Origin of the sequence: Mesopusillimonas faecipullorum (assembly GCF_020539505.1) — a bacterium.
Lineage (GTDB): Bacteria > Pseudomonadota > Gammaproteobacteria > Burkholderiales > Burkholderiaceae_B > Mesopusillimonas > Mesopusillimonas faecipullorum.
Window position 1 is genome coordinate 1 of record NZ_JACDXW010000007.1, and the last position, 54834, is coordinate 54834.

A 54834-nucleotide genomic window follows, 5' to 3' on the forward strand; every position below is an offset into this window, starting at 1 on the left:
TGCGGCGGCATCAGCTTCCTGACAACCTGTTCTTTGAACTCTGCGCTGTAACTAGGCACTGCTTCACTCCGTCCGCCCCCTCAAATATTCAAATCAACTGAGCGGACATCTATTGTGACTGAGGGGGACCTCAAGGGGAATAGCGCCTGGAATACGGCCTTGTGATTGCATCAAAGGGCTGCGGACATCCACCACGACCGGGCGGATGTCTGAGGCCAGCATGTCATGCAGTTCCTCTACGCTGACCTTATCCATGCGCAGCGCTTTTACGAAGCGATAGCGTTGCCACCACTTCTTGGCAATGAAGAGTGCAAGCACAATGGCCAGCAACAAAGCACCCACCATTCCCAGGCTGACCAATACCGCCAAGAGTTCGTCTACCGCCGTGCTAAAGAGTGACCCCAAGTAAACGGCAGAGCCTGCCCAGATGGCGGCGCCGATGCTGTCGAAAAGCAAGAAGCTGCGTCGCCGCGTACCTACGGCGCCGGCCAATACACTTGCGATGGAAGCAAAGCCAGGGATGAACTTGGCTACCATCAGGGATGGCGAGCCCCAGCGCAAGTAAAGAGACTCGGTCTGGCGTATGCAGGAATCGGGCGAGAGCGATATGCGGCAAAGCAGCGAAAGCAGCTTGGCGCCGTACCGCCTGCCGGCCAAATACCATAAGTAATCCGCAATCATGGCACCCAGCACGGCCACGCCTATCAAAGCAAGCGGGCCATAGCCGGCGGCCTCATGCAGCGCACCGGTTATTACCAGAATCGGGTAAGCCGGTATGGGGGCGCCTGCCTGTTCAATCAGCACGTTGAAGAACACGACCAGCAGGCCGTGCTCTTCGATAAGTTGAAGGATGGATTCCATCATGGCCGCAGCTCCTGCGCCCTCCCGGCAAACGGCAGCATGCGGGTCAAGATCGTGTCCTGCTTGATGAAGTGATGGTGCAGCGCGGCGCCTATATGGCCGACCAAGGCTACCACCAGCGTGTAGTTCAAGGTGACATGAACCTGTTTAAGAATGGCACCTAGTTCGGCGTTCTTGGCGACCAGATCGGGCAATGGCACGACGCCAAACCACACCACCGAAAAGCCCTGAGCAGAGCTCATCAGCCAACCGCTTACGGGAATGGCCAGCATCAGGAGGTAAAGCACCCAGTGCCCGGCGTGCGCAGCCAATCTGGCCATTGCCCCCATATGGGAGGGCAGTTGCGGTGCGGGGTGGCTCATACGCCAGGCCAAGCGTACGACAGCCAGCACCAGCAGGCTTATGCCTGCCCATTTATGCCAGGAAAATAGCTTCAGCTTATTCGGCGACAAGGGTAAATCCACCATGTAGAACCCCAGGGCGAAAGTACCGATCATGCCCAGCCCGACCAGCCAATGCAGAAAAATGGCGGTGGAGGTATAACGGGGGGCGGTGTTCATGTTCTCTCTCCGGAAGGCTGTGGGGCAGATGCGCTTCCAAGGGCGCTTGGTTATTCCATATAAGTCATTTTATTAAAAACAAAAATGAAGAAAAAGGTGTTTGTGATGCATAGTTTGTCCTATAAATAGGACAATGATTGCGGTTCTTGGCATAGGCCTAACAAAGGCAGCCGGCTAATTCGACACCAAAGGTTGATGCGGCATGGTGATGTGCTCGTACAGCGCTTCCAGATTGTCCGGCATGGCGTGAATAATGCCTTCGCCGGGTACGTCGACCTCGGCAATCATGAACAGCGACAGGGCAATCAGAATAGGGAAGGTGACAATCAAGAGATTGTTTCCCTTAACGTGCCGGGCGTTATAACCGATAAGGAAGTTGGTACACAGCGCAAACACGATCAGCATGATCCATGCCGGTAGTGGAATTTGCCGGCGCCAGCTAGACAGCGTTTTTTGCTGGGAGGCGTAAAGCTCGTCGCTGGCGTCAAGTAGGGAATCCAGCGCCATGCTGGGAGCACGTTTGGCCATATTGGTAAGCAGCATCCACATATGTGTTTGCAACTGAATAGACTGCATACGCAGCGGCAGGCGATCTTCGGGGCTGGTCGTATTGTAGAAACTGATGCGTATTTCTAAATACCTTTTAAGCAGGCTTTGGGCTTGGGCTTGTTGTGCCGGTTCAAGCAAGGCTGTGCGCTGGTAGACGTGACCGATGGCAAAGGCTTCATTCTCTTCTGCGTGCACGCGCTCGTTATAGCCCGAAATTGCAAAAGACAGCATGAAGCCTATCAGCAGCCCAAACAAAGACAAGGTGGCGCCCAGCACAATTTTAAGTTCGTCGTCGGCGACTTTGCCCTGCTTGTCGTGTCGACGGCGCATAAATTTGCCGAATAGCGCGATAGCGGCAAATGCTGCAGCGGCAACAGGTAAAAAAACCAGCGAATAAAAATTGATCTGGGCAGGCATACTAACTTTACGCTTCTTGAAACGGATTTTGATAGCTGCTTGCGGCGGATTGCTTGCTGCTATTCAAGCCTTGCCAAATAGCAGCAAGCGGTTGGCGGATAGTCTATCCGCCAACCGCTTGGATCACAATGGTGCGAGGTGCTTACTTGGGTGTTTTCAGCAAACGGCTGACTTCATCCAGAGCACTTTGATAGTCGCCCGTCATGGAAGGCGAAACGACATACTTGCCGTTAACGCCGAAGGTGGGCGTGCCGTCTATTTTGTACGCCTTAGTTAGCTCATTGGCGCGGTTGACCTTGGCCTGCACACCAAAAGAGTTGAAGGTAGATTCAAACTGAGCACGGTCTATACCTTGGTCGGCAGCCCAAGCAATGATGGACTTGGCGTCAAAGATGCGCTTGCGCTCGTCGTGTATGGTTTTGAAGACCTTGGGGTGTAGGTCGAGCCGATTCAGGCTTTCCAACGAGTAATACAGCTTTTGCAGATCGACCATGGAAGCGTTGAAGGCCACGGGGACAGCGCGAAAGACCACATTGTCAGGCAGGCTGGGACGCCATTTTTCGATAAGGGGCTCGATGGCAGCGCAGTGATTGCAGCTGTAGGCGAAGAATTCCAAGACTTCGGATTTTCCCGGGGTGTCGGAGGGCTGGGCGGGTTCAAGCACCAAATAACGAGGCTTGGCGGTTTGTGCCTGAGCAGGCATCAAAAACAGCAAGGACATGCAGCCCAGAACCAGGCTGGCAAACGTGCGGGAAAGCAAAGAGGCGTACGACATATGGCAATTCCTGTAGGCTAAGGCTTGGGTTCAGACCATTGATCGACCGGCAAGTTCAATACCGACCCCGAAAGATCAAGGGCGCACCACGGTGGATTCTATCTTGGCTTCGCTAAGTTGCACACGAGAGCGGTTCATTTCGTCTATGCCCTTAAACGGGCCGACGCGCACGCGGTACAACTGAGCGCCGCTGACTTGGGCGGTTTGCACCTGTACGGGCAGGCCCATCATCAGGATACGCCCGCGCATAGACTGCGCATCGGTTTCCGAGCGAAACGCACCTGCTTGCAAAAAATAGGTGGTGTTGGTTTGCGCGGAGGCCACCGTCTTGGGTTCAGCCGCAGGCTTTTGCGTTTGGGCTGCAGCCGGGGCTTGCGGCTGGGCTGGTGCTTGAGTAGAGGGCGACGCAGGCTTGGCGGGCGGGGGTGGGTCAGTCGATTGTGCGGCAGCCCCCAGCGTCGCCAGCAGTGCGCCGATGTCGTCCTGAGCCGGTGGGCTGGAGGGCGATGGCGTGGGAATGCCGGAGGGCAAGGGCGTGGGGGCGGTGGCCGTACCCTGGCTGGCTTGGCCGGCGGGGCCGGTCATGCCATACAAGCCCAGATTGGGATCCGGCGCTTCACGCACGTCGGGCAATAAGGTCTGCGCAGGCGCGCGACTGAACTTGTCCTTGAAAGGCATGGGCACTTGCGTGACAAAGTAGGCCACGGCAGCGGCGGCAGCCAGCCCAATGAGAAGGCCGGCCAGCACGCCAAACAGGGTGCTACCGCCTTTCGTTTTTGAGGAAGCCGGCTTACGCCGTTGCCTGCTAGTGGCCATGAGCTTTACATCCTTTCGGGCGCGGAAACGCCTAACTGTGCCAAACCGTTGGCCAGCACTTGTCGAGTGCCGTGAGCCAGACGCAAGCGAGCTTGCTTGAGGGCCTCGTCATCGACGCGTACCCGCTCTGCGTTATACCAAGCGTGGAAGTCAGCTGCGCATTCACGCAGCCAGAACGCTACTTGGTGGGGTGCCAGGTCGTTGGCGGCTTGCGTGAGCATAGCGGGATATTCGGCCAGTCGCTGTAAAAGCGCGATTTCGGTGGGCGCCTGCAATAGGGAAATATCGGCGGATTCCAGTGCTTGCTCGGGTACGCCGGCTTGGTTCAGCATAGAGCAGATGCGCGCATGTGCGTACTGAATGTAGTACACGGGGTTCTCGTCGCTTTTTGAAAGCGCGAGATCGACATCGAACACGAACTCGGAGTCGGCGCGGCGTTGGGCCAAAAAGAAGCGAACCGCGTCTTGCCCTACCCAATCGATGAGGTCGCGCATGGTGACATAGCTGCCAGCGCGTTTGGAGATCTTGACCTCGGCCCCGTCCCGCATCACCTTGACCATCTTGTGCAAGATGTACGAAGGGAATTCTTTGGGGATGCCCAGATTCAGTGCTTGCAAGCCTGCGCGCACCCGTGCGATGGTGCCGTGATGGTCGCTACCTTGGATATTAATGGCGTGATGGTAGCCGCGCTCCCATTTGGCCACGTGGTAGGCCACATCGGGCACGAAATAGGTATAGCCGCCTTCGCTCTTGCGCATGACGCGATCTTTGTCGTCGCCGGTGCCCAGTTCGGTGGTGCGCAGCCACAGCGCACCGCCGTCTTCGTAGGTGTGGCCGGAATCGACCAGCGCCTGAACCGTGCGTTCGACGCGACCGTCGGTGTATAGAGAGCTTTCGAGGTAGAAGTTGTCGAACTTCAGGCCGAAGGCCTGTAAGTCCAGATCTTGCTCACGGCGCAGATAGGCAACGGCAAAGCGGCGGATGTCGCTCAAGCTGTCTACATCGCCGGTAGCCGTGACGGACTCGCCATCGGCGGCCTGTACAGTGGCTTGCGCCTGGAAGTCGCGGGCGATATCCAGAATGTAGTCGCCCTTGTAGCCGTCTGCGGGAAACTCGGCGGCTTCGGGAGCAATACCGCGGGCACGCGCCTGTACGCTGATAGCCAGGTTGTCGATTTGGTTGCCGGCGTCGTTGTAATAGAACTCGCGCGTAACCTGCTTGCCTTGGCTGGCCAGCAACCGGCACAGAGAGTCGCCCAGCGCAGCCTGGCGCGCATGGCCCACGTGCAAAGGGCCGGTAGGGTTGGCCGATACGAATTCGACCAGTACTTTATCTGGCGAGGCCGGGCGGTGGCCAAAGTAGGCGCCTTCTTGCCAGATATGCGCCAATACGGCTTGGTGCACGGCAGCAGTAAGACGGATATTGATAAAGCCCGGCCCTGCGATTTCCGCGGAGGCGATCAGATCGGCGGCTTGAGGCTGAGCCAGCAGCGCTTGCACGATTTGTTCGGCCAACTCACGCGGGTTGCGTTTGGCGGCGCGAGCCAATTGCATGGCCACGTTGCAGGCGACATCGCCATGGCTGGCAACTTTGGGCCGTTCTAGTTGAATGTCGGGCGTGGCGCCTGGCACGACGGTTTCGACCGCGGCGGCCAGCAATTCGATGAGTGTTTTTTGTTGCCCAGGAAGCATAGGTAAGAGTCAGTATGCCTGGCGCGGGTTCCGGTTTCGAGCCGGATGCGGCACAGGCCGGCGAAAAGCCCGATTATCGCATGTCCCGCGCCCAGAGGGCAGGTAGTAAAAAGGATGCCATCGGCGTCCCTTAGGCCATTCATGGCATCGTCCATCCCAGCGTCTCTTGCAACCATTGCGTATAGCCTGCCATATCCACCTCACCAACAGCGCTTCCGTCCTTAGCACGCCAGTCTTCGAAACGTTGAATGAAGGCCTCGGTGCTTTGCCTATGCGGTGCCCCCAGGGCGTCCAAGGAGCCTTGCCGCCAAACCAACATGTCATGAAAGGCGTCGTCTACGCGCCGGTCGCCGTCGTATAGCCAACGCAGGCTACTGGGCCGGTCATCGTGCAAAATGGGGTCCGTGACTTGTTGGTCTGCCAAGGGCCCGGCCAGCCAATTTACGCCGGCCAAGCCGCCTTGCGCCAGCATCCAGTTCAGCGCCACATCTGATAAATCGCCTGAAGAAGCGGGGATATAAAGCCCGGTATAGGGGCCTTGACCGCCGCCCACATTGGCATGCCCGCCAACAAAAGGGACTTCGATAATATTGTTGTTGCTTGAGCCGGATGTAGACGTCAAAGGAAACCAGCTGCGGTATTCATGCAAGGCGACGGCATGCGCCACGCGTGTCCAGGCAGGGTTGATGGAAAAATCAAACGCCCGATTCAGCGAACCGTGCAATCCCAGTTGGGCAACGGTATCGAACAAGCCCATAAAACGCAGGTCTACGCATGCCTGCAACAAACCCTGACCTGGGATGGCATAGCTGAACCAGCCATTTTGGGTATGTTGGGCCACCATATTGCCAAAGTGGCGTGCCAGCGCGGCCCCGCGTGAATAGCCGATGACGTCGATAGGAAGCGTCACCCCGGCAGGCGCAAGACGCAGTGCGTCAAGAAACTGTTGCCACTGAGTCGTGACGATGCCGAATGCGGAATAAGCACCGATGGCGTCCAAGTCTACATAATAGGGATTGCTGGGGCCCGCGTGATAGTGCACCAAGCCATCGGCATAGCGCTGGCTCATTTTCCAGACATTCGCGCGATTCAAAGCGTCTTGCCGAGTGCCGTCAAAGGCAAACAGCAGCAGGCCTGTCGGGTCGATATGGCGTTGAGGTTGCTGGTGGGCATAGCCCAGGGCTTGCTGGCCCGGAACGGGGCCCATGGGGTCGGGTTCCAGATAGGCGCCCATGGCAGGCGAATAGGTGCGCAGAAGGTTGTCGTGCCATCCGGTAAAGGGGTCGGCAATCTGGCCCGGTAAACGCAGGGCCAGATCCAAGTCTCCCCATTTGTGGGTTAGCTCTCCGGTGGGCGAATAGTGGGCCAGCCAGCGCACCCGCCGCTGTGGGTCAGTGACCATGCGGGGGGTTCCCAAAGGGTCTACGTGTACCGCGTAAAGCCGTCCTTCGGGTGACTGTGCGTCATAGTCAATCAGGCCAATCAAGGCTTGCCCTGCGTACAGATAGCGTCGGCTAATGTGCCGAGCGGTCAAAGAAGGGCCGCCTGGTTCAGCGCCAGGTGTTTGCGTGCGAATCTCGGCGGCTAGACGCTGCCCAACGTACAGGTATTGCGTAGCCTGTGAGCCCTGCTGTGCACTGATTCGGTAACCGTGAGCATTGTGGCTGTACTGGGCAACACGGCCTTCGTTGTCGACCAACTGTACTAATCTACCCGACGGCCCGTAGCGTAAATGATGTTTGCCTACATGTAGTGGCAGGCCGGCGGCGTTGCGCCTGATTCGGGGTATGAAGCTGACGCCGCTCGAGGGTCTGGCAGCAGCCAAGCCACCGTCGGCGTGCCAGGCATACCATGCCTCCTGGTTTGTAGCGGCGGGCGTATGCGTCGTGCTTGTCAGCGTGGGCAGGGAAAGATCAGCGGGCACGGGTGGCAGAATCACGGGTGCTGCGCGTACCAATCTGGAGGCCTGGTCATGATGAAAGCGCCACCCTTGGCCGACGGTATTTTGCCCATGCCAATCGGCCATGTGCGTGATGTGTCCGTGCGCATCGTGGCTGCGCAAGTGCACCCACAGGGGTTCACTGCCGTTTCTTACACTTAATGTCAGAACGCCGTCATGCCTGTTGGTCTGCGTGTAAAGGCCATTCCCGTGCCAGTACGCTGTCGATGCTTGCGCGCTGCTCACGACACGATGTCGTTGCCCCTGCTTGTCTTCCCATTCCAAGCTGGCAAGGCGTCTATCGGAAAGCCAGCGGTAATGAAGCGAACCGCCTTCCGGCAGATGATGCACAGCTAAGCGACCGTTAGCGTCGTACTCAAATCGTTCTTCATAATGCAGGGTCAGTTGGCCAGACTCGGGCAATGAGGGACGAGCAATTTGCCTGGTGGCAAGTCGACCTTGTTCGTCATGGGTAAGGGTTTCGCTTTCTGCGGGATGTTCCACCCTGACGATCTGATCGTTATGCCAGTGCAAACGCGTGCGCTCACGCTGTGCTTTTTGAGCGACCTCTATGCCTATCAATCTGTGCAGAGCGTCGTAATCGTATCGCCAGCGCCGGCCATCGGCAGCTTCGGCGCTGGCAAGCCCTCCTTGAGGGGTATAACGCAGTGATACTCTGCTAGTCAGCGGACTGTGCCAATGCGAGCGTCTGCCGGCGGCATCGTAATGAATGACAAGCCCTGGCCATCCTTCCGGCGCACTCGGGTTTCCTTCTCCTAGTGTCAGAATGGCGCCGGACAAAGCATGGCGATCGGGGGTGTTGGACGCAAGCAAACTTAAACGTCGTCCTCCTGCCGAGAGTATCTGCGTTTGCCTGTCATTTTTGGAATGCAAAGAGCCCGAATAACTGATCGATAGGCCGCCCATACCTGGGTCGGCTGGCGCTTGCCAGACCTTGACGACGCGGCCCAAGGCATCGTAGTGCCAGGTGCGTAGACGGATTGCATCACGGCTAGGTGGATGGGTTTCAGAGATGCCGGTCGGCAGCCAATGATTTCCACTTTGCCGTTCAGGCTCATACAGATAGCGGCGTTCTCTGCCTTCTGGACCGCTTGCTGAAATCAGGCGTAAGCCGTGTCCCGCCCCCGCCGCTTCGTATTCGTAGCGCCACACGCCCAGAGGCGTGTCCATCCGGGTCAAATAGGCCTGCCCTTCTTCCACCCTATAGTGCATGCGGATTTCCTGGCCGGTGTCATCACGCAGCTGAGTGATCAGGCCGTGCAACAAGCCCGCCTCGTGACGCTTGATGTGCAGCTTGCCGGGGCGGGGAATGGGGGATTGCAAGGCGATCAGGCGGCCTTGTGCATCGAAATCCAGGCGTTGCCCATTGGGCCAGTGCCAAGTCCACCCTTGTTCATGCCGCCTAAGACTACCCCTGGCGTTGGTCGTTTCGATGCCCGCTTTAGGAAACGGAAAACTCACGCGGCTCCCGTCGGCCTGCACGATCTGTACTTGCTTGCCGACACTGTGCAGGCGGGAATCAAAGCTCAGCGTCCATCCGCGGCCCAAGACCCCGTGTCTGGGGTCCAGGCTGTTGTAGTGGCGTGCCACCGTCAGTAAAGGGTTTGATGGCAGCGGCGGGACATCTTGCTCAAAAAGATACTTATTGCCAGTCAGTAAATGGATAGGGTTGCCCAGCCCCAGATTCATTTCGGGGACGAGCGCGCCTTGGCTGGCCACATCGCCCTGGGCACAGGGGTTACCCATCAGGCTGGGGCCGCAGGTTTGTGCTGCGGCATGGTGGCCGCTTGCCCATAGCAGGTAAACCATGATGACGACAGCCCAAATCGATGCCGGCGAGCAGGCCAGCTTCCTGGGTGGCCACGAGCTAATCGTTGGGAGCAAGCAAGGGGAGCGAGGCGATGGCGGAATCGGCATGGGAGCGCAGGAAAGCCGGTGAAACTTAAGGTCTTTTATCTTGCTCCGTACCCACCGGGCTGGGTTAAGCTAGTGAATGTAAATATCCATGGGGACATACCGCAGCTGGCCCCGTGGTTTTCATTTAAGGAGTCACGCCATGCTGATAGTTTTTCGATCCAAGGCCGCCGGCGACATCTTGATGCTTTCGCAGCACGCATTGCCGGTATTGCAAGCGGTGGGCAAGGTATCAGGCGATCAAGTGCCCGAGCGCGGCATCTTCACGCATGCACAGCTTCAAAAAGCCATCGACGACCTAGAGCACGCCATTGGCTTAAGCGAAGACCCCGCTGAACCTACCGAGAAAGAGCTCGAGCGCCAACCCGATTTGGCCCACCCCATGCGCAAACCCGTGGGCTTCCGCCAACGCGCTTTTCCTTTGCTTGAAATGCTGCGTGCAGCGCTTAAGCAAGGGCACGATGTGATGTGGGAACCCGCCCCTGCCTGGTAGATGCGACTGAATCGGCCGTAGTAAAAAGCAGAAAGGGGAGCCAAAGAAATTTGGCCCCCCTTTCTGCTTTGTATGCCGGCTTATGGCCGGCATTCAACAAACATCACACAAATATCAAACCGCGACGGCAGTGGTGTTTTGGCTACCTGCGCCATGATGCATGGCGTGACGATTCAAGGCGCCCAGAATGGCCTGGAACGAAGCGGTAACGATGTCGGCGTTGATGCCCACGCCAAAACCAGTGGGGGCGTCGCCAACGCGGATTTCCACATAGCTGGCGGCGCGGGTGTCGGTGCCCGTACCGATGGCATGCTCGTGGTAATCCATGATGCGCACCTCTTGGTTCAAGGCATTGACGAAGGCAGAGATCGCCCCGTCGCCTTGGCCGGTCAAGTGCACATCTTTACCGTTGTGGCGTACGTCTACTTCGATGACGAACTGCTCACCGCTCTTGGCATTAGGCTGCCCCGTGATGCGGTGGCGCACCAACTGCCACGGGCCGTCCAACTGCAGGTACTCCTGATTGAAAAGGTCGTAGACATCTTCGGCGGTGACTTCTTTGCCTGTTTCGTCGGTAACGCGCTGAATGGCGCGGCTGAACTCGATCTGCAGACGGCGGGGCAATACCAAGCCGTGCTCTTGTTCGAGCAGATACGACACGCCACCCTTGCCTGATTGGCTGTTGACGCGAATTACGGCGTCATAGCTGCGGCCAAGATCGGCGGGATCGATAGGCAAGTAAGGCACTTCCCAGATCGCGTCCGCTTGTTGAACGGCAAAACCCTTCTTGATCGCGTCTTGGTGCGAGCCCGAGAATGCGGTAAAGACGAGGTCGCCCGCATAGGGGTGACGCGGATGTACCGGCAACTGGTTGCAGTACTCGGCACAGCGGCGTACTTCGTCGATGTCGGAGAAGTCGAGGCCGGGATGTATACCCTGGGTATAAAGATTGAGCGCCAAGGTGACCAAGTCTACGTTACCGGTACGCTCGCCGCTGCCGAACAGACAGCCTTCGATACGATCGGCGCCTGCCATCACGGCGAACTCGGCAGCTGCAACCGCCGTGCCGCGATCGTTATGTGGGTGCACACTAAGCACGATACGATCGCGATGCTTAAGGTTCTTGTGCATCCATTCGATCTGATCCGCATACAGATTGGGGGTTGTGGCTTCGATGGTGGCGGGGAGGTTCAAGATAATCTTGGCCTCGGGCGTAGGCTGCCAAGCTTCGACCACCGCATTGCACACGTCCAGGGCCACCTCGGGCTCGGTGGTGCTGAACACTTCGGGCGAGTACTCATAACGCCAGAAGGTTTCGGGATGCTGGGAGGTGTAGTGCTTGACGAACTTGGTGCCGCTGACGGCCAGGTCGCGCACGCCGTCAGGGTCCATATTGAAAACAATTTTGCGGAAGGCGGGGGCGCAAGCGTTGTACAAGTGCACGATGGCGTTTTTGGCGCCGGCTGCGGCTTCGACGGTGCGAGCAATGAGATCTTCGCGCGATTGAGTCAATACGATGATGGTCACGTCATCGGGAATGCGTTTTTCGTCGACCAATTTGCGAACGAAGTCGAAATCGGTCTGTGAAGCCGATGGAAAACCCACTTCGATTTCTTTGAAGCCGATTTTGATGAGTTGCTGGAAAAAGCGCAGCTTGCGTTCGACGCTCATGGGTTCGATCAGCGCTTGGTTACCATCGCGCAGGTCGGTGCTCATCCAAATGGGGGGATGAGTGATACGTTTGCTGGGCCATGTGCGTTCGGAAAAATCACGCTCGAAAGCGACGAACGGACGATATTTCTTGGAGGGATCGGAAATCATGATGCACCTGTACGGGGATAGACGGAATGTTCCTTTTGGGAGCCATCGCTAACCACACCCTGGGGCGGTGGATAGTGCAAAACTGCAACGGGGATGACTACAAGACTGGCGTGGCGGACACAGGTTGCCGAACTGCCACAGGGCACTAGGCTCGGCAACCGAGCGATAGCAGCAGGGATAGTGCCAGGGCGGCACGCGAGCGGGAAGTAGAGGTGACGGCCGCATGCATACCGGCAGGGCTGCCAGCGTATGTATCGCGAAAAGAGGTGATAAAGGCCGTGTTCATACCCTACAGTCGAACACATTTTTTGTTGCAATGCAAGTAACTAGGCGCAGAATGTGTGGCGCGAGCAACAGCCTAGGGGCGAACAATATGAGGGGCGGGAGCTGCGATATCGATGGGGGCGGCCAGCGCTTGGGCATGGGTGTTGGCCAAATGAATCTTGCCCGAACGGCCCGACCGCAATTCTTGAATGGTGCGCTGCAAAATGCCCACGGTAACGGGGTGGCGGCGATCTTCCCAGGCCCAAGCAAGCACTTCGCGGGCTTCCGGAGACAACTGACGGGTCAGTTGGGTGAAGTCATCGGCATTGACGATGCGGTGTTTGGCGCTTTGATGACTAGCGCAGGCATATCGGTAAAGTATGCTGAGCACGGCCAGCGCGATAACAATGGCCAAGCCCCACCAAAATAAAGGCATGTATTGTTTTGCCAATTCGGTGGCTTGAGCGCTGAAGCCCCCCAAGGCTGCGTAATCCAAACCTTTGCCGAAAGATAATAAGCTGCCAAGCAGGTGGTAGGCAACCATGGCCACCACAATAATCACCACCGCGCAGATAATTTTAGAGGTGGCGGTCAGGCGCAACACAAGCCCGCGTAAGGCGGAGAGGCTGCTTGCGGACGTGGCATCTTTAGGGGTGGGGCGCATGGTGAAATAAATGAGTGCGTGAGGTGGCCCGATTTTACCCGAAGCGTGTGACGTGAAGGCTTAAGCTATCAGAGCACCCCTAGACAGGGGAGAGGCAGGATAAGCCTATGAATCGTAAGAATTAGGGGTAAACCCTTAGCGTAAATTTGCCATAAATGCGTAGAAAAGGCTTGCGCTCACTTCGGGAATGGATGATAATTGTTCTCATGTTTATTTGTGTATGTAATGCCATCACCGAGCGCCAGGTACAAGCCGCTGTAGCGGCAGGGGCGTCGACCATGGCCGATTTGCAAGGCGAATTGGGTGTGGCGACCAACTGCGGCTGCTGCATGGATACCGCACTCGAATACTTGCCAGGCGGTCGCTATGCCACCGCATCGCTTAGTGTCGTGTCGATTTCCGCTTTGTCTACCGAGGTAAACGAAATCACCGAGATCGAGATCGCCGAGGCTGCTGCCAACGACGAATCCGTTCAGGTGGGTGTCATGCGGGTACGCTCAGTGGCACGGCGCGCTTAAGGCAGTCATACCGGGTAGTGCTGTGCACGCAACAAAGAAACAATTTGTTTCAAAAAGAATTCGGCCCGCAAAGGGCCGTTTTGCTGTCTGCTTTTTCCAATAAAACTTTTAAAAACACGCTTTTGACTGGGGCACAGAGGCGGCCAAGCTGCGCCGCAAGTGCCATTCGGCCACTTCACAGTTGAAGCGGATGCGACAAGCAGACTCATTCTTATTTAGCTAAATCATTGTATTTATTGGGTTTTGTTCTCCCTTGGCGGGTGCCAAAGATATCGCCACATGGTAGTCTATCCATGTTTCGCGGTTGGGGGCGCTTGGCTCCGTAGCCGCTGTGGTTATTTGTACAGGAGAGCAATCATGAAGGGCGACCCTACCGTCATTCGTCATCTGAACGCGCAGCTTAAAAACGAACTCACGGCCATCAACCAATATTTTCTTCATGCTCGCATGCTGAACCACTGGGGCCTGAATAAGCTCGGCAAAAAAGAATATGAAGAGTCCATCGGCGAGATGAAGCATGCTGACCGCCTGATAGAGCGTATTTTCATGCTGGACGGCTTGCCCAATCTGCAAGACCTGCACAAGCTGATGATAGGCGAGGACGTGCCTGAACTGCTCTCCTGTGACCTCAAGCTCGAGCAAGTTGCGCAAGAAACCGTCAAGGAAGGCATTGCCTATTGCGAGTCGGTGCGCGATTACGTGTCTCGTGATTTGCTCCAAGACATTCTGGACGATACCGAAGAGCACATCGATTATCTGGAAACCCAATTGGGCTTGGTCGATCAGGTGGGTCTGCAAAACTACCTGCAATCGCAGATGGCGGTCGAAGACTAAATTTCTTGCTGTGGGCGCTTAAGGTGCCCGGTATACAACAAGGGCCGGCCCGTTTATCGGGTGCCGGCCCTTGTTGTATGAAGTCGCCCGTTTTGAGTGCCGCTAACGGATGCGCAACTTTAGAAATTGCGGGCGGGGCAGTCTTCTATCAGACCCCAGGCGTTGTTGGCGCCACAATATTGATTACGCGCCGCCCAGAGGCAACTGGGACGGTCGAAGAAGCTGGAAGCCTGGCAGGCGTTGAGTGCCCGTTGCAGGTCGGCTTGCCAGGCCTGCGAAGTGGAGCCTGTGGAGGGCGCTTGCTGTTGAATAGACGTTACGCCAGGTACCTCGATGGGCTGCAAGGGCACGTTGCCGCCTCTGAGCGCACCGAGCAAGTCGCCGACGTCGGCAATACCCGCCAAGCCGCCTTCGCCCTGGCCTGCCAACTGCTGCGCTTGATAAAGCGAAATTGAGGTGGTGGCCGTAGCAATCAGGGGATTGTTCAGGGTTTCGTTGAGGGCTTCGGGGTTGATTTCCCAAGTGATGGGAGCAAGCGTCTCGGGTACTGCCAGCCTGCCGTTAAGCAGGGGCTGGGGCGGTTGAGCGGTGTAAGGGCGCCCGTCGGCATCCAGCACCTGGGTAGGCGCAGAGGCCGCCGCTACCTGGGTTTCGGCATTGATAAGCGGCCCGTGCGCCACCAGCCAGTCTCCCAGGCGCAAGCCTAGCCACGCCGAGAAACCGGCTGCGGCTATCAGGGTGACGAGTATCAAGCGCCAAGACATACTTATCCTTGTGGCTGGGAAACGGGTTACTAGTATAGAACGACGTGCCTGCCTTTAGCGTTCAGGTGTCAAAGACTTGCCCGCCATGCTCGCGCATGGCATGAAAGCGTATGGCCGGATAAAGCTCTTGCACCACACGCAATTGGGCGGAGGAGGTCGCAAGAAAGGCGGGGGCTTCTACCACGTCGTAGGCAATGTTGGCGGCATTGGCATCGGTGAACTTGCGCAAGGCCTTGGGGTCGTCGCAAGTGAACCAGCGCGCCAAGGTGTAGCGCGAAGGCATCATGCGAGCGTCCACACCGTATTCGGTCTTCAGACGTTGTGCAACCACCTCGAACTGCAGCTGGCCGATGGCACCCAACAGCAGCGCGCCACCTGCGGCTTCGGGCCGGAAAACCTGAATCGCGCCTTCCTCGCCCAATTGGGTCAGACCGGTACGCAGTTGCTTGATGCGTAAAGGATCTTTGACTTCGACAGCTTGGAACAGTTCTGGGGCAAAGAAAGGCAGGCCGGTGAAATGCAGGCTTTCGCCTTCGGTCAGCACGTCGCCCAAATGCAAGACCCCGTGGTTGGGAATACCGATGATGTCGCCGGCATAGGCTTCCTCGACGATATCGCGGCGTTGGGAAAGAAAAGACACGACGTTATTGGGCCGGATCTCTTTGCCGGTGCGCACCACTTTTAGCCGCATGCCGCGCTCGAAATGACCTGAGGCCACGCGTATGAAGGCCACGCGGTCGCGGTGGGCTGGGTCCATATTGGCCTGAATCTTGAACACCACACCGCTGAACTTGGGCTCCTCGGGCTGCACTTCGCGTTCGAGCGCCGTTCGGGGGCCGGGAGGGGGTGCAAAGTCAACCAGGGCATCCAGGACTTCCTGTACACCAAAATTGTTGATGGCCGAGCCAAAGAAGACCGGTGTTTGTTTGCCCAGCAGAAAAGCCTGGTGATCGAACGGCGGGGCTGCGGCCTCCATCAGCTCGACTTCGTCTTGCGCCTTGGCATAGGCATCGCCGAAGCGTTGGTTCAGCTCGGGGGCTTTCAGATCGGTGAGTATCTCGTCGTCACCCGCACGACGCTCTTGGCCGGACTGGAACACGCGCATGTGTTGCTTGCGTAAATCCAGCACGCCACCGAAATGCCGGCCCATGCCTACAGGCCAGGCCAATGGCACGGTATCCATACCCAGATGCGACTCGATTTCGGAGAGCAGCTCCAGCGGCTCTTGGACTTCGCGGTCGAACTTGTTGACGAAGGTGATGATGGGCGTGTTGCGCGCCCGGCATACCTGCAGCAGCCGTATGGTTTGAGGCTCTACGCCGTTGGCGGCGTCCAGCACCATCAGAGCGGCGTCCACGGCTGTCAGCACCCGGTAAGTATCTTCCGAGAAGTCTTGGTGACCCGGGGTATCGAGCAGGTTGATGACGCAATCGCGGTATTCCATCTGCATCACCGACGAGGCCACCGAGATGCCGCGTTGCTTTTCTATTTCCATCCAGTCCGACGAGGCGTGCCGGCTCGCTTTGCGGGCCTTCACGCTGCCGGCAATCTGGATGGCGCCTGCGAACAGCAGCAGCTTTTCGGTTAGCGTGGTCTTACCCGCGTCGGGGTGAGAAATAATGGCAAAAGTGCGGCGTCGTTTGACTTCCGTGGCGATGCTCATGGCTGGCGGCGGGGGAGGTTAGTGGGTCTCGGAACGGGTGGAGGGGCGGCGGCTGCGCTCGGGGGGACGCGTGCTGTTGCGAGCTGGGCCGGCGGCGCCTTGGGGACGGCGATTACGACCGTCGCCACGGGGTGCGGCGGTTGCGGATGCAGGACGGCGTCCGTCGCGGCGCGGGGGGCGTGGAGGACGGTCATCGACTTCGGGTGCGCTGCGGCTAGGGTCGGGTGTCCAACCCTCAATAATACTGCGCGGTATGCGTTGCTTGATCAGACGCTCGATCGCAGCCAGGTACTTGGCTTCAGTGTTGTCCACCAAAGACAAGGCAGAACCCTCGCTGCCGGCGCGTCCGGTGCGACCGATGCGGTGCACGTAGTCTTCCGGCACGTTGGGCAGTTCGAAGTTCACCACGTGGGGAAGCTGGTCGATGTCCAGGCCGCGCGCCGCGATGTCGGTGGCAACCAGCACACTGAGCTTGCCGGTCTTGAAGCCATCCAGCGCACGGGTGCGGGCAGCCTGGCTTTTGTTGCCATGGATGGCGGCGGCAGCCAAACCATCTTTGACCAGTTTTTCGGCAAGGCGGTTAGCGCCGTGCTTGGTACGAGTGAACACCAACACCTGATGCCAGCCGCTTTCGCGAATGATGTAGCTGAGCAAATCGCGCTTGTGCACTTGCTCGGTCATGACCACGGTTTGGCTGACGAGTTCTGAGGTGGTGTTGCGAGCAGCCACGGAGACTTCAACGGGGTCGTGCAAGACGCCTTGAGCCAGCCCGCGAATTTCATCCGAGAACGTTGCGGAGAACAGCAGGTTTTGCCGCACTTTGGGCAGCAATACCAGAATGCGGCGAATATCGCGGATGAAGCCCATGTCCAGCATGCGGTCGGCTTCGTCCAATACCAGGATCTCGACAGCGGACAGATCCAGTGTCTTTTGCTGCACGTGATCGAGCAGGCGGCCAGGTGTAGCCACGAGGATGTCTACGGGCTTGCGCAGGGCCTGGATTTGCGGGTTGATATTCACACCGCCAAACATCACCAGCGAGCGCAGCGAGGTGTGCTTGCCATAGGTGCGCACGGATTCTTCGACCTGGGCGGCCAATTCGCGCGTGGGCGTCAGAATCAGGCAGCGCGGCTGGCCGGGCTTGGATTTTGTGGATGGGTTCTGCAGCAGACGGTGCAAGATGGGCAGCGTAAAGCCGGCGGTTTTGCCAGTGCCAGTCTGGGCGGCGGCAAGCACGTCGCCGCCTTTCATGACATGAGGGATCGCCTGGGCTTGAATCGGGGTGGGGCTTTCGTAGCCGGTTTCGGAAATGGCGCGCAGCAAGGGCTGTGCCAGGCCTAAGTCGGCAAACTTAATAGGGGTGTTCAACATGCAACTCCAGCGACAGCCTATCGCTCGAGTCGAGAGATACCAATCTAGGCGGACGAATGGGAAGTAAAGAGGAGGCCAGGTAAGGCCAAGTGACAGGCCTGGCTAGTGTCTTGAGTTGCGAGACACTAGGCCCGTGCGCAGCACGGTGATTGGTTCGTCGTGCTTGGGCGCAATTGTACTCGATTACCGCATCTGCCTATGTGCGCCGACGCAGAACGTCTTAAATATTGGAAAATGGCAAGGCAAGCTGTTTTAATGGTGGCGTTTAGCCCCCAATTCTTTAAGCGATACTCAAGATGAAGAGACTGTTCATGCTGTTGATGGCGCCGGTGCTGGCGGTGCTGCTTTCCGGCTGCGGCTATAACGAAATTCAGCGATTGGACGAACAGGTGAAGGCCGCCTGGTCGCAAGCCCTTAATCAATACGAGCGGCGGGCCGACCTGGTGCCCAAGCTGGTGGCTTCTGTGAATGCCTATATGGTCAACGAGCGCTCTATCATGACCGAAGTGGCCGAGGCGCGTGCGCAGGTAGGTAGCATCCGCATTACGGCTGACGACCTCAACGACCCTGAGCTCATGGCGCGCTTTGAGCAGGCGCAGGGGCGGCTTTCATCGGCCTTGTCACGTCTGTTGGCGGTCTCCGAGAACTACCCGCAACTGAAAAGCGATACCTTGGTACGCGACCTGATGACGCAGTTGGAAGGCACTGAAAACCGCATAGCTACCGAGCGTGGCCGCTATGTGCAAGCCGTGCAGGCTTATAACCAAACCATACGACAGTTCCCCACGCTGATCACCGCCAAGATTTTCGGCTACGACACCATGGCGAATTATGGCGTCGAGCGCCAGACCGAGATCATGCGCAATCCCGACGTCAAATTCGACTTGCCCGCCGGCGCTGCCGCGCAGCAATAAGAGGCGTAGACATGGGTGCGCTAAGCTTGGGGCATGCGCGGGTGCCCAGGTTGGCCTGGCTGCTGGGTGCATGGCTATGTTGTCTGGCGGCCTGGTGGCCGGTGTGGGCGCAGCAGGCTGCTATTCCCGCGCTGCAAGAGCGCGTAACAGACACCACAGGTACGCTGGATACCACTACGGTAAACCGCTTAACGCAAGCGCTGGCTGCCCTTGAGCAAGAAAAAGGGGCCCAGATCGCGGTCCTCATGGTGCCTACCACCCAAGGCGAAGCGATAGAAGGCTATGCGCAGCGCGCCTTCGAGCAGTGGAAGCTGGGGCGTAAAGGGGTGGACGATGGCATTCTTTTCGTCATCGCCAAAGACGACCGGCGCTTGCGTATCGAGGTGGGTTATGGCCTGGAGGGCGCAGTGACAGACTTGCAGGCGGGCCGCATCATTCGCGAACAGGTGGCGCCCCATTTCCAGCAGGGCGATTTTGCGGGCGGTGTGGTGTCCGGGGTAGACAGCTTGATCAAGCTGGTAGAAGGCGAAGCACTGCCCGAGCCTTCCGCTTCAGTCGCCGATGAAGCATCATCCGGCTCGTTTCTCTTGACTCTTATTGAATGGCTGGCGCCTCTGGCCATTGCCGTCGTGGCCTTACCGCCGTTGTGGGCCGCGGCGGGTACGGCGCTGGCGCTGTATTGGCTTACCGGCGGCAGTGTGGTCGCGGCTGCCGTGGGAGCCATGGTGGCCTTTCTGCTTAGTTTGGCGGGGCGCTCGGCGGGCTCGGGGCCGCGCGGCGGCTCTTCCAGCGTGTCGCGCCGTGGCGGCGTCATCGGAGGTGGGCTGGGCTCTTCCCGTGCTGGCTGGGGGCATGGCCGTGGCGGTGGCGGTTTCGGGGGTGGGGGCTTCGGTGGCGGTGGCGGCCGCAGCGGAGGCGGCGGTGCCTCGGGTGGTTGGTAGAGAGGGGCTTATGTATCACAATCGATTCGGCTGGAAGCACCTGGCAGGACTGAGCACTTTCGAGGGCAGGCGTTTGCGTCGCAAACATTTTCCGCAAGTGGTATTGGATGAGTTGGCTGCCACGATTGCTCATAGCGAGCAGCATCATGCCGGCGAGCTGATGTTGGCGATAGAAGCGGTGGCTCCGGCGCACGAACCCGATACGCGCCAGCGAGCCCTGGAAGTTTTCGGCAGGCTGGGCGTGTGGGACACCCCTTTGAATACCGGCGTACTGCTTTACCTGGCCCTAGATCGCCACCACATAGAGCTTATTGCGGATCGCGGGGTGGGCGCCCCCGATGCCGAGTGGCAAACCATTTGCACTCAGCTGCGTAAAGACTTGGCAGCTGGGCGCTATCGCGAGGGGATTCGGGCAGCGATTGAGGCGATAGAGGCGGTGTGCAGGCAGTATTGCCCGGCGGCGTTAAGCGCACAAAACCATTTGCCGGACCAGCCCATCATGCTGTAATGCCGGCCATGGCTTTAGGCGCTGGAAGGGGCTGCCTCTTGCACCATGGGTGGCAGCCTGAGCAGCCAATGGCGCACCAAGGCCTCACCGGCCTGTTCTAAAGATAGCTGTACGCCCTGGCTGGCCAGATCAGTCGTATGCAAACCCTGATAACCGCAAGGGTTGATACCTAAAAATGGCTGTAGATCCATGCTGACGTTTAGTGCAACACCATGGTAGGCGCGCCCGTTGCTGACCTTGATACCCAGCGCGGCGATTTTCGCCATGGGCTGGCCATCCAGGCTTAAACCGTTGCCAGGCGCAGCCGCCTGGCTGGTCATCTCAAGCGTGTAAGGAACGTACACGCCTGGTGCGCCGGCCAGCCGACTCGCCTCGGGCAAACCTAGCTCTTGCAGCAAGCCGATGACGGCGTCTTCCAGCAAGGCTACGTATTCTTTGACGAACAAGCCTCGGCGACGCAGGTCGATGAGGCCGTAAGCGACGACCTGCCCTGGACCATGATAGGTAACCTGACCGCCCCGGTCACTGCGCACCAGGGGAATATCGCCGGGGGCGAGCACGTGTTCGGGCTTGCCCGCCTGGCCCAGCGTGTAGACAGGCGTGTGCTCGACCAGCCATATTTCATCGGGTGTGTCGGTGTCTCGTGTCTGCGTGAACTGGCGCATGGCCAGCAATACTTCTTCGTAAGGTGCGGGGCGAGCCAGCCAGCGTACAAGGGGTAGCATCAAAGCACGATGGAAACCATGGGGTGGCTATGCAGGGCGCGATACAAATTATCCAGTTGCTCGCGTGAGGTGGCCGTGACGGTGAAAGTCAGGCCCACATAATTACCCTTGCTGCTGGGGCGTACCTCGACAGTGACCGGATCGAACTCCGGATCAAACTCCAGCACCACCGCCGTCAGGGTAGGGGTAAGTTCAGGATGGGACTTTCCCATGACCTTGATGGGGAATTGGCTGGGGTATTCGATTAACGAGTCTTCGGGGGGAATGACCGGTGGCTGGTTCATCATGGGGTCTCCTTAGCCCACTAGGGCATCGTAGGCGGTGCGCAGCTTTGCGTAAACAGGACCGGGGCGGCCATTACCGACGATGTGGCTGTCAAGGCGCACGATGGGCAAGACTTCTTTGGTCGCGGCAGTCAGTAAAAGCTCGTCGGCTTGTTCGACTTCGGCGCGGCTGATAGCGCGTGCTTGATAAGGTACACCGGATTGCATTGCCAGCTCTTCGAGCAAGCGATAGCGTATGCCTTCCAGAATGAGATGGTCGTTGGGTGGCGTGAGCAAGGTGCCGTCTTTGACCACCCAGATATTGCATGACGAACCTTCCGTCAGCATACCGTCGCGGAACTGAATGGCCTCGTCTACACCCGCTTCAATGGCTTGTTGCTTGGCCAGCACATTGCCCAGCAAAGACACCGATTTGATATTGCACAGTTGCCAACGAATGTCGGGGATGGCGATGGCGCTTAAACCCTCGGTACGCTGGCGCTCTGAAGGGCGCTGAAAGGGGTTGATCATCCCGAATACGGTGGGCTGGACTTGCTTGGGAAAAGCGTGGTCGCGTTTGGCCGGCCCGCGTGTGATCTGTAGGTAGACCATGCTGTGGCTATACGAAACGTGGCTAAGCAAACCCTGCACCAGCTCTTTCCATTGGGCGCGGCTGTAACCGGGTTGCAGCGAGATGGCCGCCAGGCTGCGTTCGAGGCGATCCAGGTGCTCTTCCATGCGGAAAGGCTGGCCGTTATAAATGGGGATGACTTCGTAAATGCCATCGCCAAAGATGAAGCCACGGTCCAGTACTGAAACTTGCGCTTGTGAAATAGGCAAGTACTGCCCGTTTAAATAAACGATGGCATTAGGGTCGACGTCGGGAATCATGAAAGAAGGCGGTTTGAGTCGGTCGGGGGATAGCGTCAGTTGAACATGCGCATGACTTTATCCGTCATGCGGCTGAAAAAACCGGCTTGGGGCACGTCTTGCATGATGGTCAGCGGTGCTTGACGCAACACTTGCCCGTCCAGCATCAGCGTTACGGTGCCTACTTCAGTATCTTTGGCCAGCGGGGCAATCAGCGGCTGACGATACTGAGCAACAGGCTGGATCTGCTCGGCCTTGCCGCGCGGCACAGTGACCCACACAGACTTGGGCTGGCTCAGATCCACTTGGGGCTGGGTACCTTCCCAGACGCGGGCTTGTACAGCCGGCTTGGTTTCGTCGAACAGTTTCACCGTGTCGAAGTTCTGGAAGCTCCAGTTAAGCAGCTTCAGGCTGCTTTCGGCACGAGCCGCTTCACTGTCGGCTCCCACCAGTACGGAAATCACACGACGCCCATCACGCAAGGCCGTGGAAATCAAGCAATAGCCCGCTGATGAGGTGTGCCCGGTCTTCAGACCATCGACGGTGTCATCCAACCACAACAAGCGATTGCGATTGGGCTGCTTGATCTTGTTGTAGGTGTATTCCTTGGTGTTGTAGTAGTGCAGTGATTCTGGAAAGTCGCGGATCAGGTTGCGCGACAGCAGCGCCAGGTCGCGAACCGTGGTGTAGTGCTCGGCGTCGGGCAGACCCGAGGCATTGGTGAAGTGGGTTTGCGTCAGGCCCTGACGTTGGGCTTGCTCGTTCATGAGCGCCACAAAAGCGTCTTCGCTGCCGGCCACGGCCTCTGCCAGGGCGACGGTGGCGTCGTTGCCAGACTGCACAATCATGCCGTACAGCAAGTCGTCGACGGACACTTGCGTGTTGACGTTGATAAACATGCGCGAGCCGCCGGTTTTCCAGGCTTTTTCGGAAACCAGGACCGGGTCGCTCAGGTTAAGACGTTTTTGCTTGAGGGCATCGAAGACCACATAGGCCGCCATGACCTTGGTCAGAGAAGCGGGCTCTACGCGGGTATCGGGCAACTGGGCGGCGATGATCTGTTCGCTGTTGGCATCCAGGGTGAGCCATGCGCGGCCATTGACTGCGGGTGCCGGAATGGAGGACAAGGCGCTAACGGACTCTACGACCGAGGTGGCCGCTGCCGGTGCCTCTGCGGGCGCAGGCGCGCTTGTGGTGTCTGCCCACGAAGGCTGGGCGAGAAAGCTGACCGCCAGCGCCAGACCAGCCAGTCGGAATGCGGCACGGGGGGCGGAGGATGAGCGGGAAGAAGGGCGCATAGAGGACATGAAGACAGTAACGATGGCGATGAGTGACAAAGTTGATGGAACCTTAGGACAGACCGACCGGCAGGTGTTTGGTTCAGTCAGGCATTATAGGCAGCGCTTAAGGGAAGGCCGCCTGCAAGCGCAACTGAACGATGTGACGTAGCGCGATAAGTTTGCCATGAAAGAAATGAGAGGCATCGGGAATGACCACGATGGGCAAAGACGCGCTGCGTGCGTAAGCCATGGCTTCGTCCAGAGGCACGACGTCGTCCGACTCTCCATGCACCAGCAAGGTGTCGTCGGGCACGGTGACGATCTGCCCTTCATCTATGAAGCGTGACACGGCGGCCCCCGCCAAAGCCAGCATGCGTGGCCTATCTTCGGGTGCCAAGGCGCTGTATACCCGAGCGGCCACCGCCGTACCAAAAGAGAAGCCGCCCATGGCCCAAGGCAGACGGGCGAGTTCGGGATAGCGCTCACGAAACTGCTCCAGCACCGCCAGCATATCTTGCGTTTCGCCGCGAGCATGATCGAACTCGCCGGCAGAGTGGCCGATGCCGCGAAAATTGGGTCTGAGCGTGGCCAAGCCCTGTTGTTGGCAAGCCTTGGCCAATGTCGTAACGACTTTGTTGTCGCGGGTGCCCCCATGCAAAGGATGAGGGTGAAGAATCAAGGCCCAGCCGCGCGGGTGGGCGGTGGGGATGTCAAGTATGCAGTCAACAATGCCGGCCTTGCCGGTGAACTGGACGGATGTGCTGGATGCGGACATGGCGAACGGATGGGAGTCTAAGAAATTCAAAGCTGCGCGACGTTGCCTAAGCAACTGTGTTGAACATTGTAGTCCTGCGTGAACTTCATCCCTGCCGTTTCACTACAATGCCTGATGATTGCTCCTTATTGACCGTCTTGCTCTCTTCCATGTCTGTCTCTGCCCCTTTCCTGCCGACGCCCGATGAATTGACCCAGGGGTTGCGCGGAGCCTTGCCCGGCTTCCAACAGACGGATTGGGTGGCGCGCACCGTGTCTACCAATGCAGAGCTTTTGGCGCGAGCACGCCAAGTTAGCGTGCCAGCTCGACCCTGGTTATTGGGGGCACACTTGCAAGAGGCGGGGCGCGGTCGTGCCGGCCGCACATGGCAGCACCGCGAGGGTGCCAATCTTATGTTTTCCTGTGCCTTCGACGTTTTCATGCCTTCCAGGCTGCTACCGGCGCTATCCCCGCTTGCCGGCGTAGCGGCTTGCGAAGGTTTGCGTCAGTGGCTAAACCCGGCCTTGCGCGAGCATTTGGTCATGAAGTGGCCGAATGATTTGCAATGGCGTATGGGCAAGCTGGCGGGTATTTTGGTAGAGGCCACTCGGGCCGGTGCGGCAAAGGGTAGCGATGATCATTACATCGTCATCATGGGAATCGGCTTGAACCTGGACGATGCGCGCTCACTCAGTCAAGCGCTGGATCGACGCGTGGCCGATTGGCGCGAGGTCGTCGGCGAGGACGCCGATGCCGCGTCCGTCTCGGTGCAAGAGCTGGTGGTCAGCATTGCACGCGCTTGGCAAAGCTCTCTGCAGCGCGTCGTGCGCGATGGCTTGGGTGATCTGCCGCAGCGTCATGCCGTAGTCGATGCCCTGGTGGGGCAAGTCGTCGACATCATCGAGTCCGACCGCGTGATACAAAGTGGCATTGCTTGCGGGGTGGACGAGTACGGTCGCCTGCTCTTGCGTACGCCCTCAGCAGTGCAGCCTGTCACGGTTGGCGAAGTGTCGGCACGCACGCACACGCCGCTCTAGAACACATAGCTTGGGAGACTGCATGAGACTGCTGCTGGACGCAGGCAATACACGAGTCAAGCTGTCGTGGATGAGCTTGAGTGCCCAAGCGCGCGCTCCTGTGGTTGCCGCCTTTGGCTACGATGAAATGGCAGGCTTGGGGGCTTGGGTGGCAGCCTTGCCTGAGCGACCGCTAGAGGTGTGGGCAGTCGGTGTCGTCGATTCAGCGCGCATGGTTCAGCTCGAACAGTTGTTGTCGGCAGCTTCGGGTGCACAAACGGCGGCGGGCTTGCCCGTGCATTGGCAGCACAGCCAAATGTACGCAGCGGGTGTGCGCAGCGAATATCTGCCTTCCCATGCGCTGGGGCCAGATCGATGGGCGGGCTTGTTGGGCGTCGCCTGGAACGAGCGCCGTCTCGCGGGCAACTCGCTTGCGCCCGTATTGCTGGCTTCTTTCGGCACTGCTACGACGGTGGACGCCTTGTTGCCGTCTGAAGCACAAGCCGCAGATGAGTATGTTTTTCCTGGTGGTCTTATTTTGCCGGGCGTTCAGCTGATGGCGAGGTCCTTGGCGCAAGGCACGGCACGGCTTCCTGAAGAAGCCGGGGTCACTCGAAACTTTCCTGCCCAGACGCGTGATGCCATTGCCACCGGCGTGGCGGCGGCTCAATTAGGGGCGGTATGGCGTCAATGGCGACGGATCGAGCAGTCATCTTCTCGTGCACCTGCGCGCCTGTATGTGACGGGGGGAGCTTGGCCGGCCCTTGAGGCCGAGGCTTTGCAGTGGTTTGAACCCGCGCAGATAGTGTGGCTGGCTTCCCCGGCGCTGGATGGTTTGGCTTGTCTTGCAAGGCAAAAACAAGAGGCAGGTCATTGACGGTTGCCTCATAAATGCTTTAACTATTGACGATTGTTGTCGTTGAGCCGTGCCAAGCTGTTATATGCTTGGGCCAGCTTGGCTGTCGGGAGCCCCTTATGCGCATTGTTTTTGTATTGGTCGTGCTGGTCAACGCAGCGCTTTACGGCGTGGGCCAAGGCTGGCTAGGGCCGGTACCCAGTAGTGAGGGACGGGGCCAGCTTGCCCCGCCCGAGCAAGCGCCCGAACGTATGGTGCCTATCGTCCAGTAGCGGGTTCTTGCCGCCATGTACCGACAGCACTTTTTTCAACCTTTATCATCACCTCCAGTATGAAACCGATACGCAAAGCGGTATTTCCGGTCGCAGGCATGGGCACGCGCTTTTTGCCCGCTACCAAGGCCATGCCCAAAGAGATGCTCCCCGTCGTAGACAAGCCTCTCATTCAATATGCCGTTGAGGAAGCGATTGCCGCGGGCATCACCGAGCTCATTTTCGTCACGGGGCGCAACAAACGAGCCATCGAGGACCATTTCGATAGCGCCCCCGAGCTAGAAGCAGATTTGGCCAGCAAAAATAAAACGGCGTTGCTGGAGATCGTGCGCAACGTGATTCCCTCTTACGTCAATTGCATTTACACGCGCCAGCCGGCCCCATTGGGCTTGGGGCATGCCGTATTGTGTGCGGCCCCGATTGTGGGTGGTGAGCCGTTCGCGGTGTTGTTGGCCGACGACTTGCTGGATGCCGATACACCGGTGCTCAAGCAACTGACTGACGCCGCTCATCAATACAACGGTAGTGTGTTGGGCATCAACAATGTCGAGCTCAGCCAAACTGACCGCTATGGCATTATCAGTGGCCACTCTGTGGGCGAACGCACCACCCGACTCACAGGCATCGTCGAAAAACCGGCTCCCCAAGATGCGCCTTCTACGTTGGCGGTTGTCGGTCGTTATGTGCTCGAGTCCGAGATCTTCGATCATTTGCGGCGCACGCAGATCGGTGTAGGTGGCGAAATCCAACTTACCGATGGTATTGCCAGCCTGATGAAAAGCCGTCAGGTGTTTGGCTACGAGTACGAAGGCAAGCGTTACGATTGCGGTAGCAAGGCAGGGTTTTACCAGGCAACAGTAGAACTGGGCCGTAAGTATCACGGCCTCAGCGCTTAAAGCGTGGCAAGGCGGGTTATCGCGGAGGCGATACCCGCTTCAATTCATTCAGGCCGTCTACAACACGGGTAACAGCGCCTGAGTGCTGACGCACCCAATAAGTGGCGGCCTGACTCATTTGGTTCAGGCGCTGCGAGTCAGATAGCAGCTGCAGAGCGGCCTGCACGGCGGCTTCGGGCGAAGCTGCGCGTAATGCTGCCCCTGCATCGATGGCATCCAGTGCCGCGTGTTCGAAATGCTGAGTATGGGGGCCGACGATGGTCGGCACGCCTACTGCACAGGCTTCAATCAGGTTTTGGCCGCCTAGAGGCAAGAAGCTGCCCGCTACGATGGCAACTTGGCTGGCCCCGTAATATCTGGGCATTTCGCCCAGGCTATCGCCCAGCAACACAGCCGATTGGGCACATAAACGCAAGCTGGACATGGCGGTGCCCCCGCCGTCGGCAAACTGACTGCGGCGGGTAAAGGGCAGGCCTGCTTTTTGCAGCAGCGATGCGACGTAATTGAATCGTTGAGGGTGGCGAGGCACGATGCAAAACAGAACGCTGTCGGCAAGCTCTTGGCCCTGCGCGCGTGCGCGCTTGATTTGCTGAGCAATGGCCTGGATGAACAGCTCATCTTCGCCTTCGCGCGTGCTGGCGATGGTCAGCATCTTGCGCGGTAGCGCCGCGGCAAAAGCCCGCCCGCGTGCGATTTCGTCTTCGGGCAGATGTACGTCGAATTTGAAGTTGCCCGAGACGCGCACAGCCATGGCGCCCGCATGCTCCAGGCGCTGTGCATCTTCCAGCGTCTGCGCATAGATCATGTCCAGGCTTTCGTAGGCTTCGCGCATCATGCGCCCGGCGTGCAGGGTTTGTCTCAGGCTTTGGTCTGAAAAGCGAGCACTGGCCAGCATCATGGGGACTTTGCGCTTGCGTGCCACGGCCAGTACGTTTGGCCAGATTTCACGCTCTATCATGACGCCAACCAAGGGGCGATAGTGCGTGAAAAAACCTTTTACCGCCCACGGGAAATCGTAAGGCAACCATTCTTGCAGTAGTCGACCACGCGCAATGGGTTCGGCAAACAGGCGCGCCGCTTCGGCACGCCCTGTGGCCGTCATGTGGGTTAATACAACCGTATCGCCTTGGTCGAGCAGGGCTTGAACGAAGGGCTGTGAGGCGCGGGTTTCGCCCAAACTGACGGCGTGTACCCAGATGGGACGGCGCAATGGAGCAGGGGTGGTGTAACGGCCAAAACGAGCCCCTGACATGACTCCCCATTTGCCACCGGCCTTGCGCGCACGCAAGGCAACCCAGCCGATCAGGGCTGGGGAAAGCAAGGTAAGACACAGGGTGTAGAAGTAGCGGTTCAAGCCTCGGCCCGGGTGTGTGAGTGCGCGTGAGTATTCTAATCGTAAAAGACGTATCCGCTTTTAGGCGGAAGGCTCGGGCGGCATGGTCGGCTGCGACAAAGTTTGCAAAGCTTGGTCTATGGCGCTGATAACCGTGTGGGCCGATGGCGCCTGGCCTCTTTCGCCCAGGCTGGCGGTGTAGCCACTGCCTTGCAAAGGCGTGCGCACCGGGGTGGAGGCTTTGTAAATGCCTATGGTTGGGCGACCCAGCCCCGCGCTTAAATGGGTCAGGCCGCTATCCAGGCCCACCATGATGCGAGCACCGGCCAGCTCCCGAGCCGTGTCCGTCAGGCTCATGCGGGGCAGTACCTGAGTATGATCCCAACCTTGCATCAGCTGCTTGGCACGCGCCTGCTCGGTTGGGTTGCCGGCCAATATTTTAAGTGTCATGCCATAAGACTGCAGGTGTTTGAAAACAGCATGCCAGTCTTGGCTGGGCCAGAGTTTGTCGTCGCGGCTGGCTGAGGGCATGATCACGGCGTAACCGGGGTGCAGGATATCGCGCGAAAAAGCCTGCAGCCCGAAGTCGGGCGGGCCTTCGAACTGATACCCCAAGGCCGAGGCTGCCAAAGTGCGCTGGCGGATGATGGCTGGTTGCCAGAACTCCACCTTGTGCCGCACATCGTAGAACAGCGAGGCCAAGGGTTCGCGTGCGGAGCGCCTATCAAGACCATGCCGCGTGCCGCGTGTTTGGCGCACGATCCAGATGGATTTCAGCAGAGCCTGCATATCCAGCACGACGTCGTATTCGCGACCGCGCAAGGCTTGGCGCAGCTGAGCCCGTTCGGCTCGGCTGCGGGCAGACCACCAATGCTTGCGCCACCGCCTATGGGCAACGGGGATGACCTCGTGAATGGCAGGATGCCAGGCTGGAATTTCGGCGAAGCTTTCCTCGGCGACCCAGTCTATACGGGCGTCAGGAACATGCCTCGCGATGTCGGACATGGCCGGCAGCATGTGAACCAGATCGCCCAGCGAGGACGTCCTTACGATTAGGATGCGAGTCGTCATGGGGCGATTATATATAGACAAGAGCCCGCTTTCCGCGCTTTATCAAGGAGCAGACGGCAGGGGCTTGAGTCAGCAAGCGAGTTAAAGGCTAAAATGGAAGTTACGCCTGTTGCAGGAATCCAGCATGACTACCCCTATTGAAATGCCCGCTACGTCAACCGACGCCGGCGGTGCGCCCTTGGCCTACGATCCTACCCGGAAGCAGAAATCGGCCGAGAAAACCTCTCGCATCCCTATCAAGATCGTTCCTGTCGAGCGACTGAAGAAACCCGAATGGATACGCGTCAAAGCGGCCGCGCCGGGCTCTCGCTTTTACGACATCAAACGCATTTTGCGTGAGCATAACCTGCACACGGTATGCGAAGAGGCCTCGTGCCCCAACATTGGCGAGTGTTTTGGCAAGGGCACCGCCACTTTCATGATCATGGGCGACAAATGCACGCGTCGCTGCCCTTTCTGTGACGTGGGCCATGGTCGGCCCGACCCTCTCGACGTCAACGAACCCGAGAACCTGGCTCGCACCATTGCGGCGCTCAAGTTGTCTTACGTCGTCATTACGTCGGTAGACCGTGACGACCTTCGCGACGGTGGTGCCGGCCATTTTGTGGCTTGCATAGAAAGAGTGCGCGAGCTTTCACCCAGCACCCGCATCGAGATTCTTGTGCCCGATTTCCGGGGGCGCCTCGAACGCTCCCTGGGCATCCTGAACGCCGCGCCTCCCGATGTCATGAACCACAATCTGGAAACCGTGCCCCGCCTGTATAAGCAAGCGCGACCCGGCTCCGATTACCAACACTCATTGCGTTTGCTCGCCGAATTCAAAGCGCTGCACCCAGAGGTTCCAACCAAATCCGGGCTGATGCTGGGCCTGGGCGAAACCGACGAAGAAATCTTGCAAGTCATGCAGGATATGCGGGCGCACAATGTTGACATGCTCACCATAGGTCAATACTTGCAGCCTTCCGAGCACCATTTGCCGGTATTGCGTTATGTGCACCCCGACACCTTCGCCATGTTCGAAGAAAAAGCCTACGAAATGGGCTTTACCCACGCGGCGGTGGGGGCCATGGTGCGATCGTCCTATCACGCTGACGAGCAAGCTCACGCGGCAGGCGCGGTTTAATTTGGCGCGCTTGCCCGCCTGCTTGGCTATTTGCTGATTTTTACAATCACGTAGCGGTCGTTTTCTCGTTGTGCTGTGAATGTCACCTTGTCTCCCGGCTTGATCTCGATGATCAAGATAGGCTGCACATGGTAGGCCAGCGACATTGCCGGCAGTTTAAGGTCGGGGATAGCGTTATGTTTGATAACGATTTTCCCCTGCACCGTATCGACTCGGCGTACTTCGCCGGATGATTCGGCTTGCTGTGCAAATGCCGGCGAGGAGATAGCGGCGACGGTCAAGGCCAAGGCGGCCAAGCGGCAAGAGGAGGGGATCGTAAAAGCCATGTTGAACACCCAAAACGGTGGGAAACGCCGGCATCAGCCGGCCACTACCCCAGTATAAATTAATGGGTGTCAGCCTGTTGCCAGACTATTGGGCTCATCTGCCACGGCTTTATCGGCAGATTCAGACCAGTTTGCGGCGCGAAGCCTCAAGCGCCGCTTCGGCGCGGGACGAAATATTGAGTTTGCGATAGATGGATTTCACGTAGCTTGCTACGGTTTGGTCGGTCAAGCCCAGCACGCGTGCCGCTTCGCCCACACGAAAGCCGCGCCCGATAATGCTGAGGACTTCGGTCTCGCGGGGTGAAAGGTGGACGGCTTCTTCGTTGGGCAGTGACGCTGCCAGCAGATGCTGCATGCATGCCAGTATGCGTCGCGCCATGCGGGGGGTGATGGGCGGCTCTCCTTGTTCCATGCGCTTAAGGTAGTGCACCATGATTTCGGGCGGGTGCTCTTTGAGCAGATAACCTTGAGCGCCTGCCGCGACGGCCTTGCATAAGGTTATGTCATCGTCAAAAATCGTGATGACGATGGGCAGACAATGCGGGCCGTATGCATTTAACTTACGCACCAATGAAATGCCGTTGCCATCTGGCAGCCCCAGGTCTATTAGAGTCAGCAGATTGCCCCCCGAAGCGTCGGTATGTTCGGGATGCTGCTCAAGCCACTGTTCGGCCTGCCTCAGGGTGCCGCAGCCGCTGATACCGGCCTGGGGGAAGGCCTCTTGTGCGATCTTGACAAGGCTGGTGCGCACGCCCTCGATGTCTTCCACGATGAGAATGTGCGAATAGCGTGCGGGGGAGTCTCGTAATGCAACCATGGAGTCATCTCGGTGTTTCATTTGCCCGCTGTACGCCAAAATTTGGCTGTGGAGAGGGCTTCTCTGCAATATATAGATAAATTGTCACATGTGGTTAATATATTTCGTATGCTGGGCAACCCTGCCTTGCCGTACTTAAAGACCCCTGCTAAGCAAGTACCGGTTCAATACCAGAGCATTGTCACCATACTGATTCAGTGGCTTCTCGCACGGGTGGTGTAAATAGGCAACATAAACCAGGCATGGAGCAAAGATGCTGCCTTGTGTTTGCGTAATTTGCCAAAACAGGTTAAAGTAGATGACTTACCCCAATTTGCAGTAATTGCTTTTGGCCTTCACAGGAAGGCGGTAACCCAAGTAAAAGCAAAGGCAGCAAAAGCAGTGGTAAGTAAGAAAGCAGTTTTTTAGCCAGATTTTCAACCCAGGGTTTTGGCCGGTCGAGCCGGTTTGAAGCCTGACGGGACCAAAACTGGCTGGGTCTTCCGGGTCGCAGCATCGTGCTGTAGAGCGGGGGGTTCGGCTAAGTTGGACTAGGAACAATCATGATACAAATGCAGACCACGCTGGACGTGGCCGACAACACGGGTGCGCGTTCCGTTATGTGCATCAAGGTGTTGGGCGGCTCCGGGCGCCGTTATGCCGCAATTGGCGATGTCATCAAGGTCACCGTCAAGGATGCGGCCCCGCGCGGCCGTGTCAAGAAAGGCGAAATCTACAACGCCGTGGTGGTGCGTACCGCCAAGGGCGTGCGTCGCCGCGACGGTTCCCTCATCAAGTTCGGTGGCAATGCCGCCGTGTTGCTCAATGCCAAGCTCGAGCCCATCGGCACGCGCATCTTCGGGCCCGTCACGCGCGAACTGCGTACGGAAAAGTTCATGAAGATCGTGTCGTTGGCCCCGGAAGTGCTGTAAGGAGCCGTCATGCAAAAAATCCGTAAAGGTGACGAAGTCGTCGTGTTGACTGGGCGTGATAAAAGCCGCCGCGGCACGGTGCTGCAGCGCGTCGATGCAGACCACGTTGTGGTCGAAGGCATCAACGTCGTCAAGAAGCACGTCAAGGCCAACCCCATGGCCGGTACGCCAGGTGGCATCGTCGACAAGACCATGCCCATTCACATTTCCAATGTGGCATTGTTCAACCCCGAAACCGGCAAGGGCGACCGCGTTGGTGTTCAGGTGGTCGACGGCCGCAAGGTGCGTATCTTCCGCTCCAACGGCGCGGTCGTTGGCGCCAAGGCTTGAGGGGCGAATCCATCATGACTCGTTTGCAAGAGTTTTACCGTAACAAGGTCATGGCCGACCTGCAAGGCAAGTTCGGCTACCAAAGCGTCATGGAAGTGCCGCGCATCACCAAGATCACGCTGAACATGGGCGTGTCCGAGGCGGTGGCCGACAAGAAGGTCATCGAGCATGCTGTGTCCGACATGAGCAAGGTCTCCGGCCAAAAGCCCGTGGTCACCAAGACACGCAAGTCCATCGCGGGTTTCAAAATCCGTGAAGACTACCCCATCGGTTGCATGGTTACACTGCGCGGCAAGCGCATGTACGAATTCCTCGACCGTCTCATCACTGTCGCGCTGCCTCGTGTGCGTGACTTCCGTGGTGTGTCGGGTCGTGCGTTCGACGGCCGTGGCAACTACAACTTCGGTGTGAAAGAGCAGATCATTTTCCCCGAAATCGAATACGACAAAATCGACGCGTTGCGTGGGATGAACATCAGCATCACCACCACCGCCAAGACTGACGAAGAAGCCAAGGCGCTGTTGACGGCCTTCAGCTTCCCGTTCCGCAACTAAGGGGCGCAACGTGGCCAAACTTTCACTCATCAATCGCGATATCAAGCGTGCCAAGCTGGCAGCCAAATTTGCGGCCAAGCGTGAGGCCTTGAAGGCGATCATCGACGATCAGTCCAAGACTGACGAAGAACGCTACCAGGCTCGTTTGCAGCTGCAACAACTGCCGCGCAACGCCAACCCCACCCGTCAGCGTAACCGCTGCCTGGTGACGGGTCGTCCGCGTGGCGTTTTCAGCAAATTCGGTCTGGCTCGTCACAAGCTGCGCGAAATGGCGCTGCGTGGCGAAGTGCCGGGCGTGACCAAAGCTAGCTGGTAGGAGAAACACACATGAGCATGAGCGATCCCATCGCCGACATGTTGACCCGCGTGCGCAATGCGCAGCAAGTTCGCAAGACGTCGGTCAGCATGCCCTCCTCGAAGCTGAAAGCGGCTATTGCCGCTGTGCTGAAGGATGAAGGTTACATCGAGAGCTACCGCATCAGCGGCGAGCAAGCTAAACCTGTTCTCGAAATCGACCTCAAGTATTACGCCGGTCGCCCCGTTATTGAACGCATCGAGCGCGTATCGCGCCCCGGTCTGCGTATCTATAAGGGTCGTACCACCCTGCCACAGGTCATGAACGGCCTGGGCGTGGCGATCATTTCCACGCCACGTGGCGTCATGACAGACCGCAAGGCCCGTGCCTCAGGCGTGGGCGGCGAAGTCCTCTGCTACGTCGCCTAAGGGGAAACACATGTCACGTATTGCAAAATACCCGGTCGAACTGCCTCAGGGCGTAGAGACCACCATTAAAGCCGACAGCATCACGGTCAAGGGTCCTCTGGGCACTTTGGTTCAGCCGCTGGGCGGCGACGTCGATATCAAACTCGACGGCAACCAGTTGACGTTCGCAGTGGCCAACGATTCGCGCCACGCACATGCTATGTCCGGTACGCTGCGCGCGCTGGTCAACAACATGGTCACCGGCGTCAGCAAGGGCTTCGAGCGTAAGCTGACACTGGTCGGCGTGGGTTTCCGCGCCCAAGTTCAAGGCAATGCGCTCAAGATGCAACTCGGCTTTTCGCACGACGTTGTGCACGAAATGCCCGAAGGCATCAAGATCGAGTGCCCCACGCCTACTGAAGTCGTGGTCAAAGGTGCTGACAAGCAAGTCGTTGGTCAGGTAGCTGCGGAAATCCGCGCCTACCGCCGTCCCGAGCCCTACAAGGGTAAAGGTGTCCGGTATGCCAACGAGCAGGTCATCATCAAGGAAACCAAGAAGAAGTAAGCGCGCGGACAAGGACGAATCATGGACAAGAAACTCTCCCGTTTGCGTCGTGCAGCTGCGACTCGCCGGAAAATCAGCACACAGCGCGTTCATCGCCTGTCGGTTTTCCGTTCGAATCAGCATATCTACGCAAACATCATTTCGCCGGAAGGCGATCGTGTGCTGGTCAGCGCTTCCACGCTGGAACCCCAAGTCCGCAAGGAACTCACGGGTCAGGGTGGCAACGTGGCCGCCGCCGGTCTGGTCGGCAAGCTTGTGGCCGAGAAAGCCAAAGCTGCTGGTATCGAAGAAGTTGCTTTCGACCGAGCAGGCTTTCGCTACCATGGCCGCGTCAAGGCGTTGGCCGAAGCCGCTCGCGAAGCGGGTCTGAAATTCTAAAGGAATTGGCAAATGGCTAAAGCACAAGGTAGGCAGGCTGCCGAAAAAGAGAACGACGACGGCCTGCGTGAAAAGATGATCGGCGTCAACCGTGTCAGTAAAGTGGTGAAGGGTGGTCGTACCATGAGCTTCGCTGCACTGACCGTAGTTGGCGACGGCGATGGCCGCATCGGCATGGGCAAAGGTAAAGCTCGCGAAGTGCCAGTGGCTGTTCAAAAAGCAATGGAACAGGCGCGTCGCGGTATGTACCGCGTGCCCCTGAAGAACGGCACGCTGCATCACACCGTGGTGGGCAAGCATGGTGCATCCACCGTGCTGATCTCGCCCGCAGCAGAAGGTACCGGTGTTATCGCCGGCGGCCCAATGCGTGCAATCTTCGAGGTTATGGGCGTGCGTAACGTCGTGGCCAAAAGCCTGGGTTCCAGCAATCCCTATAACCTGGTGCGTGCTACGCTGAACGGCCTGCGCGCATGCTCGACCCCTGCCGAAATCGCTTCCAAGCGCGGCAAGTCGGTCGAAGATATCCTGGGGTGATCTCATGACGACACCAAAGCAAATCAAAGTTACGCTCGTGCGCTCCGTTATCGGCACCAAGCAATCCCACCGTGATACTGTTCGTGGTCTGGGTCTGCGTGGTCTGAACAGCAGCCGCGTGTTGGTCGATACGCCCGAAGTGCGTGGGATGATCCGCAAGGTGGATTACCTGGTCAGCGTCTCGGAAGCCTGAAAGGAAGCGTCATGACTGTTACTCAACTTAATACCCTGCAACCCGCCGCTGGCAGCAAGCATGCTCGCCGTCGCGTGGGCCGCGGCATCGGTTCCGGCCTCGGTAAAACGGGCGGCCGTGGCCACAAAGGTCAGAAATCCCGTTCCGGTGGTTTCCACAAAGTCGGTTTCGAAGGCGGCCAAATGCCCCTGTACCGTCGTCTGCCCAAGCGTGGCTTCACCACGCCAGGCGGTCACCTGTACGCTGAAATCCGCTTGTCCGACTTGCAAGCCTTGCCCGTCGAAGAAGTCGACGTCCAAGTGCTCAAGCAAGCCGGTGTTGTGGGTCAGCTGGTTCGCTATGCCAAAGTCATCAAGTCCGGTTCGCTGGATCGCAAAGTGACACTCAAGGGCATCACGGCCACTGCTGGTGCACGCGCGGCTATCGAAGCCGCTGGTGGATCGCTGGCTTGATAAGGGGCGGGCGTGGCTAAAGCTCAGGCAATGAATAAGTCGGGGTCGCGGTACGGCGATTTGCGTCGCCGTCTCGTATTCCTGCTTTTGGCCTTGGTGGTGTACCGCTTAGGTACCCACATTCCCGTGCCGGGCATCAACCCCGACGCACTGGCCGATATGTTCCAACAGAACCAGGGCGGTATCCTGGGTTTGTTCAACATGTTTTCGGGCGGCGCGCTTGAGCGTTTCTCAGTGTTCGCACTGGGAATCATGCCCTACATCTCCGCTTCCATCATCATGCAGCTGATGGCGGTCGTCGTGCCCTCGCTCGAAGCCCTCAAAAAAGAAGGCGAGTCCGGGCGGCGCAAGATCACACAGTACACCCGGTATTTCACGGTGTTGCTGGCCTTGGTTCAGGCGGTGGGGATCTCTGTGGCTCTCGAGTCGCAGCCGGGCCTGGTCATAGACTCAGGTATGTTGTTCCGCTTCACCACGGTCGTTACCTTGGTTACCGGCACCATGTTCGTCATGTGGCTTGGTGAGCAAATCACCGAACGCGGTATAGGAAACGGCATTTCCATCCTGATTTTCGCGGGTATTGTTGCTGGCTTGCCCAGTGCCCTTACCGGCATGATGGATCTCGTTCGTACCGATTCCATGAGCATCCTGTCGGCGCTGTTCATCTTGGCTCTGGTCGTTCTGGTCACTTACTTTGTTGTCTTCGTCGAACGTGGGCAGCGCCGTATCACGGTGAACTACGCCAAGCGTCAGGTGGGTAACAAGATCTATGGTGGTCAAAGCTCGCACCTTCCGCTTAAGCTGAACATGGCCGGTGTGATCCCTCCGATCTTCGCGTCGTCCATCATCTTGCTGCCCGCTACGGTGACCAGCTGGTTCTCCAGCGATCCCAACATGCGTTGGCTAGGTGATTTGGCCGCAGCTTTGGCGCCGCATCAGCCCTTGTACGTCACGTTGTTCTCGGCATTGATCATTTTCTTCTGCTTTTTCTATACGGCGCTGGTTTTCAACAGCCGCGAGACCGCAGACAATCTGAAGAAAAGTGGTGCATTTGTGCCTGGTATCCGTCCCGGTGACCAGACTGCCAAGTACATCGACAAGATTTTGATGCGTCTGACGCTGGCTGGGGCCATATACATCACACTGGTGTGTTTGTTGCCCGAGTTCATGCAGATGCGTTGGAATGTGCCCTTCTACTTCGGTGGTACTTCTCTACTCATCATTGTTGTCGTAACCATGGATTTCATGGCGCAGACTCAGGCTTACATGATGTCCCACCAGTACGATTCGCTGCTCAAGAAGGCTAACTTCAAGGGTGCGGGTCTGCCCGTGCGGTGAACGAGAATGGCAAAAGACGACGTAATTCAAATGCAGGGCGAGGTCCTTGAAAACCTCCCCAACGCAACTTTCCGCGTCAAGCTCGAAAATGGCCATGTGGTACTAGGCCATATTTCCGGCAAGATGCGCATGCATTACATCCGGATCCTGCCGGGCGACAAGGTCACAGTGGAGCTCACGCCCTATGACCTCTCACGCGCCAGGATTGTTTTCCGCTCTAAATAAGCGGCCGGTTACAGGAACACAGGAGAACACCATGAAGGTAATGGCATCGGTAAAGCGAATCTGCCGCAACTGCAAAATCATCAAACGTCACGGCGTCGTGCGTGTCATCTGCACCGATCCGCGTCACAAGCAGCGTCAGGGCTAAGAGCCCTAACGCAACAGATTTAAACAAGGAACAGTCATGGCCCGTATTGCTGGCATCAACATTCCGCCGCATCAGCACACCGAGATCGGTCTGACCGCTATCTTCGGCGTCGGTCGTTCCCGCGCGCGCAAAATTTGCGAAGCGGCTGGTATCGAATATTCCAAGAAGGTCAAGGATCTGACCGACGCCGAGCTCGAGCGTATTCGCGAGCAGCTGGGCGAGTTCACGATCGAGGGCGATCTGCGCCGCGAGCTGCAGCTGTCCATCAAGCGCTTGATCGACCTGGGTACTTATCGTGGCATGCGCCATCGTCGTGGTCTGCCGGTGCGCGGCCAGCGTACGCGTACGAACGCACGCACCCGTAAAGGTCCGCGTCGTGCAGCCGCAAGCCTGAAGAAATAATCGAGGAATAGATCATGGCGAAAGCTTCTTCCAGCGGCGCATCTCGCGCTCGCAAGAAAGTCAAGAAGAACGTTGCGGACGGCATCGCCCACGTTCACGCTTCTTTCAACAACACTATCATTACCATCACCGATCGCCAGGGCAATGCCCTGTCGTGGGCGACCTCCGGCGGCGCCGGCTTCAAGGGTTCGCGCAAGTCCACGCCGTTCGCGGCACAGGTGGCTGCCGAAACCGCAGGTCGTGCCGCCATCGAGTGTGGTATCAAGAATCTGGAAGTGCGCATCAAAGGACCCGGCCCAGGCCGTGAATCCTCCGTCCGCGCGCTGAACGCGCTGGGCATTCGCATTACCAGCATTTCCGACATCACGCCGATACCGCACAACGGTTGCCGGCCGCCCAAGCGCCGTCGTATCTAAGGGGAAGCATCTTGGCACGTTACATTGGACCTAAATGCAAGCTCTCGCGTCGCGAGGGTACCGACCTTTTCCTGAAAAGCGCCCGTCGCTCGCTCGATTCCAAATGCAAGATCGAGTCCAAGCCCGGTCAGCATGGCCGCACTTCGGGTGCTCGTACGTCCGACTACGGCGTTCAGCTGCGCGAAAAGCAAAAGCTCAAGCGCATGTACGGCGTTCTGGAAAAGCAATTCCGCAAATACTTTGCTGAAGCCGAGCGTCGTCGTGGCAACACCGGCGAAACCCTGATTCAGTTGCTGGAATCCCGTCTGGACAACGTCGTTTACCGTATGGGCTTCGGCTCCACGCGCGCCGAGGCTCGCCAGTTGGTGAACCACCGCGCCGTCGAACTGAATGGCCGCACCGCCGACATCGCTTCCATCATCGTTAAAGCCGGTGATGTGATCACGATCCGCGAGAAAGCCAAGTCGCAGTCCCGCATCAAGGAATCGCTCGACCTGGCAACCGGCAACGGTCTGCCCCAGTGGGTTGAAGTCGACGCCAGCAAGCTGACCGGTACGTTCAAGCAGGTTCCTGACCGCGCCGACGTCGCTCGCGATGTTGACGAGTCCATGGTCGTCGAACTGTACTCCCGCTAAGTTTTTCGCAAGCAGTTTTCATCCGTCTCAGCCTTATCGGTGTAACGAGCCGAGGGTATTGATAAGGAATATACATGTCGTCTCAAGGTTTTCTGAAACCTCGCTCCATCGAGGTGGAACCCGTCTCCAAGCATCGCGCCCGCGTGGTCATGGAGCCCTTCGAGCGTGGCTATGGCCACACGCTGGGCAACGCGCTGCGCCGCATTCTGTTGTCTTCGATGACGGGCTACGCGCCCACCGAAGTCCAGATTACGGGCGTGGTCCACGAGTACTCCACTATTCCTGGTGTGCGCGAGGACGTCGTAGACATCCTGCTGAACCTGAAGGGCGTCGTGTTCAAACTGCATAACCGCGAAGAAGTGACGCTGGTATTGCGCAAGGAAGGCGCGGGTGAAGTCCGCGCCAGCGACATCGAGTTGCCGCATGACGTCGAGATCATCAATCCCGACCACCTCATCGCCAACCTGACGGAAAACGGCAAGATCGAAGCGCACATCAAGGTAGAGCAAGGTCGTGGCTATGTGCCCGGCAACGTGCGCGCCTTGGCCGAAGACCGCTCGCAATCCATCGGTCGCATCGTGCTGGATGCTTCTTTCAGCCCCGTGCGCCGTGTCAGCTATGCCGTCGAGAGCGCTCGTGTTGAGCAGCGCACCGACTTGGATAAGCTGATTCTGGATATCGAAACCGACGGTGTGATTTCGCCCGAAGAGGCGGTTCGCCAGTCTGCACGTATCCTGATGGATCAGATTTCGGTGTTTGCCGCTCTGGAAGGTGTCAGCGACTCTTACGAAACGCATGTTCCTGGTGGTCCTCAGATCGATCCGGTGTTGCTGCGCCCCGTAGACGACCTCGAGCTTACCGTGCGTTCGGCCAACTGCCTGAAGGCCGAAAACATCTACTACATCGGCGATCTTATTCAGCGTACCGAGAACGAATTGCTCAAGACCCCCAACCTGGGTCGCAAGTCGCTCAACGAGATCAAAGAAGTATTGGCCGCTCGCGGCTTGACTCTGGGCATGAAGCTGGAGAACTGGCCGCCCCTGGGTCTCGAGCGCCCATAATCGTTGTTGAATGTCCGGCCCATGGCCGGACATTTTGCTGTTTTTTTTTCTATAATCCCACACCGGCCCGCGGCGCAAGTCGATAGAAGAGCCGGTAGCCAAAAACGGTGGCACAAGACAAAGCCGCCGTTCTTTCAAAAGATTCAAAGGACTCATCATGCGTCACCGCAGCGGCCTCCGCAAACTTAACCGTACCAGCAGCCATCGTCTTGCCATGTTCCGCAACATGGCCGTCTCGCTGATCACTCACGAAGCCATCAAAACCACGCTGCCCAAGGCCAAAGAATTGCGCCGCGTCGTCGAGCCTCTGATCACGCTGGGTAAGAACCCCACGTTGGCCAACAAGCGTTTGGCTTTTGCTCGTCTGCGTGACCGCGAAGCCGTGCTCAAGCTGTTTGCTGAAATCAGCCCACGCTACCAAGAGCGTAACGGTGGCTACACCCGCATCCTGAAAATGGGCTTCCGCCAAGGCGATAACGCTCCCATGGCTTTCATGGAACTGGTCGACCGCCCTGAAGTGACGGAAGTCGAAGAGCAAGGCGAAGAATAAAAGACGATACCGATGTCTCTGATGTCGGTGCGTCCAGCCGCTTTTCTCGAAAAGTGGTGAAACGATAAAGCGGTCGCGTGAACCCAGTGTTCGCCCGGCCGTTTTCTTTTATGTAGTCTGGAGGAGTACAACATGCAGAATTGGGACGGTACCAAGGCTTTCAAACAAGGCGCAGAAGCGCTGTGTTTTGGCGATTTGGTCGAACGCGATAAGCAATATAACGCGCGGGCATCCGTGGCAGATTTCGACACTACGATTTCGGAATACACGACCTTGTCCCGCAAGGCAGATGCCACGGTGCCGGCTGTGCGCAATCTGCGTTATGGCTTGGCAGCCAACGAGCGCCTGGATATTTTCCCGACGGTATTGGCGAATCAGCCGGCGCCGCTGTTCATTTTTATTCATGGCGGTTACTGGCGCGGGCAAACCAAAGAAGATTCTTCCATGCTGGCCCTGCATTTGCCACAAGCCGGTATCGCTGTCTGCACTATCGAATACACGCTGTTGCCGGGTAGCACCTTGCCCGAAACCATAAGGCAGGTGCGGGCTGCGGTGGCTTGGCTGCATCGTAACGCCGCGCAATATGGCCTGGACGCCAACCGCTTCATCGTGGGCGGCAGCTCGGCGGGTGGGCATTTGGCGGCCATGGTGGCAGCCGAAGGTTGGACGCAAGAGTACGGTTTGCCTGACGACTGCATCAAGGGCGTGGTCGGCCTGAGCGGTTTGTACGATTTGCGGCCTTTGTGCGGCACGCATATCAATGCCTGGTTGCATCTGCATGAAGATCAAGCGTGGCGAGTCAGCCCGGTTTGCCATTTGCCGCGCCCCGGCCTTCCTGTGTTCTTGACGGTAGGGGGGTTGGAAACCGATGGCTTCAAAGTCCAAACGACGGCTTACGAAGACCTCTGCCGAGAGCATGGCGTGAAGGTTACCCGTCACGACATGGAGCAATGCAACCACTTCAACTTGCTGGTTGAGTTGACCAAGGCCGACAGTCCCTTGACGCGTGCGGTGCATGATATGGTGGCAGGCCTTTAAGGTGCCCTATGAGCAAGTCTGACGCTTACGACTTTACGGTTCAGGTGCAAGGCTTGCCGCCCGACGCGGTGGTCATGGTTCTGACGACTGTGCCGGATATGCTGTTGGCCAAGCACATTGCCCACGACCTTGTCGAAGAAGGTATCGTGGCTTGTGCGAACCTTGGCGCGCCGGGGTTGTCCATGTACATGTGGCAGGGAGAAATCCAAGGCGACGAAGAGGTGCCACTGACGTTTAAAACGACAGTGGCACAATTGCCAGAGCTGGGCAGGCGCTTGTGTCAGCGCCATCCTTACGACCTGCCGGAATTACTCGTGCTGCCAGTTGCAGGTGGTTATCAAGCTTACCTCGACTGGGTGCGCGAGCAGACAGCGTCTAAATAACGCTGTCACAGCTAAGCGTCCGCTCCTTATGGGGGGCCGGCGATTTACGTATCACTCTTCCCTGATGCAGCCATGCGTATCGGGACAAGGATTCGCGCGTGACGGCTTCTTTCAGTATTCGTTTCTCCCCCTTGCTTCGCGTGTTTGCCAAAGCGCTATGGTGGCGTGGCCTGACAGCCTTGCTGATGATAGTGATGGCCTTGGGTCAAGCGAATGCCGAAGAGGACTTCCTGGCTCCCGAGCAAGCTTTCAAGTTGTCGGCTGCCATGGCCAGCCCAGCCGAGCTTGACGTGCATTTTGCCATTGCTCCGGGCTACTACATGTACCGCAAGCGGTTTGCTTTTCAGGCAGACGAAGACGGCTTGCTGGGAGACCCGCAGTATCCCGAAGGTGTGATGGTGGATGACCCCACCTTTGGCGAGGTCATGGAGATCTACCGCCAGGCGGTGACGGTGCGCATCCCCTTGCAAGCCAGCTTGCCTGCGGGCGAACGCATCACGGTTCAGATGACCAGCCAAGGTTGTGCCGAAGCCGGTTTGTGCTACCCACCCGCTAACCAGCCCATCGTGCTGGAATCTACAGGGCAGGGGTATGCGGTGCGCGGCGAATATGCACGCGAGCAAGTGCCTGGGCCTGTTTCCCAAGCGTCCTTAACCGCAGAAAGCCCTGCACAACCACAAAGTGCCGCAGGTGGTTTGAGCCAGGTGAGCCGCTTGAACGATGAAGGGCTGGCTACTTATCTCGCGCAATCCAGCTGGTGGAAAATCGTCGGGCTCAGCTTTGTGTTGGGCGTGCTGCTGTCTTTTACGCCTTGCGTGCTACCCATGGTGCCTATTCTGTTGGCTGCCATAGCAGGACAGGCGGGCGCTAGGGTAAGCCGGTGGCGCGGGCTGGGCTTGGCCTTCGTCTACGTCCTGGGAGTCTCTATCGTTTACACCTTGCTGGGTGTGGCAGCGGGGCTGTTGGGTGCAGGTTTGGCCGCTTGGTTACAGAATCCTTGGGTATTAGGCGTATTTGCCATCTTGCTGGCTTTGTTGGGCCTGGCCATGTTGGGCGTCTTTACGGTGCAAGCCCCCGGCGGCGTGCAAAGCTATTTAACAGAGCGGATGAACCGCTTGCCCGGTGGCCGTCATAGCGCGGTTTTTGTCATGGGTATGCTGTCCGCACTGATTGTGGGTCCTTGTGTGGCGGCGCCATTGGCGGGCGTATTGCTTTTCCTCTCACAAACGGGCGATGTCGTGCTGGGCGGCTCCGCTTTGTTTGCATTGGCTTGGGGTTCGGGCGTGCTGCTTTTAGTGGTGGGTGCGGGCTCCGCTGCGGTATTGCCGCGTGCGGGGGCCTGGATGAACCAGGTGAAGTCCTTGTTTGGCGTGCTGCTGTTTGCCACGGCTTGGTGGATGATCTCCCCCTTTGTTGCGGCGGTATGGGTGGTTCTGGGCTGGGCTTTGCTGGCATGCTGGGCAGCCGTGCTGTTAGGCGCCTTTGCCAGTTTGCAAGCCGAGGCAGGGCCTATGGCGGCGCTGGGCAAGGCTTTGGGCCTGTTGATCGCCTTATGGGCAGCGCTGATGCTGGTTAGCGTGGCCCTGGGTAAGCCCAGCACTTTGCGCCCGCTGCACGCCTTGTCGTCCGGTCTAGCGGGGGGCAGCACCGCCGTATCGGCGCCGGTGTTCGAGCGTATAAAGTCAGTCGAAGAACTGGAGCAACGTCTGGCGCAGGCCACCCGACCGGTCATGCTGGATTTTTACGCGGACTGGTGCGTCTCTTGTATAGAGATGGAGCAATTTACCTTTGTTGACGCCGGTGTCGCGCAGCGCATGGCGCAGTTTGAGTTGCTGCAGGCCGACGTGACTGCCAATAATGAACAAGATCGGGCGCTGCTCCAGCGGTTCAAGCTTTTCGGCCCGCCCGGTATTATGTTTTTTGATGCCCAGGGTCAGTACCTGCCCTCATATCGCGTCATCGGTTTCCAGAATGCCGAGCGCTTCCAGGGCGTGTTGGATGCCGTTCTGGCGGCGCGCTGAAGCGTTGGCCCGAATGGGCAGGCAAGCCGTCGGTCTGAGCCCGCAGAGGCAGTTTGCTTGCTAGGGGATTTCCCTGGTCTGCGGGGTTCTTTGCGCTGTGGTGATATTCCCTGCGCGGTGGTGATAGTGAGAAGTGCTGCGCGTTCTTAGAATTTGTCGCATCAGGCAGCACTATCCCAAACCACCTGGAGAGATCACCATGGCATTGCACTCGATGTTGTCGCACGACCGTTTTCTGCTGGGCACGTTTGCCAGCAACTGTGGTGGCGGCATGACGGTTTCCACCCTGCCGGAACGTTGGCAGGCCACCTGGGAAAACAACCTTAAGCTGGGCCGTTTGCTGGATGATGCCGGCATAGACTTCATGCTGCCCATTGCGCGCTGGATAGGTTACGGCGGCGAAACCGATTTTCATGGCTACGTGCTCGAAACCGTCACATGGGCCACTGCGCTGCTGGCCAACACCAAGCATATCAACGTCTTTGCCACTGTACACACTGTGGCCAACCACCCGGTGGTCATCGCCAAGCAAATTGCCACCATGGCGCAGATTAGCGGCAACCGTGTGGGTTTGAACATCGTGGCGGGCTGGAACAAGCCTGAATACGACGCACTGGGGCTGACATTGCCTGAAGACCATGAAACGCGCTATGGCTATGCGCAGGAGTGGTTCGATGTCGTGCGCAAGCTGTGGCAAACGCAGGGTCGCTTCGACTGGGATGGCACTTACTTCAAGCTTAAGGGGGTGCATGCGGACCCGCGTCCCGACATCCTGCCGCCTATTTTCAATGCAGCCGGTTCGGGTCAGGGGCGCGCCTTTGCCAGCCGCAATGCCAACTTCCTGTTTACCCCGGCTATCGACCTCGAGCGTTCACGCACAGAAGTGGCTGAACTCAAGGCTCTGGGCCAGGCCGAGGGGCGTAAAGTCGATGTGATGACGTTCTCACACGTGGTGTGCCGTCCTACCGAAGCCGAGGCCAAAGCCGAGTGGGAGCGAGTCCTGCAAAATGCCGACACCGGCGCCGTGGATAATCTGGTGAATCTGCAGTTTGCCCACGCACATTCCTTCCCGCACGACCTTTTGGCTTTGATCAAAGAGCGCATGACGGCGGGGCACGGCGGCTTTCCGCTGGTGGGAACCCCGGAGCAGGTGGCCGACGGTATTTGTGCTTTGCACGAAACGGGTTTCCGCGGCACCACGCTTTCTTTCCTGGATTACGCGAAAGAGTTTCCCTACTTCCGTGACACGGTGCTGCCTTTGCTGAGCGCACGGGGCATACGCTGATGAGTATCCAGGCAGAGGCAGAGTGTGGTGTGAGCGAGTCGGGGGACGAGGCTCAGCGCAGCGTGTCGCCGGCCTGTTTCAAGCAAGCCATGCGTCATCTGGCGGGTACCGTGTGTGTCATTACGGTGGCTGACGGCGACGAACGGGGCGGCTTGGCCGCCACGTCCGTGGTGTCAGTGGCTGCCGAGCCTGCTGAGATTCTGGTGGCGGTCAATCAGGCGTCTTCCAGTTGGCCCTTGCTGGCCCGCAGCCAACGTTTCGGCGTCAATTTGTTGTCTACGCAGCAGCAGGGTTTGGCCCATCAGTTCGCCGGCGTGGATGGCCGAAAGGGCGCAGAGCGTTATGCGGGCCACGATTGGGTGCAAAGTGCGGGTGGCGTTTGGCTGCTGCGGCAAGCGCCTGCTGCGCTGGCCTGCGAAGTGGCCGGCATCTGGGAACGGCATAGCCACGCTTTGCTCATTGGACGGGTTGTAGACGTGCACTTTGGTGAAGCGACTGGCGCTTCGCCCCTGCTTTACTGGCAAGCACACTACGGCAGCTTCAAGGCGGCGGGGTAAACCTAGGGATTATCTGAATTAATCGGATAGCCTTGGCATGTCATCATCAAGCAATGTCCACCCTACTTCAACACTACGCGCAACTGCAGTCGCAAGACCTGCGGTATGTTCGCGAGCATGTGTCCGAGGTACTGTGCCCTCATCGCCTCAGTCTTGCCGGTGGCGGCCAAAGCCTGGAAACCGCGCTGTTTTATCGGCAGGGCGATAGTCTGGGGTTTGGCCGGCTCAGCTACGGTGCTCAAGTCACCATAGAGCCCGAACCGTTCCAGAACTTCTATCTTTTGCAAGTGCCCATACGTGGCAAAGAAGAAATCCACTTGCATCAGGGCATGTATGCGTCGAATGCCCAGGCGGCTTCGCTGCTCAGCCCCAATCAAGTCTTCAGCATGAGCCATAGCGAAGAGGCCGATAAGCTTTTCGTGCGTATTGCCAGGCAAGGCTTGGAAGCCCACTATCGGCAGTATTTCGGCCAGACCCATCGGGGTGTGTTGGAGTTCTTCCCCATCATCCGTTTCGACGAACCCAAAGGCCAAACCTTGTGGCGCTTGTTGTGCTGGCAGTTCAACGAGGCATCCGAAGGCTTGATGCTGGATTCGCCCTCCATGCGTGCTTGCGTGGAAGAAACCTTGATGACCGCGCTTCTCGAGCTTTTAGCGCATAACCAACCGCTACGTGATGAACGTCGGCAAGCAGCGCCGGCAGCGATTCGGCGGGCCATTGAATACATGGAGGCCCACGTGACAGAGCCTCTTGTTGCCAGTGACATCGCCAAATATGCAGGGCTGAGTACGCGCAGTTTGTATGCGGGTTTTCGTGCGGGCCTTGGGCAAACGCCTATGGTTTATTTGAAGTCCCTGCGACTCAAGGGTGTCAGGCAGGCCTTGCTGGAAGCAGCGGGCGGCAGCGCCTCGGTTACCGACCTGGCCATGGCTTGGGGATTTGGTCACTTGGGCCAGTTCGCCGCCGACTATCGCGCTCAATTTGGCGAACTGCCCTCGCAAACCTTGCAGGGTGGCGCCAGGCGTTTACGTTCGGGCGCTACCCATAATTGACTTATTTTTGTTCGCGCAGTAGCTGGGCAGCTTCAAGGGCAAAGTAAGTCAGAATGCCGTCGCCGCCCGCACGTTTGAAAGCCAGCAAAGATTCCATCATGACTTTGTCGTGGTCTAGCCAGCCGTTGGCTGCGGCAGCCTTGAGCATGGCGTATTCACCACTGACTTGGTAGGCAAAAGTGGGCACGCCAAAAGCTTGTTTCACGTCGCGTAAAACGTCAAGGTAAGGCATGCCGGGCTTTACCATCACCATGTCTGCGCCTTCACGTATGTCGGCTGCGACTTCGCGCAGCGCCTCGTTGCGATTGGCTGGGTCCATTTGGTAGGTGGCTTTATTGGAGCGGCCTAGATTGGCAGCCGAACCGACCGCATCGCGGAAGGGGCCGTAAAAGGCACTGGCGTACTTGGCCGAGTAAGCCATGATGCGCGTATGGATGTGGCCGTTCGCTTCCAGGGCTTGGCGCACGGCTCCGATACGCCCGTCCATCATGTCGCTGGGCGCCACGATATCAACGCCGGCTTGCGCTTGCACCAGGGCTTGCTTCACGAGAATCTCGGTGGTGACGTCGTTGATGACGTAGCCGTCCTGATCTATGACGCCGTCCTGGCCGTGGCTGGTGTAGGGGTCAAGCGCTACGTCGGTGAGTATCCCCAGCTCTGGAAAGCGCTGCTTCAGCTGCGAAACCACGCGGGGGATCAAGCCATCGGGATTCGCTGCTTCTATGCCATCCGGTGTTTTGAGCGTACTGTCTATGGCGGGGAACAAGGCCAGGACGGGCACACCGAGCTCCAGGCATTGTTCGGCGACAGCCATCAGGGTGTCGGGCGAGTAGCGCACGATACCGGGCATGGACGAGATGGGCTGTTGCACACCCTGGCCTTCTGTGACGAAAGCGGGGTAGATGAAGTCGTCGGCGCTTAGCGTGTGCTCGCGGACCAGCCGACGGCTGAAGTCGTCGCGGCGGTTACGGCGAGGGCGTGAGGCGGGAAAGTCTGGGAGCGGCAGGAAGGACGTCATGGCACCACCTTGGGAGAAATCCAGTTTTCGATATGAGCCGTGGCCTCCTCGATACCAATACGATGGGTGGCAGAGAAAGGCACGGCAGTGAGGTCGCCTAGCGTAGCCAGCTCTTTGCGCACGGCTGCCACGGCTTTCATGCGCTGCCCGTAGGGCAATTTATCGGCCTTGGTCAGCAGCACCAGAACTGGCCTACCGCTGGGCGCAAGCCATTGGGACAAGCGGCGGTCTAGGTCGGTGACGCCGCGTCGAATGTCCATGACCAGCACGACGCCGGCCAGTGAGGGGCGGTCACGCAGATAGCCGCCGAGCACGATGTCCCATTCTTGTTGCATATTGCGATTGACCGCCGCGTAGCCGTAGCCTGGCAGGTCGACCAAATGACCCAACCATTCGCCCGGAGCCAGCGGGTCGGGCAGGCCAAACATATTGATCAGTCGCGTGCGGCCAGGTGTTTTGCTGGAAAACGCCAGGCGACGCTGGTTGGTAAGCACGTTGATGGCCGACGATTTGCCGGCGTTGGAACGGCCGGCGAAACACACTTCGGGTGGGCCGGGCGGGGGCAGCTGATCCAGGCGTGCGGCAGAGATCACAAAAGTGGCGCGATGCAGGAGGGACACGATGGTTCCACGGGAAAGAGGGCGACCCAGGCCATGCGCGGCTTTGGGTACAAAGATAGCCTCTATTGTAGGAGGAATGGCCCGATCCAGCCCGCAGTCTACCCAGACCGGCTTGTCCCAGGGTGGCTAAAGAAAAATATGCGGGACCTTATGTTGTGCTCTAGGCCCCCGCAGTATGATGTTCAAACGCCAAAGGCGCACACTACGCTGCAAGCGCCGTGCAAAGATTTCCGCTGTTCTTTCAGGGGGTGCATGATGTGTACAGAGCTAAATTGTCTCCACGAAGGGCGATTGGGCAGTGTTTCCCGACGTGATTGGTTGCGCCGTACCTTGGCTCTGGGGGCCAGTGCCGCAGCCGTCGGCCTGTTGGGGGCGGGTCGCAGCGCAGGGGCCGTGTCATTTTCGCGCGAGCAGCGCGATGCCATGACGCCGGACGACGTTATCACCATGCTGCGCGAGGGCAATCAGCGCTTTCGCAGCGGGGCCATACGCACGCAAGATTTTCTCGAGCAGAAACGCGCGTCGGCGTCGGGGCAATATCCGGCGGCGATGGTGCTAAGTTGCATCGATTCGCGTGCGCCGGCTGAAATCATCATGGACACCGGCATCGGCGATATATTCAATGCGCGTATTGCCGGTAACGTGGCGACGCCCGGTTTGCTGGGCAGCATGGAATTTGGCTGCGCGGTGGCAGGCGCCAAATTGTTGATGGTAATGGGCCACACGGCGTGCGGGGCCATCGCCGGATCCATCCAGGGCGTAGAGCTGGGGAACCTGACAGGCGTGCTGGAACGCATCCGACCTGCGGTTGAAGCGACACCTTTCCAGGGTGAACGCATCAGCACCGATCGAGCCTTCGTTAACGCCGTCGCTCATACCAATGTCTTGAACACCATAGAAGTCATACGACAGCAAAGCCCTATCTTGGCCGGTTTGGCTGATCAAGGCAAAATCAAGATTGTGGGTGCCATGTACAACCTGGAAGACGGGCAAGTGAATTTTTTGACTTAAGTGCGGCGTTAATACCCGGCGCGTACAGGTTTAGCTAGCGGTTAACCCTTAAACATGGGCTTAAGAGTTTGCAAGCCTTGCTCCATAGGTAGGTGCTACGGTAACCCTATTGTATAATTTGGGGTTTGAATCCGTGGCCTATGCTGCCACGCTGGCGCGCTTGCGGTATTCAGCATGCCGGCCTGGAGCAAGTTGCGGCTTTGCGCCGACGCCCAGTGCGTCCAAGATCGAACTGCGATCCATCGAGGTCTTCATGAAGCGTACGCTGTCAAGAATTCTAGTAACAAGCGGCATGCTGCTTGGCTGTTCCCTGTCATCGGCGGCCTTCGCGCAGCAAGTGGGCAAGCCTGACGCAGCCAAGGGAGAAGCGCTGTACAACAATGGCGATATGAACCGTGGGCTGGCTTCCTGTTCAAGCTGTCACGGCGTCGGCGGCAACAGTACCTTGCCGATTAACCCTAATCTGGCCGGCCAACCTTACGAATATCTCATAAAGCAGTTGCTCAGCTTTCGCCCCATCAATGCCGAGACGCCTGCCACGCGACGCGGCCCTGATGGCGCTGACACCGTGATGTCGCCTTTTGCCAAGATGCTCAGCGAAGAAGAGATCCACAACGTTGCTTATTATCTGTCGCTGCAGAAACTCGATTACGAAGTTGCAGCCACGGCTACCAACGAAGACACCATGGAACGCGGCCAGCAAATCTGGCGTGGTGGTTTGCCCGACCGTCATGTCCCTGCCTGTGCAGGTTGCCACGGCCCCAATGGCGTGGGTATTCCTGGTCAATTTCCGCGTATCTCCGGCCAATATCCCTCGTACATCGCCGATCAGCTTAAGTTGTTCCGCAGCGGCGACCGGGCAAACAGCCCTATGATGCATGACATCGGTGATCGGATGTCCGATTCCGACATTGCAGCCGTGGCCGATTACGCTGCAGGGTTGCGATAATCATTTGTACCCAGCCGTTCAACGCCCGATAAGTGGCGTGCGGCAGTTCGCTATCCGGGGGAGGCCACAAAGGTGGCATCCCCCTTTTTTTATGGCTTTAGAGTCCTGATGCAAACCCACTCCTCGCGTCTTCGTGCCGACTTCTTCGAGCTGCTGGGTTCGATGCGCTTTGCGATCAGCCTGCTGTTGTTCATTTGCGTGGCAAGCATAATCGGTACCGTGCTTGCGCAAAACCAGCTGGCCAGTACTTATGTGGATCAGTTCGGGCCCTTCTGGTTCGAGGTTTTCGACAAATTCAGCATCTGGCAGATCTATAACAGTTGGTGGTTTTTACTCATCATGGGTTTTCTCGTGGTGTCTACCAGCCTGTGCTTGCTGCGTAATGCCCCTCGCATGATTCGAGACATGGGCTCGTTTCGCGAAACGGTGCGCGAAGGCAGTCTTAAAGTGTTTCCGAATCGGGTCGAAGTCGTCTCGGCGCTCTCCGTGCCGGAGGTGTTGGCTCAGGCCAGGGGTTGGCTTGATGCGCACGGCTACCGCGCCAAGTTGCGCGAGGATGCCGACGGCGTCATGGTGGCGGCCAAAAAGGGCAGCGCTAACCGTCTAGGCTATATTTTTGCCCACGTTTCCATTGTGGTGATTTGCATAGGGGGCTTGCTGGACAGCGAGCTTCCGGTCAGGCTACAGGTGTGGCTGGGGGGCAAGCAGCCTGTTACCGAGAACATGCTGATTGCCGATGTGCCCGAATCCGGGCGCCTGCCGGCTGGTAATATCAGCTTTCGTGGCAACGTGTTCTTGCCCGATGGCAGCCAGACTCGCCACGGCGTGGTCTCGGTGGGTGAGGGCGTGCTGGTACAGCCTTTGCCGTTTTCCATCAAGCTAGAACGTTTCTATATCGATTACTACAGCACTGGCATGCCCAGCAGCTTCAAGAGCGATGTAGAGGTCACCGATCTACAAACCGGTGACACTTTCAAGCAAACCATAGAAGTGAATGAACCGTTGCGACATCGCGGCGTGACGGTGTATCAATCCAGTTTTGACGACGGGGGTAGCCGCCTGTGGCTTCAGGCGTGGCCGCTTACCGGGGATAGCGCCGTGCCACAGTCTCTGGAAGGGACAGTGGGACAAACCAGCGACTTGGTATTGAGCACAGACGGTCAGCCGCGCAAGATGGCGGTTGATCTGACGGGTCTGCGTGTCATCAACGTAGAGAATCTGGTGCCGGGTGCGGAACCGCAACCCCGTGCTGCTTGGGAACACGTGGCTGCCGTTACCGGCAGTGCTGCCGGGGCCAACAACGAATATCTGCGTAATGTGGGCCCCAGCGTTGAATACCGCATTCTTGACGAGGATGGCCAGGCTTATCAGTACCACCATTACATGTTGCCCATGGAACTCGATGGTCAAGACGTCTTTTTGGCGGGCGTGCGTACCTCGCCCGCGGAAAGCTATCGCTATGTACGCATTCCCGCCGATGCCAATCATTCTTTGACAGAGTTCATGCACTTGCGTGCGGCGCTGAATAACGAGGCCAAGCGCCAGGCTGCTGCCGAAGCCTTTGCACGGTATAACGCTACGCCGGCGCAGCGCGAGTCGCTGACCTTGGCCGCACGGGGCGCGCTAGAGTCCTTTGCTCGTGCGGGTTTCAATGAAATGCTTGAGCGCATCCCCGAGCAAGAGCGCGAGCGCGTATTGGGTCTTGCGGTGCCCATGGTGCAGATGTCTCTGTTCGAGTTGTACGATTTAGACAGACAGTCGCGCGGTCTGCCGGCGTTGGCACGAGAAGGCCAAGCCGGGGAGCAGGCAAATGATTGGGCACGCACGGCCTTGTTGGCGTTGACCAACCTGCCCGATTACCCCGCGCCGGTGTTTCTGCAGTTGCAAACGTTCGAGCAGGTGCAGGCCAGTGTGTTTCAGGTAACACGCACGCCCGGCAAGTTCGTGGTGTACTTGGGTTGCTTGTTTCTTATCATAGGCGTGTTTGCCATGTTCTATATTCGCGATCGCCGGGTATGGATATGGGTGCGGGCCGATGCTCAGGGCAGCCGTGTGTTGGCCGCCATGGCGACCCAGAAGCCCACACTGGATTTCACGCGCGAGTTTGAGCGGTTCCGCGAGGCGGTGACCCGCCTGTCGGCATAACGAGGGCCTAATAGGCAGGATGAAATGACGGATATCACCACGGACAAAGGCATGATGTGGCAGCCCGCCGAAAGCCTCAGCGGCGACAAGCGCGGCCACCGTGGCCGCCCCGACTTAAGCGACTGGGGCTTTTTGCTGGTGTTGCTGGCGGCGGCAGCTTACGGGCTCATGCAATATCCAGCTCAGATGGATGGTTACGAGAAGGCTATCTTGGTGGGCGCGGCGTTTGGCTTGGCCTGGATGGGCTGGCTATGGCGCCCTTTGCGCACGCTCTTTGTACTAAGCGGCCTAAGTGCCTTGTTGGCCATATGGCTATATGCCGACGGCGGCAGTTTGCTGCAAGGCGATCTGGCCCGCGCCGATCAGGTTTTCCTGCTGAAGTACTTGCTGTCATCGCAGTCTGCCATTTTGTGGATGTGCGCCTTGTTTACGCTGGCGACAGTCTGCTATTGGGTGGGGCTGTTCAGCCGTACCGCAGCCTGGATGGGAACAGGGCTGACTTGGGCGGGTGTTTACGCGGGCTGTACGGGCATGCTGGTGCGTTGGCGCGAAGGCCATTTGCTGGGGCCCGATATCGGCCATATCCCGGTCAGCAATCTTTATGAAGTCTTCGTGCTGTTTGCCTTGATCACGGCGCTCTTTTACTTGTATTACGAGCGTCGTTATGCCACGCGGGCCCTGGGCGGCTTTGTGCTGCTGGTGGTCACCTCAGCGGTCATTTTCTTGCTGTGGTACACCTTTACCCGCGATGCCTTCCAGATACAGCCCCTGGTGCCTGCCCTGAAAAGTTGGTGGATGAAGCTGCACGTGCCCGCCAACTTCATAGGCTACGGCACGTTTGCATTGGCCGCCATGGTGGGCTTTGCTTATCTGGTCAAAGAAAACGGCGAAACACGCTCTTTAGGCAAGTTGCTGCCTGTATTTGTTCTGGGCGCCATTTTGTGTGCCGAGCCCATGGTGTTCGGCTCGCGTGAGCTCTCATCCACCTGGATGCTGTACTTCGGTATCGGCGCCATCATTGTGGGGGGCATCCTGGCCTTGCGCCGCCCGATTGCGCGTCAACTGCCCTCGCTCGAAGTGCTGGACGACATCATGTACCGCGCCATTGCCGTGGGGTTTGCCTTCTTTACCGTGGCGACCGTATTGGGGGCGCTTTGGGCCGCTGATGCCTGGGGCGCGTACTGGCAGTGGGACCCTAAGGAAACCTGGGCGCTTATCGTGTGGCTGAACTACGCGGCGTGGCTGCACCTGCGCTTGATCAAGGGCCTGCGTGGTACGGCTGCGGCTTATTGGGCCTTGATAGGGCTGGTGATCACCAGCTTTGCTTTCCTGGGGGTAAACATGTTCCTCTCAGGGCTGCATTCCTACGGCGAGCTATAACAGGCGTCGAGCGCTGGGCCCAACGCCTGAAGCGCTCGATTAAGGTAGCGTCAACTCGCTGGAGAACAGGCTTTCCAGCGTTTC

The 54834-nt window shown here is 58.3% G+C and carries 64 protein-coding genes (1 of these 64 only partly in view); 40 read left to right on the plus strand and 24 right to left on the minus strand.

Annotated features, from left to right (window positions below):
- Positions 1-93: 93 nt before the first annotated feature.
- The 7 genes from H0484_RS12790 to H0484_RS12820 all read right to left on the minus strand — a co-directional run bounded on the left by H0484_RS12790 (position 94) and on the right by H0484_RS12820 (position 9438).
- Entirely contained in the window at positions 94-864 is a 771-nt protein-coding gene (locus tag H0484_RS12790; RefSeq protein ID WP_315859973.1) for a VTT domain-containing protein, read from the minus strand.
- Positions 861-1421, minus strand: coding sequence for a cytochrome b (locus H0484_RS12795; protein ID WP_226955033.1), 561 nt, complete (start codon positions 1419-1421; stop codon positions 861-863). Before H0484_RS12795 ends, H0484_RS12790 begins: the two co-directional genes overlap by 4 nt.
- A 174-nt stretch (positions 1422-1595) precedes the next feature.
- Positions 1596-2387 (minus strand): bestrophin-like domain, encoded by a 792-nt coding sequence (locus H0484_RS12800; protein WP_226955034.1) that lies wholly within the window; start codon positions 2385-2387, stop codon positions 1596-1598.
- Positions 2388-2529: 142 nt separating this feature from the next.
- Entirely contained in the window at positions 2530-3162 is a 633-nt protein-coding gene (locus tag H0484_RS12805) for a thiol:disulfide interchange protein DsbA/DsbL (protein WP_226955035.1), read from the minus strand.
- A gap of 75 nt (positions 3163-3237) precedes the next feature.
- Entirely contained in the window at positions 3238-3978 is a 741-nt protein-coding gene (locus tag H0484_RS12810) for an SPOR domain-containing protein (RefSeq protein WP_226955036.1), read from the minus strand.
- 5 nt (positions 3979-3983) lie between these two features.
- Positions 3984-5669, minus strand: coding sequence for an arginine--tRNA ligase (gene argS / locus H0484_RS12815; protein WP_226955037.1), 1686 nt, complete (start codon positions 5667-5669; stop codon positions 3984-3986).
- A gap of 139 nt (positions 5670-5808) precedes the next feature.
- Entirely contained in the window at positions 5809-9438 is a 3630-nt protein-coding gene (locus H0484_RS12820) for a phospholipase effector Tle1 domain-containing protein (protein WP_226955038.1), read from the minus strand.
- Here H0484_RS12820 and H0484_RS15195 point away from each other — a divergent pair.
- Positions 9437-9568 (plus strand): hypothetical protein, encoded by a 132-nt coding sequence (locus H0484_RS15195; protein WP_255645102.1) that lies wholly within the window; start codon positions 9437-9439, stop codon positions 9566-9568. The two genes, H0484_RS12820 and H0484_RS15195, sit on opposite strands and share 2 nt — an antisense overlap.
- 117 nt (positions 9569-9685) lie before the next feature.
- Positions 9686-10036, plus strand: a complete 351-nt coding sequence (locus H0484_RS12825) for a DUF1840 domain-containing protein (protein WP_226955039.1) — start codon at positions 9686-9688, stop codon at positions 10034-10036.
- Between the two features lie 114 nt (positions 10037-10150).
- On the opposite strand, the gene leuA is transcribed toward H0484_RS12825, so the two are convergent.
- Positions 10151-11857 (minus strand): 2-isopropylmalate synthase, encoded by a 1707-nt coding sequence (gene leuA, locus H0484_RS12830; protein ID WP_255645105.1) that lies wholly within the window; start codon positions 11855-11857, stop codon positions 10151-10153.
- Positions 11858-12215: 358 nt separating this feature from the next.
- The gene (locus tag H0484_RS12835) at positions 12216-12785 is read right to left on the minus strand and encodes a hypothetical protein (RefSeq protein WP_226955040.1); all 570 of its coding nucleotides are present in this window, start codon (positions 12783-12785) and stop codon (positions 12216-12218) included.
- A gap of 206 nt (positions 12786-12991) precedes the next feature.
- On the opposite strand from H0484_RS12835, the gene H0484_RS12840 reads away from it, so the two are divergent.
- Together H0484_RS12840 and bfr are read left to right on the plus strand one after the other, a co-directional pair.
- The gene (locus tag H0484_RS12840; RefSeq protein WP_226955041.1) at positions 12992-13303 is read left to right on the plus strand and encodes a (2Fe-2S)-binding protein; all 312 of its coding nucleotides are present in this window, start codon (positions 12992-12994) and stop codon (positions 13301-13303) included.
- A gap of 357 nt (positions 13304-13660) precedes the next feature.
- Positions 13661-14137 (plus strand): bacterioferritin, encoded by a 477-nt coding sequence (bfr, locus tag H0484_RS12845; RefSeq protein ID WP_226955042.1) that lies wholly within the window; start codon positions 13661-13663, stop codon positions 14135-14137.
- A 119-nt stretch (positions 14138-14256) separates the two neighbouring features.
- On the opposite strand, the gene H0484_RS12850 is transcribed toward bfr, so the two are convergent.
- From H0484_RS12850 to H0484_RS12860, 3 genes are all read right to left on the minus strand, one after another.
- Positions 14257-14901: a hypothetical protein gene (locus tag H0484_RS12850; protein WP_226955043.1), complete on the minus strand. Its 645-nt coding sequence runs from the start codon at positions 14899-14901 to the stop codon at positions 14257-14259.
- A 61-nt stretch (positions 14902-14962) separates the two neighbouring features.
- Complete coding sequence (locus H0484_RS12855) at positions 14963-16564, minus strand: peptide chain release factor 3 (RefSeq protein WP_226955044.1); 1602 nt, start codon at positions 16562-16564, stop codon at positions 14963-14965.
- Positions 16565-16582: 18 nt separating this feature from the next.
- Positions 16583-17935 carry a DEAD/DEAH box helicase gene (locus H0484_RS12860; protein WP_226955045.1) on the minus strand — a complete coding sequence of 451 codons (1353 nt, stop codon included), beginning with the start codon at positions 17933-17935 and terminating at the stop codon, positions 16583-16585.
- Between the two features lie 296 nt (positions 17936-18231).
- Here H0484_RS12860 and H0484_RS12865 point away from each other — a divergent pair, with 296 nt between their 5' ends.
- Genes H0484_RS12865 through H0484_RS12875 form a run of 3 tightly spaced genes read left to right on the plus strand, consistent with a single transcriptional unit; the run spans position 18232 to position 20298 of the window.
- Entirely contained in the window at positions 18232-18849 is a 618-nt protein-coding gene (locus H0484_RS12865; RefSeq protein ID WP_226955046.1) for a LemA family protein, read from the plus strand.
- Positions 18850-18860: 11 nt separating this feature from the next.
- A complete protein-coding gene (locus H0484_RS12870) occupies positions 18861-19790 on the plus strand; it encodes a TPM domain-containing protein (protein ID WP_226955047.1) in 930 nt (309 codons plus the stop codon).
- A gap of 10 nt (positions 19791-19800) precedes the next feature.
- Positions 19801-20298, plus strand: coding sequence for a TPM domain-containing protein (locus H0484_RS12875; RefSeq protein WP_226955048.1), 498 nt, complete (start codon positions 19801-19803; stop codon positions 20296-20298).
- Positions 20299-20312: 14 nt separating this feature from the next.
- Here H0484_RS12875 and lipB read toward each other — a convergent pair whose 3' ends face one another.
- The 5 genes from lipB to H0484_RS12900 form a co-directional block, all read right to left on the minus strand.
- Positions 20313-21023: a lipoyl(octanoyl) transferase LipB gene (lipB, locus tag H0484_RS12880; protein ID WP_226955049.1), complete on the minus strand. Its 711-nt coding sequence runs from the start codon at positions 21021-21023 to the stop codon at positions 20313-20315.
- The gene (locus H0484_RS12885) at positions 21023-21310 is read right to left on the minus strand and encodes a DUF493 family protein (RefSeq protein WP_226955050.1); all 288 of its coding nucleotides are present in this window, start codon (positions 21308-21310) and stop codon (positions 21023-21025) included. The genes lipB and H0484_RS12885 overlap by 1 nt, the downstream gene beginning before the upstream one ends.
- A gap of 9 nt (positions 21311-21319) precedes the next feature.
- Positions 21320-22177, minus strand: coding sequence for a D-amino acid aminotransferase (locus H0484_RS12890; protein WP_226955051.1), 858 nt, complete (start codon positions 22175-22177; stop codon positions 21320-21322).
- 35 nt (positions 22178-22212) lie between these two features.
- A complete protein-coding gene (locus H0484_RS12895) occupies positions 22213-23454 on the minus strand; it encodes a D-alanyl-D-alanine carboxypeptidase family protein (RefSeq protein ID WP_226955157.1) in 1242 nt (413 codons plus the stop codon).
- Positions 23455-23560: 106 nt separating this feature from the next.
- A complete protein-coding gene (locus H0484_RS12900; RefSeq protein WP_226955052.1) occupies positions 23561-24211 on the minus strand; it encodes an alpha/beta hydrolase in 651 nt (216 codons plus the stop codon).
- 149 nt (positions 24212-24360) lie between these two features.
- Here H0484_RS12900 and H0484_RS12905 point away from each other — a divergent pair, with 149 nt between their 5' ends.
- From H0484_RS12905 to galU, 4 genes are all read left to right on the plus strand, one after another.
- Entirely contained in the window at positions 24361-25227 is an 867-nt protein-coding gene (locus tag H0484_RS12905) for a biotin--[acetyl-CoA-carboxylase] ligase (RefSeq protein ID WP_226955053.1), read from the plus strand.
- Positions 25228-25249: 22 nt separating this feature from the next.
- A complete protein-coding gene (locus tag H0484_RS12910; protein ID WP_226955054.1) occupies positions 25250-26083 on the plus strand; it encodes a type III pantothenate kinase in 834 nt (277 codons plus the stop codon).
- Positions 26084-26181: 98 nt separating this feature from the next.
- Positions 26182-26334, plus strand: a complete 153-nt coding sequence (locus tag H0484_RS12915) for a hypothetical protein (RefSeq protein WP_226955055.1) — start codon at positions 26182-26184, stop codon at positions 26332-26334.
- A 59-nt stretch (positions 26335-26393) separates the two neighbouring features.
- Positions 26394-27230 (plus strand): UTP--glucose-1-phosphate uridylyltransferase GalU, encoded by an 837-nt coding sequence (gene galU / locus H0484_RS12920; protein ID WP_226955056.1) that lies wholly within the window; start codon positions 26394-26396, stop codon positions 27228-27230.
- 16 nt (positions 27231-27246) lie between these two features.
- On the opposite strand, the gene H0484_RS12925 is transcribed toward galU, so the two are convergent.
- Entirely contained in the window at positions 27247-28584 is a 1338-nt protein-coding gene (locus tag H0484_RS12925) for a 3-deoxy-D-manno-octulosonic acid transferase (RefSeq protein ID WP_226955057.1), read from the minus strand.
- 60 nt (positions 28585-28644) lie between these two features.
- Positions 28645-29634: a lipopolysaccharide heptosyltransferase I gene (gene waaC / locus H0484_RS12930; RefSeq protein ID WP_226955058.1), complete on the minus strand. Its 990-nt coding sequence runs from the start codon at positions 29632-29634 to the stop codon at positions 28645-28647.
- 124 nt (positions 29635-29758) lie between these two features.
- Here waaC and lipA point away from each other — a divergent pair, with 124 nt between their 5' ends.
- Positions 29759-30757 (plus strand): lipoyl synthase, encoded by a 999-nt coding sequence (gene lipA, locus H0484_RS12935; RefSeq protein ID WP_226955059.1) that lies wholly within the window; start codon positions 29759-29761, stop codon positions 30755-30757.
- Between the two features lie 26 nt (positions 30758-30783).
- Here the strand turns inward: lipA and H0484_RS12940 are convergent, their stop codons facing one another.
- On the minus strand, positions 30784-31083 hold the full coding sequence (locus tag H0484_RS12940; protein ID WP_226955060.1) for a copper-binding protein: 300 nt from the start codon (positions 31081-31083) through the stop codon (positions 30784-30786).
- Between the two features lie 121 nt (positions 31084-31204).
- Positions 31205-31900, minus strand: a complete 696-nt coding sequence (locus tag H0484_RS12945) for a LuxR C-terminal-related transcriptional regulator (protein WP_226955061.1) — start codon at positions 31898-31900, stop codon at positions 31205-31207.
- A 542-nt stretch (positions 31901-32442) separates the two neighbouring features.
- On the opposite strand from H0484_RS12945, the gene rplN reads away from it, so the two are divergent.
- The 24 genes from rplN (at position 32443) to H0484_RS13065 (ending at position 47627) form a co-directional block, all read left to right on the plus strand.
- A complete protein-coding gene (gene rplN / locus H0484_RS12950; RefSeq protein WP_226955062.1) occupies positions 32443-32811 on the plus strand; it encodes a 50S ribosomal protein L14 in 369 nt (122 codons plus the stop codon).
- A gap of 9 nt (positions 32812-32820) precedes the next feature.
- Complete coding sequence (rplX, locus tag H0484_RS12955; protein WP_226955063.1) at positions 32821-33141, plus strand: 50S ribosomal protein L24; 321 nt, start codon at positions 32821-32823, stop codon at positions 33139-33141.
- A gap of 14 nt (positions 33142-33155) precedes the next feature.
- On the plus strand, positions 33156-33695 hold the full coding sequence (gene rplE, locus H0484_RS12960) for a 50S ribosomal protein L5 (protein WP_226955064.1): 540 nt from the start codon (positions 33156-33158) through the stop codon (positions 33693-33695).
- Between the two features lie 10 nt (positions 33696-33705).
- Positions 33706-34011, plus strand: a complete 306-nt coding sequence (gene rpsN, locus H0484_RS12965) for a 30S ribosomal protein S14 (RefSeq protein WP_226955065.1) — start codon at positions 33706-33708, stop codon at positions 34009-34011.
- 11 nt (positions 34012-34022) lie between these two features.
- On the plus strand, positions 34023-34418 hold the full coding sequence (rpsH, locus tag H0484_RS12970; protein ID WP_226955066.1) for a 30S ribosomal protein S8: 396 nt from the start codon (positions 34023-34025) through the stop codon (positions 34416-34418).
- 10 nt (positions 34419-34428) lie between these two features.
- Entirely contained in the window at positions 34429-34962 is a 534-nt protein-coding gene (gene rplF, locus H0484_RS12975; RefSeq protein WP_226955067.1) for a 50S ribosomal protein L6, read from the plus strand.
- 21 nt (positions 34963-34983) lie between these two features.
- A complete protein-coding gene (gene rplR, locus H0484_RS12980) occupies positions 34984-35340 on the plus strand; it encodes a 50S ribosomal protein L18 (protein WP_226955068.1) in 357 nt (118 codons plus the stop codon).
- 12 nt (positions 35341-35352) lie between these two features.
- A complete protein-coding gene (gene rpsE, locus H0484_RS12985; protein WP_226955069.1) occupies positions 35353-35874 on the plus strand; it encodes a 30S ribosomal protein S5 in 522 nt (173 codons plus the stop codon).
- A 4-nt stretch (positions 35875-35878) separates the two neighbouring features.
- Positions 35879-36067 carry a 50S ribosomal protein L30 gene (gene rpmD, locus H0484_RS12990; RefSeq protein WP_226955070.1) on the plus strand — a complete coding sequence of 63 codons (189 nt, stop codon included), beginning with the start codon at positions 35879-35881 and terminating at the stop codon, positions 36065-36067.
- Positions 36068-36078: 11 nt separating this feature from the next.
- Positions 36079-36519 carry a 50S ribosomal protein L15 gene (gene rplO / locus H0484_RS12995; protein ID WP_226955071.1) on the plus strand — a complete coding sequence of 147 codons (441 nt, stop codon included), beginning with the start codon at positions 36079-36081 and terminating at the stop codon, positions 36517-36519.
- A 12-nt stretch (positions 36520-36531) separates the two neighbouring features.
- Positions 36532-37857: a preprotein translocase subunit SecY gene (secY, locus tag H0484_RS13000; RefSeq protein ID WP_226955072.1), complete on the plus strand. Its 1326-nt coding sequence runs from the start codon at positions 36532-36534 to the stop codon at positions 37855-37857.
- A 6-nt stretch (positions 37858-37863) separates the two neighbouring features.
- On the plus strand, positions 37864-38082 hold the full coding sequence (infA, locus tag H0484_RS13005) for a translation initiation factor IF-1 (RefSeq protein ID WP_009523889.1): 219 nt from the start codon (positions 37864-37866) through the stop codon (positions 38080-38082).
- A 31-nt stretch (positions 38083-38113) separates the two neighbouring features.
- Positions 38114-38227 carry a 50S ribosomal protein L36 gene (rpmJ, locus tag H0484_RS13010; protein WP_003805360.1) on the plus strand — a complete coding sequence of 38 codons (114 nt, stop codon included), beginning with the start codon at positions 38114-38116 and terminating at the stop codon, positions 38225-38227.
- Between the two features lie 36 nt (positions 38228-38263).
- Positions 38264-38629 (plus strand): 30S ribosomal protein S13, encoded by a 366-nt coding sequence (gene rpsM, locus H0484_RS13015; protein ID WP_226955073.1) that lies wholly within the window; start codon positions 38264-38266, stop codon positions 38627-38629.
- Between the two features lie 14 nt (positions 38630-38643).
- Positions 38644-39045: a 30S ribosomal protein S11 gene (rpsK, locus tag H0484_RS13020; protein WP_226955074.1), complete on the plus strand. Its 402-nt coding sequence runs from the start codon at positions 38644-38646 to the stop codon at positions 39043-39045.
- Between the two features lie 11 nt (positions 39046-39056).
- A complete protein-coding gene (gene rpsD, locus H0484_RS13025; RefSeq protein ID WP_226955075.1) occupies positions 39057-39680 on the plus strand; it encodes a 30S ribosomal protein S4 in 624 nt (207 codons plus the stop codon).
- A gap of 74 nt (positions 39681-39754) precedes the next feature.
- Positions 39755-40741 (plus strand): DNA-directed RNA polymerase subunit alpha, encoded by a 987-nt coding sequence (locus H0484_RS13030; RefSeq protein ID WP_226955076.1) that lies wholly within the window; start codon positions 39755-39757, stop codon positions 40739-40741.
- 157 nt (positions 40742-40898) lie between these two features.
- Positions 40899-41291: a 50S ribosomal protein L17 gene (rplQ, locus tag H0484_RS13035; RefSeq protein WP_226955077.1), complete on the plus strand. Its 393-nt coding sequence runs from the start codon at positions 40899-40901 to the stop codon at positions 41289-41291.
- A 132-nt stretch (positions 41292-41423) separates the two neighbouring features.
- Complete coding sequence (locus tag H0484_RS13040; RefSeq protein ID WP_226955078.1) at positions 41424-42329, plus strand: alpha/beta hydrolase; 906 nt, start codon at positions 41424-41426, stop codon at positions 42327-42329.
- 8 nt (positions 42330-42337) lie between these two features.
- Complete coding sequence (cutA, locus tag H0484_RS13045; protein ID WP_226955079.1) at positions 42338-42712, plus strand: divalent-cation tolerance protein CutA; 375 nt, start codon at positions 42338-42340, stop codon at positions 42710-42712.
- 185 nt (positions 42713-42897) lie between these two features.
- On the plus strand, positions 42898-44733 hold the full coding sequence (gene dsbD / locus H0484_RS13050) for a protein-disulfide reductase DsbD (RefSeq protein ID WP_226955158.1): 1836 nt from the start codon (positions 42898-42900) through the stop codon (positions 44731-44733).
- Positions 44734-44932: 199 nt separating this feature from the next.
- On the plus strand, positions 44933-46018 hold the full coding sequence (locus tag H0484_RS13055; protein ID WP_226955080.1) for an LLM class flavin-dependent oxidoreductase: 1086 nt from the start codon (positions 44933-44935) through the stop codon (positions 46016-46018).
- A complete protein-coding gene (locus tag H0484_RS13060) occupies positions 46018-46575 on the plus strand; it encodes a flavin reductase family protein (protein ID WP_226955081.1) in 558 nt (185 codons plus the stop codon). The genes H0484_RS13055 and H0484_RS13060 overlap by 1 nt, the downstream gene beginning before the upstream one ends.
- Positions 46576-46628: 53 nt before the next feature.
- Positions 46629-47627, plus strand: a complete 999-nt coding sequence (locus H0484_RS13065) for an AraC family transcriptional regulator (protein ID WP_226955082.1) — start codon at positions 46629-46631, stop codon at positions 47625-47627.
- A gap of 1 nt (position 47628) precedes the next feature.
- On the opposite strand, the gene hemB is transcribed toward H0484_RS13065, so the two are convergent.
- Positions 47629-48645, minus strand: coding sequence for a porphobilinogen synthase (gene hemB / locus H0484_RS13070; RefSeq protein ID WP_226955083.1), 1017 nt, complete (start codon positions 48643-48645; stop codon positions 47629-47631).
- The gene (yihA, locus tag H0484_RS13075) at positions 48642-49265 is read right to left on the minus strand and encodes a ribosome biogenesis GTP-binding protein YihA/YsxC (RefSeq protein WP_226955084.1); all 624 of its coding nucleotides are present in this window, start codon (positions 49263-49265) and stop codon (positions 48642-48644) included. Before yihA ends, hemB begins: the two co-directional genes overlap by 4 nt.
- 291 nt (positions 49266-49556) lie before the next feature.
- Here yihA and H0484_RS13080 point away from each other — a divergent pair, with 291 nt between their 5' ends.
- The 4 genes from H0484_RS13080 to ccsB all read left to right on the plus strand — a co-directional run bounded on the left by H0484_RS13080 (position 49557) and on the right by ccsB (position 54750).
- Positions 49557-50276, plus strand: coding sequence for a carbonic anhydrase family protein (locus tag H0484_RS13080; RefSeq protein ID WP_226955085.1), 720 nt, complete (start codon positions 49557-49559; stop codon positions 50274-50276).
- 253 nt (positions 50277-50529) lie between these two features.
- The gene (locus H0484_RS13085) at positions 50530-51225 is read left to right on the plus strand and encodes a c-type cytochrome (RefSeq protein WP_226955086.1); all 696 of its coding nucleotides are present in this window, start codon (positions 50530-50532) and stop codon (positions 51223-51225) included.
- Positions 51226-51333: 108 nt separating this feature from the next.
- Positions 51334-53370, plus strand: coding sequence for a cytochrome c biogenesis protein ResB (locus H0484_RS13090; protein WP_226955087.1), 2037 nt, complete (start codon positions 51334-51336; stop codon positions 53368-53370).
- A 24-nt stretch (positions 53371-53394) separates the two neighbouring features.
- Positions 53395-54750 (plus strand): c-type cytochrome biogenesis protein CcsB, encoded by a 1356-nt coding sequence (gene ccsB / locus H0484_RS13095; RefSeq protein WP_226955088.1) that lies wholly within the window; start codon positions 53395-53397, stop codon positions 54748-54750.
- A 39-nt stretch (positions 54751-54789) separates the two neighbouring features.
- On the opposite strand, the gene lysA is transcribed toward ccsB, so the two are convergent.
- Positions 54790-54834 carry the end of a diaminopimelate decarboxylase gene (lysA, locus tag H0484_RS13100; RefSeq protein WP_226955089.1) on the minus strand. It continues 1224 nt past the right edge of the window, so the window shows 45 of its 1269 coding nt (coding positions 1225-1269); its start codon lies off the right edge, out of view — the gene reads right to left on this strand; it ends in the stop codon at positions 54790-54792.

Coding starts and splice junctions, on each gene's coding strand:
- rplO (WP_226955071.1), top strand. CDS start 36,079: ATGACTGTTACTCAACTTAATACCCTGCAACCCGCCGCTGGCAGCAAG.
- H0484_RS13090 (WP_226955087.1), top strand. CDS start 51,334: ATGCAAACCCACTCCTCGCGTCTTCGTGCCGACTTCTTCGAGCTGCTG.
- bfr (WP_226955042.1), top strand. CDS start 13,661: ATGAAGGGCGACCCTACCGTCATTCGTCATCTGAACGCGCAGCTTAAA.
- rplQ (WP_226955077.1), top strand. CDS start 40,899: ATGCGTCACCGCAGCGGCCTCCGCAAACTTAACCGTACCAGCAGCCAT.
- rplX (WP_226955063.1), top strand. CDS start 32,821: ATGCAAAAAATCCGTAAAGGTGACGAAGTCGTCGTGTTGACTGGGCGT.
- rpsH (WP_226955066.1), top strand. CDS start 34,023: ATGAGCATGAGCGATCCCATCGCCGACATGTTGACCCGCGTGCGCAAT.
- infA (WP_009523889.1), top strand. CDS start 37,864: ATGGCAAAAGACGACGTAATTCAAATGCAGGGCGAGGTCCTTGAAAAC.
- H0484_RS12885 (WP_226955050.1), bottom strand. CDS start 21,310: ATGATGAACCAGCCACCGGTCATTCCCCCCGAAGACTCGTTAATCGAA.
- rpsM (WP_226955073.1), top strand. CDS start 38,264: ATGGCCCGTATTGCTGGCATCAACATTCCGCCGCATCAGCACACCGAG.
- H0484_RS12905 (WP_226955053.1), top strand. CDS start 24,361: ATGTCTGTCTCTGCCCCTTTCCTGCCGACGCCCGATGAATTGACCCAG.
- argS (WP_226955037.1), bottom strand. CDS start 5,669: ATGCTTCCTGGGCAACAAAAAACACTCATCGAATTGCTGGCCGCCGCG.
- H0484_RS12850 (WP_226955043.1), bottom strand. CDS start 14,901: ATGTCTTGGCGCTTGATACTCGTCACCCTGATAGCCGCAGCCGGTTTC.
- rpmD (WP_226955070.1), top strand. CDS start 35,879: ATGACGACACCAAAGCAAATCAAAGTTACGCTCGTGCGCTCCGTTATC.
- H0484_RS15195 (WP_255645102.1), top strand. CDS start 9,437: ATGATGACGACAGCCCAAATCGATGCCGGCGAGCAGGCCAGCTTCCTG.
- H0484_RS12825 (WP_226955039.1), top strand. CDS start 9,686: ATGCTGATAGTTTTTCGATCCAAGGCCGCCGGCGACATCTTGATGCTT.
- lipA (WP_226955059.1), top strand. CDS start 29,759: ATGACTACCCCTATTGAAATGCCCGCTACGTCAACCGACGCCGGCGGT.
- H0484_RS12795 (WP_226955033.1), bottom strand. CDS start 1,421: ATGAACACCGCCCCCCGTTATACCTCCACCGCCATTTTTCTGCATTGG.
- H0484_RS13085 (WP_226955086.1), top strand. CDS start 50,530: ATGAAGCGTACGCTGTCAAGAATTCTAGTAACAAGCGGCATGCTGCTT.
- H0484_RS13030 (WP_226955076.1), top strand. CDS start 39,755: ATGTCGTCTCAAGGTTTTCTGAAACCTCGCTCCATCGAGGTGGAACCC.
- H0484_RS12870 (WP_226955047.1), top strand. CDS start 18,861: ATGGGTGCGCTAAGCTTGGGGCATGCGCGGGTGCCCAGGTTGGCCTGG.
- H0484_RS12860 (WP_226955045.1), bottom strand. CDS start 17,935: ATGTTGAACACCCCTATTAAGTTTGCCGACTTAGGCCTGGCACAGCCC.
- H0484_RS12940 (WP_226955060.1), bottom strand. CDS start 31,083: ATGGCTTTTACGATCCCCTCCTCTTGCCGCTTGGCCGCCTTGGCCTTG.
- H0484_RS13060 (WP_226955081.1), top strand. CDS start 46,018: ATGAGTATCCAGGCAGAGGCAGAGTGTGGTGTGAGCGAGTCGGGGGAC.
- rplF (WP_226955067.1), top strand. CDS start 34,429: ATGTCACGTATTGCAAAATACCCGGTCGAACTGCCTCAGGGCGTAGAG.
- H0484_RS12865 (WP_226955046.1), top strand. CDS start 18,232: ATGAAGAGACTGTTCATGCTGTTGATGGCGCCGGTGCTGGCGGTGCTG.
- H0484_RS13040 (WP_226955078.1), top strand. CDS start 41,424: ATGCAGAATTGGGACGGTACCAAGGCTTTCAAACAAGGCGCAGAAGCG.
- H0484_RS12945 (WP_226955061.1), bottom strand. CDS start 31,900: ATGGTTGCATTACGAGACTCCCCCGCACGCTATTCGCACATTCTCATC.
- H0484_RS12840 (WP_226955041.1), top strand. CDS start 12,992: ATGTTTATTTGTGTATGTAATGCCATCACCGAGCGCCAGGTACAAGCC.
- H0484_RS12910 (WP_226955054.1), top strand. CDS start 25,250: ATGAGACTGCTGCTGGACGCAGGCAATACACGAGTCAAGCTGTCGTGG.
- H0484_RS12890 (WP_226955051.1), bottom strand. CDS start 22,177: ATGATTCCCGACGTCGACCCTAATGCCATCGTTTATTTAAACGGGCAG.
- hemB (WP_226955083.1), bottom strand. CDS start 48,645: ATGACGTCCTTCCTGCCGCTCCCAGACTTTCCCGCCTCACGCCCTCGC.
- H0484_RS12900 (WP_226955052.1), bottom strand. CDS start 24,211: ATGTCCGCATCCAGCACATCCGTCCAGTTCACCGGCAAGGCCGGCATT.
- H0484_RS12800 (WP_226955034.1), bottom strand. CDS start 2,387: ATGCCTGCCCAGATCAATTTTTATTCGCTGGTTTTTTTACCTGTTGCC.
- rpmJ (WP_003805360.1), top strand. CDS start 38,114: ATGAAGGTAATGGCATCGGTAAAGCGAATCTGCCGCAACTGCAAAATC.
- H0484_RS12855 (WP_226955044.1), bottom strand. CDS start 16,564: ATGAGCATCGCCACGGAAGTCAAACGACGCCGCACTTTTGCCATTATT.
- H0484_RS12790 (WP_315859973.1), bottom strand. CDS start 864: ATGATGGAATCCATCCTTCAACTTATCGAAGAGCACGGCCTGCTGGTC.
- rpsK (WP_226955074.1), top strand. CDS start 38,644: ATGGCGAAAGCTTCTTCCAGCGGCGCATCTCGCGCTCGCAAGAAAGTC.
- H0484_RS12810 (WP_226955036.1), bottom strand. CDS start 3,978: ATGGCCACTAGCAGGCAACGGCGTAAGCCGGCTTCCTCAAAAACGAAA.
- H0484_RS12835 (WP_226955040.1), bottom strand. CDS start 12,785: ATGCGCCCCACCCCTAAAGATGCCACGTCCGCAAGCAGCCTCTCCGCC.
- rpsE (WP_226955069.1), top strand. CDS start 35,353: ATGGCTAAAGCACAAGGTAGGCAGGCTGCCGAAAAAGAGAACGACGAC.
- H0484_RS12820 (WP_226955038.1), bottom strand. CDS start 9,438: ATGGTTTACCTGCTATGGGCAAGCGGCCACCATGCCGCAGCACAAACC.
- H0484_RS12895 (WP_226955157.1), bottom strand. CDS start 23,454: ATGCGCCCTTCTTCCCGCTCATCCTCCGCCCCCCGTGCCGCATTCCGA.
- H0484_RS13065 (WP_226955082.1), top strand. CDS start 46,629: ATGTCCACCCTACTTCAACACTACGCGCAACTGCAGTCGCAAGACCTG.
- dsbD (WP_226955158.1), top strand. CDS start 42,898: ATGATAGTGATGGCCTTGGGTCAAGCGAATGCCGAAGAGGACTTCCTG.
- rplN (WP_226955062.1), top strand. CDS start 32,443: ATGATACAAATGCAGACCACGCTGGACGTGGCCGACAACACGGGTGCG.
- rplE (WP_226955064.1), top strand. CDS start 33,156: ATGACTCGTTTGCAAGAGTTTTACCGTAACAAGGTCATGGCCGACCTG.
- lipB (WP_226955049.1), bottom strand. CDS start 21,023: ATGCTACCCCTTGTACGCTGGCTGGCTCGCCCCGCACCTTACGAAGAA.
- H0484_RS12915 (WP_226955055.1), top strand. CDS start 26,182: ATGCGCATTGTTTTTGTATTGGTCGTGCTGGTCAACGCAGCGCTTTAC.
- H0484_RS12805 (WP_226955035.1), bottom strand. CDS start 3,162: ATGTCGTACGCCTCTTTGCTTTCCCGCACGTTTGCCAGCCTGGTTCTG.
- ccsB (WP_226955088.1), top strand. CDS start 53,395: ATGACGGATATCACCACGGACAAAGGCATGATGTGGCAGCCCGCCGAA.
- galU (WP_226955056.1), top strand. CDS start 26,394: ATGAAACCGATACGCAAAGCGGTATTTCCGGTCGCAGGCATGGGCACG.
- H0484_RS13055 (WP_226955080.1), top strand. CDS start 44,933: ATGGCATTGCACTCGATGTTGTCGCACGACCGTTTTCTGCTGGGCACG.
- rplR (WP_226955068.1), top strand. CDS start 34,984: ATGGACAAGAAACTCTCCCGTTTGCGTCGTGCAGCTGCGACTCGCCGG.
- leuA (WP_255645105.1), bottom strand. CDS start 11,857: ATGATTTCCGATCCCTCCAAGAAATATCGTCCGTTCGTCGCTTTCGAG.
- H0484_RS12875 (WP_226955048.1), top strand. CDS start 19,801: ATGTATCACAATCGATTCGGCTGGAAGCACCTGGCAGGACTGAGCACT.
- cutA (WP_226955079.1), top strand. CDS start 42,338: ATGAGCAAGTCTGACGCTTACGACTTTACGGTTCAGGTGCAAGGCTTG.
- waaC (WP_226955058.1), bottom strand. CDS start 29,634: ATGACGACTCGCATCCTAATCGTAAGGACGTCCTCGCTGGGCGATCTG.